Here is a 57,671-nt window from a genome sequence, read left to right as displayed (position 1 = left end):
CGCGCCCCGACACCCTGTTCGGTGCGACGTATCTGGTGCTGGCGCCCGAGCATCCCCTGGTCGAACAGTTGACCGCCGCCCAGTGGCCCGACGCCGTCGACCCGCGCTGGACGTTCGGTGCGGCCACCCCGGGTGAAGCCGTCGCGACCTACCGGTCGTCGATCGCCGCCAAATCCGATGTGGAGCGCCAGGAGAACAAGACCAAGACGGGCGTCTTCCTCGGCGCGTACGCCCTGAATCCGGTCAACGGGCAACAGGTTCCGGTGTTCATCGCCGACTACGTACTCATCGGTTACGGCACCGGCGCCATCATGGCGGTGCCCGGACACGATCAGCGGGACTGGGAGTTCGCGCGGGAGTTCGGGCTGCCGGTGGTGGAGGTGATCCGCCGGCGGGCAGGAGCGGAGCGACCCGGGGATGAATCCGGCGGTGACATCGCGGAGGAGGCCTACAGCGGCGACGGCGCGCTGGTGAACTCCGACTACCTGGACGGTCTCGACGTGCCCGCGGCGAAAGCCGCCATCACCGAGCGGTTGGCGGCCGACGGACGCGGCACGGCGCGGATCGAGTACAAGCTGCGCGACTGGCTGTTCGCCCGCCAGCGGTACTGGGGTGAGCCGTTCCCGATCGTCTACGACAGCGACGGCCGAGCGCATGCGCTGCCGGAATCAGCTCTGCCGGTGGAGCTTCCGGACGTGCCCGACTACGCGCCGGTGCTGTTCGATCCCGACGACGCCGACAGCGAGCCGAGCCCGCCGCTGAACAAGGCCACCGAGTGGGTCAACGTCGAGCTGGATCTCGGCGACGGGCTGCAGACCTACACCCGCGACACCAACGTGATGCCGCAGTGGGCGGGCAGTTCCTGGTACGAGCTGCGCTACACCGACCCGCACAACTCGGAAGCGTTGTGCGCCAAGGAGAACGAGGCGTACTGGATGGGGCCGCGCCCCGCCGAGCACGGCCCGCAGGATCCCGGGGGAGTGGACCTGTACGTCGGCGGCGTCGAGCACGCCGTCCTGCACCTGCTGTATTCGCGATTCTGGCACAAGGTGCTCTACGACCTCGGCCACGTCAGCTCGCGGGAGCCGTACCGACGGTTGGTGAACCAGGGCTACATCCAGGCCTTCGCCTACACCGACTCGCGGGGGTCCTATGTGCCGGCGGCCGACGTCGTCGAGCGCGACGGCAGGTTCTTCTATCCGGGGCCCGACGGTGAGATCGAGGTCAATCAGGAGTTCGGCAAGATCGGCAAGAGCCTGAAGAACTCGGTGTCACCCGACGAGATCTGCGACAACTACGGCGCCGACACGCTGCGGGTGTACGAGATGTCGATGGGCCCGCTGGAGGCGTCGCGGCCGTGGGCGACCAAGGACGTCGTCGGCGCGCACCGGTTTCTGCAGCGGGTGTGGCGTCTGGTGGTCGACGAGCAGACCGGCGCGGTGCGGATCGCCGCGCACGAGGCACTCGAGACCGAGACGCTGCGGCTGCTGCACCGGACGATCGCGGGGGTGTCGGAAGACTATGCGGCACTGCGGAACAACACCGCCGCGGCCAAACTCATCGAGTACACCAACCACCTCACCAAGGAGGGCGTGTCGGCGCGGGCGGCGATCGAACCGCTGGTGCTGATGGTGGCGCCGCTGGCTCCGCACCTCGCCGAGGAACTGTGGCGCCGACTCGGACACGACACGTCGCTGGCGCACGGCCCGTTCCCGGTAGCCGACCCGCAGTACCTGGTCACCGACTCCGTCGAGTACCCGGTTCAGGTCAACGGCAAGGTCCGCGGTCGCATCACGGTCGCGGCCGACGCCGACAGGGACGCGCTGCAGGCCGCGGCACTGGCCGACGAGAAGGTGCAGGCGTTCCTGGACGGTAAGGCGCCCAAGAAGGTGATCGTGGTGCCGGGCAAGCTCGTCAACATCGTCGCGTGATCACGCCCGCGGGCGGACGATCACCTCGTGCACATGCGCGTCGCCCGGTGCGTTGATCGCATCGGCCGTCACGCGGGCGACGGTCTCGGCGCTGAGATAGTTCGCGGGGTCGTAGTCGCGGCCCTCGTAGGCGTTGAGGTCCTGCTGCATGTCGGTGGCGATACGGCCCGGATGCACCGACGTCACGCGCAGCCCCGGTTCGTCGTTGCGCAGTGAGTCCGCAAAAGAGCGGAGCGCGGACTTGCTCGCCGAGTACGACGCCAGGCCGGGGGAGGCGTTGATCCCGGCCCCGGAGTTGATGAACACGACCTGACCGCCACCCGCATGCAGCGCCGGCAGCAGGGCGAGCGTGAGTGCAACGGGGCCAACGACATTCACGCTCATCGTGTCCTGCCATTCCGGCACCGTGGACTCACCGACCCGAGCGGGATAGGCGACGCCGGCGTTGTGCACCAGCACGTCGAGTTCCACGATCGGTTCGACGGCGGCCGGGATCGACTCCAGATCGTTGAAATCGATCTCCCACGTGGTGGCGCCGAGGCGGCCGGCCACCTCGTCGAGCGCCGCCGACGGCCTGCCGGCCAGGAACAGCGTGTGGGTGGGCGCCAGGGCGGTCGCGAGCGCGGCACCGAGGCCGCGGCCGGCGCCGGTGATCATCGCGGTCGGCATGGCGCCAACCCTACCGACCTGCGCGCAGCGGCCTGCCGTCGCATGATGGACCGGATGCCACACGATCCCAGCTTCACGCCGACACAGCTCGCCGCCCGCGCCGCCTATCTGCTGCGCGGTAACGACCTGGGCGTGATGACCACCGCGGCGCCCCTGCTGTACCCGCACATGTGGAGTTGGGATGCGGCGTTCGTCTCGATCGGCCTGGCTCCGCTCAGCGTCGAGCGGGCGGTCGTCGAACTCGACACCCTGCTCTCGGCGCAGTGGGGCAACGGCATGATCCCGCACATCGTGTTCGCCAATGGCGTCGACGGGTACTTTCCCGGTCCCGCCCGCTGGGCCTGTGCCTCGCTGGCCGCCGACGCCCCTCGCGCCCGGCACACCTCGGGCATCACCCAGCCCCCCGTGCACGCCATCGCCGTCCAGCGCATCCTCGATCACGCCCGCACCCGGGGCCGCTCCACCCGTGCGGTCGCGGCGTCGTTCCTGGACCGGCGGTGGGACGATCTGGTGCGCTGGCACCGCTGGCTCGCCGAATCCCGCGATCAGAACGGGCGCGGGCGCATCACGCTGTATCACGGCTGGGAGTCCGGGATGGACAACTCCCCGCGCTGGGATGCCGCCTACGCCAGGGTGGTTCCCGGTGAGGTGCCGGAGTACCGGCGCGAGGACAACGCCATCATCACCGATGCGAGCCAGCGGCCCTCGGACCTCGAGTATGACCGGTATCTCTGGCTGCTCGAGGAGATGAAATCGGCCCGCTACGACGACGATCTGCTGCCGAAGGTGATGAGCTTCGCGGTGGAGGACGTGTTCGTCTCGGCGGTCTTCTCGGTCGCCTGTCAGGTGCTCGCCGAGATCGGGGAGGACCACAAACGTCCGCACGCAGACGTCCGCGAGCTCTGGGGGTGGGCCGAGCGATTTCGGGCGGGCGTCCTCGAGACCACAGACCAACGATCCGGTGCAGCAAGGGATTTCGATGTCCGCGCGGATACGTGGGTGTCCACCGAGACCGTCGCGCAGTTCGCGCCGCTGCTCTGCGGCGGCTTACCGCACGACCGGGAGCGCGCGCTGCTGCGGCTGCTGGAGGGACCGCGGTTCTGCGGGCATCCGGATCTGAAGTATGCGTGCATCCCGTCGACGTCTCCGGTATCGCGCGACTTCCGGCCCCGGGAGTACTGGCGCGGCCCGGTGTGGCCGGTGATGACGTGGCTGTTCGCGTGGTGCTTTGCGCGACGCGGATGGGCGGAGCGGGCGCGGATGCTGCGCCACGAGGGGCTGCGCCAGGCCAGCGACGGAACGTTCGCCGAGTACTACGAACCGTTCACCGGCGAACCGCTGGGCAGTATGCAACAGTCGTGGACCGCTGCGGCGGTGCTGGACTGGCTGGGTTAGTCGGGCGGGTCGACGTGTTGGTCGGCCAGATGCTCGAGCGGCACCAGCGCCTTGGCCAATGTGTCCAGATCGCTTTCGGTGAGGCGCGCGAGCAGCGTCGCCAGTTGCGCGCGCCGAACGGCCAGCGCCTCGCGATGCTGCACCAGCCCCTCGGGGGTCACTTCCACCAGCACGGCGCGCAAATCGGACGGATCGCGCGAGCGCTTGACCAGACCGAGTTTCTCCAGCCGCCGGATCGCCACGGTGGTGGTCGGGGTACGGACGCGTTCGTGGGCGGCCAGCTCGGTCATGCGCATCGGCCCGGATTCGAGCAGGGTCAGCAGAATCGACAACTGGGCCAGGGTCAGATCCCCACCCTCCCCGCGGTTGGCGTCGCCACGTCGCAACACCGAGAACACCTTCGAAAGAACTCGCTGCAGCTCCCCCGCGAGTTCGGTGACCTGCGTCTCGGTCTCCACCATAGTTCGCTAGTCTAACCTGTCTGACGCCGCCAGCACGTCGATGGACGGCAATTCTCAGAGCAGCTGAGACAGGAAGCGTTGGAGACGGTCGGTCTCGGCGGCGTCGAAGATCTGCGCGGGCGGGCCCGCCTCCACGACGCGGCCTTCGTCCATGAACACGACGGTGTCCGCGGTCGACTGCGCGAAGCCCATCTCGTGGGTGACCACCACCATCGGCATCCCGTCGGCGGCCAGTTCGGCCATCAGCGTCAGGATGCCCTTGACCAGTTCAGGGTCCAGCGCCGAGGTGGCCTCGTCGAAGAACATCACCTGCGGCGCCATGGCAAGGGCCCGGGCGATGGCCACGCGCTGCTGCTGCCCGCCGGACAGCGTGCCCGGCCGGACCTCGGCCTTGTGCCGCAGCCCGACCCGGTCGAGTTGGGCGAGGCCGAGTTCACGGGCCTGCTCGGCGTCGAGCTTCTTGAGTTTGCGTGGACCCAGCGTCACATTGTCGAGCACGCTGCGGTGCGGGAACAGGTTGAACTGCTGGAACACCATGCCGATCCGCTGGCGCAGCTGGTCGGGGTTGTCCCGCAGCACCGAGCGGCCGTCGAGCAGGATGTCGCCGCGGTCGGGTTCGTAGAGCCGGTTCAGCGTCCGCAGCAGGGTCGATTTCCCGGACCCCGACGGCCCGATCACCGCAGCGGTGGTCCCTGCCGCCACGTCGAGGTCGACGCCTTGCAGCACCTTGTTCGGGCCGAAGGCGAGATGGATATCGGTGGCGCGCAGCGACACCGAGTCGACGTCAGCCATCAGATCATCTCCTGGGTGGTCGCCGGCGTCGGTGTCTCCTCGGTGGGTTGTCGCCCGCGCCGCATCCGGGCGTCTACGTAGTTGACCAGGTGGGTCAGCGGGATGGTCAGGGCCAGATAGAACAGGCCGGCCGCCACCAGCGGGGACAGATTCCCGGTCTGCGCGTTGAGATCCCGGCCGACCTGGAACAGCTCGCGCTGGTCGGCGATCAGCCCGAGGAAGTACACCAGCGACGACGCCTTCAGCAGCGAGATGAACTGGTTCATCAGCGCGGGCAGTACCCGCCGGACGCCCTGGGGGATCACGATCAGCCGCATCGAGGACGAATAGCTGAAGCCCAGCGCCCGAGATGCCTCCAGCTGCCCGGCCTCCACGCTCTGGATGCCGGACCGGAAGATCTCGCCGATGTAGGCCGCGGCCATCAACCCCAGCGCCGCGATGCCCAGCGGGAAGGGGTTGTAGCCGGTCAACCCACCGACGACAGGTCCGAGTCCGAGACCGATCAGCAGGATGATGACCACCTCGGGCAGGCCGCGGAAGATGTCGGTGTAGACCCTCGCCGGCCAGCGCAGGAGCCGCGACCGTGAGATACCGGCGACGGCCAGCGCCATGCCGAGAACCAGTCCGATGATGCTCGCGCAGAACGTCAGGATCAGGGTGTTGGGCAGACCGGTCTTGAGTAGATCCGGGATGGCCTGCTTGTAGAGGTTCCAGTCGAGAAACGAGTCCTTCAGTTGGGACAGCGTCGATTTCGGCCCCGCCGCGGCGGTTGCGGGCTCGTCCTGACGTTCGGCGGCGATGGCCGCGAAGTCCGGCAGCTGCGGTTCGGGCGCCGCCTTCGATCCGGGCTTCCAGCCCGGCGGCACCACGCGGGGCACCCAGTCGGAGTACAGCTCCGACCAGGTGCCGTCGGCGATGACGGCGTCCAGACCGGAGTTGAGCGCGTCGATCAGCGGCTGGTTCTCCCGCGCGACGGCGTAGGCGATGAAATTGTCGAGACTGAAGGTGTTCTCGACGATCTCGGCGGAGTCACCCGGTTGGACGGTGCCCTGCGCCTGCTGTGACGGTGCGACCCAGGCGTCGATCTGGCGGGTCTTGAGGCTGGCGTAGACGGTGTTGTAATCGGGGTACTTCACCGGGTCGATGCCCAGCGTGTTGATGACGTACTCCTCTTGGACCGTGCCCTGGACGACGCCGATGCGCTGCCCGGCCGTCAGTTGGCCGAACCCGGTGATCGACGATCCGCTGGGCACCACGAGCGAGAAGTAGCCGAAGTCGTAGCCGTTGGTGAAACCGACGGTCTGCCTGCGAGCTTCGGTCGTGGTGATCGACGAGGAGGCGACGTCGAAGCGCCGCGACGCGGTCTGGGCGAGCAGCCCGGAGAACTCGGTGCCGACGAATTCGACCCGCAGTCCGAGCTTGTCGGCGATCGCCCGGAGCAACTCGTTGTCGAATCCGGTGAACTGCCCCGCGGAGTCGATGCAGATGCTCGGCGGCGCGTCCGAGAGCGTGCCGACGGTGATGACCCCGGGCCGGCTCAGTCCGAGTGCGTTGACATCGATGGAGTCGAGTGGCCGGACGTTCGGCGTGGTGTACTTGTCGGCCTCCGGCCCCTGTGCGGCCGCCGCGAGGTTGGCCGGCAGCGCGCTGGCGCTCTGCTCACCGGGCGGTGCGCACTGGTCGACCTGGGCGGCGACGGGCGCGGCGCTGCCGAGACCGATCACCATCAGGATAGTCACGAGCATCGACGCAAGGACTGCCGCGAGCCGTCCGGGATTCATGCGTGCAACCTAGCGGTCACGCGGCAACCGACCAATGGTTCGGCGCAACCCGTCTGCGCCTCACCCCGCGCGCTCGTCGCGCCACCGGCAGAGCGCCTCGGCGGCCGTGAGGTCGTAGTCGGGGCCGTTGACGCCGATCGTGAGCAGGCCGACGCCCAGCTCCACCAGGGCGTCGGCCTCGGCCAGCATGTCCTCGGTGCTGCGTTCGGGGACGCCGGAGGACCGTTCCACCGCCGCCGGGTCGCGGCCCACGTCGGCGCAGTGCCGGTCGAGCACCTCAGCCTTGCCCGGGTAGGTGCTGCGGTCGGTGAAGCCGTGCCAGATGTCGGCGTGCTCGGCCACCATCCGCAGGGTTTTCTTCTCACCCTGGCCGCCGATCAAGATCGGGATCTTGCGCGTCGGCGCCGGGTTGAGTTTGGCCAACCGCGATTCGATGCGTGGTAGCGCCTGGGCGAGGTCGTCGAGCCGGCTGCCCGCGGTACCGAACTCGTAGCCGTACTCGTCGTAGTCCTTCTGCTTCCAGCCCGACCCGATCCCGAGGATCAGCCGGCCGTCGCTGATGTGGTCGACCGTGCGGGCCATGTCTGCCAGCAGTTCCGGATTGCGGTAGCTGTTGCAGGTGACCAGCGCGCCGATCTCGATGCGGGAGGTCTGCTCGGCCCAGGCGGCCAGCATCGTCCAGCATTCGTAGTGCGCGCCGTCGGGGTCGCCGTAGAGCGGGAAGAAGTGGTCCCAGTTGAACGCGATGTCGACACCGATGTCCTCACAGCGGCGCACGGCGTCGCGGATGTGGCGGTACTCGGGGGAGTGCTGCGGTTGGAGCTGGACTCCGATGCGGATGGGTTGGTTCACGGTTCCTGGATAACCACGATTAAGCCCCGATATTCCCCTCGTCCTTCCAGACCGCGACCACCGACGGCCGCGCCGTGCCGTTTCCGCCTTCCGGCCAGCGTGACCGGGGATTGTCGATGCTGTTGTCGTCGTACTCGCCGGGATGCTGCACGCAGACGGTCACGAAGTCGTCGGTGATGACGGGCCCGCAGGTCTCGGCGCCCAGGGGCACGGTGAGGAACTGTTTGGTCTCGCCGCGGTTGGGGCCGTCGAGAGCGACGGCGAACAGCCCGTCGTTGGAGTCGAGGGCGTTGCCGTCGGTGGAGATCCACAGGTTGCCGTGGCTGTCGAACGCCAGGTTGTCGGGGCACGAGATCGGACTGACCTCGCTCTTGTCGAAGCCGGCGTAGTAGGTGTCGGCGGCGGCGGGATCGCCGCACACCAGCAGCAGATCCCAGGTGAAGTCCGTGCCGGCGTGATTGTCGATGATCTCCAGCACCTGACCGCTCTTGTTGTCGTTGCGCGGGTTCGCGGCGTCGGGACCGGGTTGGCCGTCGGCGCCGCGCCTGGCGTTGTTGGTGAGCGCGGCGTAGACCCTGCCGGTCTCGGGGTGGGCCTCGAAGTCCTCGGGGCGGTCCATCTTCGTCGCGCCGGCCTTGTCGGCGGCCATCCGCGTGAAGACCGCGACCTCCTGCGCCGAGATGCCGGGCACCAGCGATTCGGCCTGTCCGTTCGGCCCGGACCGCAGCAGCGGCAGCCACGATCCGGTGCCGCTGAACGAGCCTGTCGACGGCAGCGTGCCCGAACCGTCGATCTGCGCGGCCGGAATGTCGCTGGACAACTTCGCGACGTAGAGCGTGCCTTCGTCGAGGATGGCCATGTTGTGGGCCATCGCCGCGCCATCCCTGCCCGGCTGCATCTTCCGGCTCGAGACGAATTTGTACATGTATTCAAAACGTTCGTCGTCGCCGCTGTATGCGACGACGGTGCCGTCATCGGTGACGTAGATGTTGGCGCCCTCGTGCTTGAACCGCCCCATCGCGGTGTGCTTGACCGGCGTCGAGGCCGGATCCCACGGGTTGAGTTCGACGACGTAACCGAACCGGTTGACCTCGTTCGGTGTGGCGGCCAGGTCCCAGCGCGGGTCGAAGGTCTCCCACAGCAACCCCGACGGTTCGAGTTTCACGCCGTAGCGGTCGAGGCGGTCGGCGTCGACCGGGTTCGGCGCCGGCGCGCCGTCCGGCGCACCGAAGTAGAAGTGGAAGTTCTCCTCACCGGAAAGGACAGTGCCCCAGGGGGTTACGCCACCGGCACAGTTGGCGATCGTGCCCAGGACGGTCCGGCCGTCCGGGTCGGCCGAGGTCTTGACGAAGTCGGTGCCCGCCGCGGGCCCGGTCAGCGTGAAGGGGGAGTCCGCGGTGATGCGCCGGTTGTAGGGGCCCATCACGGGACGCAAGCCGCCGCCGGCGACGCGTTCGACCTCGACGACGCCCATACCCATGGCCGCGATCTCGACGTCGAACTGGTCGCGGGTCGGGGCCTTTGGGTCGAAGCCAGGGAACATGAACTGCGGTGTGGCGTATTCGAAGTTGGTCACCATAAGGAATCGGTCGGGCCGGTCACCCGGTTCGGGCGGGATCGGCAGCAGCGCGGCGAAGTCGTTGTTGAAGCCGAACTGGCCGCGTTGCGAGGCGCCCGTCTGCCTGGTGACGTCGAAGCCCGGTGCGCCGGGCAGCACGGGGTCGCCCCAGCTGATGACGACACCCTGCTGGTAGCCCGGGGGGATGACGACGGCGTCCTCGCTGTTGGGGGCCACGGAGTCGAATCGCATGCCGGGCAACGGCTCCGGTGCGGCGTTCGAGCTGGTGGGCGCAGCGGTCGGGGTGTCGCCGCCGCACGCCGCGAGCACCGAACCGGCGCCGACCGCGAGCACGGTGACGCCGGTGGCCTGCAAGACGGACCGGCGCGACACGATCTTCACGATGTCACCGAAGTATTCGTTGTCACTGGGGTTGGGAACGGGTTTGGAACAGGCGTCGCCGCACTTGTACCGGCACGTGATGTGCTGTCGCTTCGACTTTCCGTCGTGCGTGACGAACAGATTCAGGGGCACGAGCGCCATGGGGGCGAGTTCCTTCCAAGCATCCGGCCGACCGGGGCCGGCGGCCGGCACGCGGCAAAAGTTACAGGGGCCGGGCGATCATTCGGCAGGCGGGAGGTGAACAGGAAACGACGAGGAAGTTCTGCGGCGAAACTGCTGGTAACGGCGGCGAGCAGGAGTATCGTCCGACGTACTCCATCCGCATCGACGACGGGAAAATGCGATGGCGAAGAATGCCGATCCGGGCGGCCCCGGTCCGAACGATCCCCTGCGGCAACATCCGATGGTTTCCGGTCTGCGATCCGATCCGAACGCTCCGAGCGAGGCCGTCACAGAGCTGATCGGATTTCCGGGGGACACCGCTCGTGACGGCTACCAGCGGCTGTACCTGTCGACCGGGCTCGACTATTACGTCGAGTTTCCGGTTTCTGACATCCGTTACGCCAGTATGGTTCCCGCAGACGTGCCACCCTTCCTCGGACACGAGGTGACTCGGGTCAGCGTGGTCAGGGGTGCGCGGATCGACTACACGTGGTCGACGGAGGCCGGCGAGGACGATTTCGATCTCGACGTGCGTTATGACGACACTCTTCGCGACAACGTCATGTTGGAGATGAGCGGTCACACCAGTTGTGCGCCCTGTTATTCGATGGGTATCAGCTGCAACATCTGTCCGTCACACCATGCCTGCCATTCGCACGGCCATTGCCACTAGATCTCCGCGCCGCGCGCGCTGACTCGGTATGGCGCCCGGTGCTGCCCCCCGATCTGGCGCGACGCGGAATGGACGCCGCCGCCGCTGTGGCGTCGCGGCTGGCCGTGATACCCCCTGATTCCGCACCCACCCAGCGGTGGGGTCCGGTGTCGCTCGCCGAGGGCGGGAGCGGAATCGCGTTGACGCTCGACTACCTCGCGGCGACGGGCGGGGACCCGGCGTGGGTGGGTGCCGGACGTGCCCTGTTCCGCACTGCGGCTCATGCGGCGCAGGCCGGCAGCGCGCCGAACCTGTTCGATGGTTTGGCCGGGATCGGCTTCGTGGCCGCGACGACAGATGGTGGGGCGGCGTATCGACGTCTGCTCGCGTCGGTGGATCGCACACTGCTGGACTGGCTCCGCGCCGATGACACCGCCGGCCGAGACGAATTCGACGTCGTCTCCGGCCTGGCGGGCGTAGGAGCGTATTTCCTGCGGCGACTGGATGAACCCAGTGGTTGGGGTGGCCTCACGGCGGTGGTCGACCGGTTGCTCGCGGGCGCGACGGTCGCCGGTACGGCTGTGCGTTGGCCGACCCCGCCGGACCGGGTCATCGGGCCACTCAGCGATGTGTTCCCAGACGGTTGCGTGAATTGCGGTATGGCGCACGGGGTGCCCGCGCCACTCGCGCTTCTCGCGTTGGCATGGAGACACGGGATTCAGGGCGACAGGATGTGGTGCGCCATCGAAGGCGCCGCCGAGTGGCTGTTGGCGGCCCGCACGGATGATCAATGGGGACCGAACTGGCCGGCGGCGGTTGCCCTGCCCGGCGGGCGTGGTCCCACGGACCCGGACCGGCCGACGCGGGCGGGGTGGTGTTACGGCACCCCGGGCGTCTCCCGTGCACTGTGGCTGGCCGGCGCTGCTCTGGGACGTGATGACTGGTGTGATACGGCCCTCGAATCCATGGCTGCGGTCTACCGCCGCCCCGCCGAAGTACGGCAGACCTGTTCTCCCGGGTTATGCCATGGCGCATCCGGGCTACTGCACATCACCGCCCGATTCTTCGCCGACACCGGTGATGACCTGTTCAGGCGCAACGCGGTGGCACTCGCCGAGGAGCTGTTGTCGACCTTCGATCCGCAGACGGCCTATGGCTTCCAGAACTTCGATCGCGGTGTTGATTTCGACAACCCCGGATTCCTCGATGGGGCGGCCGGCGCAGCGCTGGCCCTGGCGGCTGCTGCGTCATCGGCACCACCGCGATGGGACGGAGCGCTGTTGATTGCCTGACACATCCGCCTCCCGCCCGCGCGGGTGGTACCTGCCCGGCGATTGGTTCATGCTGCGGGCCCCGGCACTGCCGGTCGACGTCTACCGCGATATGAGCACCTGGCCTGCGAACGCGCTCAGCGATCCGGATCGACGTGGTCGCGTCGTGGCCGACCGCCGGGTGATGGCTGCACTGACGGTCGGCAGTCCCGACACCGTGGCCGCGTTGACCCGGGCCGGTCAAGACCCCGATCCGGCGCTCGCACAGACGCTTCATCGATATCTCATCCGAATGTCCACGCGTCCAACGCCGTTCGGGCTGTTCGCGGGCGTGGCCCTCGGCTGCTGGGGGAGCCAGACCACGGCAGCTGTCGACGGGCGGCGGTGGACCACGCGGATGCGGCCCGATATGGCGTGGTTGATGGGTCAGGTCGACGAACTCGAGACGGATCCAGGTATCCAGGCGGGGCTGCGCTACACGGCCAATGCGGCGTTGCTCGACCGCGGTGGCCGATTGTCGGCGCCCGCGAGTCCAGAAGGCCGCGAGGACGGTGCGGCGGCCGTAGCCTCGGTGCGCGCCACCGGGGCGGTCCGGTCGGCGGTACGGCTCTGCCGTCGCCCGATGCATCACGCCGATCTGGTTGCCGCGCTGACGGATCAGACTTCGGCCCCACGGCAGAAAGTCGTCGAGCTCATCGGCCGGCTCGTGCGGCATCAGATCCTTCTGACCGACCTCCGCCCCCCACTGACCGGCGGCGATCCGTTGGCACACGTCATCAGCACGTTGACCGACATTCCGGCGGCACAATCCGCGGCCGACGGACTGTGTGACCTGGCAGCCAGGATGGCACGGTGGGATCGAACCTCTCTAGGGGAGGCAGCGGTAGGATATGGCGAAATCGATTCCGCGTCAGCAGGTTTCAGTCATCGCCATGCGGCACGGAGGCCACAGGTCGACGCTGCACTGTCCATGGCCGGCACCGGTCTGTCCCGAGCCATCGGCGAAGCGGCGGCAGAAGCCGCCGAGCTCCTGCTCAAGCTCGCGCCGCCGGCGCCGCGGCTGACGGCCTTCCGCCAGCGGTTCGAGAGCGTCTACGGGCTCGAGCGCTGGGTCCCGATTCTCGAGGTGCTCGACCCGGACTACGGGCTGGGGTCGCCATACCAGGACGTCTATGCAGCGGCGACAGGTGTCAGCGAACGGGATCGGGTTCTCCTCACGCTGGCCGCCGAGGCCATGGGCGATGGTCAGACCGTCGTGGACCTGGACGACGCCCTGCTCGCCAGGCTGACGTCCGAGTCGGCGTCGGACGCCGCCCCGGTGTCACTGGATCTCTCGGTGTCCGTCCTGGCCGTGTCGCCCGCGGCGATCGACCGCGGAGACTTCTCGATCGCCATCGGCCCCAACCTCGGCGGCGCCGGCGCCGGCAAGAGTCTGGGCCGCTTCGCCCATCTTCTCGGCGCACCTGCCGTCGCGGCTCTGAAGTCGATCGTGGAGCATGAAAAGTCCACTGTCCCTGCGGTACTGAGCGCCGAACTGGTGTACCGGCCGAGCCGGGCGTGGGAGGCCAACATCGCGGTACGCCCGCATGCGCGCGAGTTCGAGATTGCCGTCGGCGTCACGCCCGGAGTCGCAGCAGATCGCGTCATCAGGCCCGACGAGCTGGAAATCTGCTCGCTCGGTACGCGCTTCGCGGTGGGGTACCGCGGTGACCCACGTGAAGTGGTGGTGTCGGCCGGCCACATGTTGAACGAGGCGCTCGCCCCACCCGCGTGCCGGTTCCTGCTGGAGGTCGCCCGAGAGCGCGACCTCTTGTTCCGGCCGTTCGACTGGGGGGCCGCCGAAAATCTGCCGGTGCTTCCGGCGCTACGACGCAACCGCGTCATCCTGACGCCGCGGCGGTACCGAGCCGACGACCTGAGCGCGTCCGCGCTCCGGGCCGAGAGGGCCGACTTCATCGAAGCGGTCGAGCGGTGGCGGCGCCGGTGGGGTGTGTCGCGCCATCTGTACGTGGGTGTGGTCGACAATCGGTTGCTGATCGACTTGGACAGCGAACTCCATCTCGATGGACTGCGCGCGGAGTTGAGGCGGTCGGCCGGCGGTGCAGTACCGGTGATCACCGACGCCCTACCCGGACCGCAACACGCGTGGCTGCCCGGCGCCGACGGAACGTACCTCAGCGATTTGGTGGTGCCACTGTTGCGCCGGACGGTTCGCAAACCCGAGTCGAACCCGTTGCCGCGAACCGTCGCGCCGGTGGCTCGGGCTACGCGTCTGCGCCCGCCGGGCAGCGAATGGCTCTACGCCAAGCTGTACTGCCCACCGGCGCACGAGGAAGCAGTCATCTGCGAGACCGCGGACAGATTCTGCGCAGAGATGCGGTCGTCGGCTTTGATCGACGACTGGTTCTTCATCCGATACGCCGATCCCGACCCGCATGTGCGGATCCGTTTCCGCGGGTCAGCGGATGTCCTCCTCACCGCTGTTCTACCTGCCTTCACCCGATGGTGCCGGCATCTGGTGGACCGCGACGTCTGCGTGCGGTTCGCGATCGACACGTACGACAGAGAAATCGAACGGTACGCAGGAGTGGAGGGGATGCGCGTAGCCGAGGTGATCTTCGGCGCCGACAGCCGGGCTGCCGCCGGCGTCCTCGCCCTGGAACGCAGCGGTGTCCTCGATGCGCAGCGGCATCTGGTCACCGTCCTCACCACGCGTGACCTGTTGACTGGGCTCGGGCTCACGGACGGCGAATGCCTCCGGTGGTCGCGCGCCGCGGCGGCACGCATCGGAGCGACACCGCGACCGCCCCGCGACGACGTCCGTGCGCTTCGAACGATGTTGGGCGGGGGCGGGGCGGACTTCCGCGGGGAACGCGAGCTGACCGGGATCCTGCAGGAGCGGCGGATCGTCCTGGACACCGTCGCCGCCGACGTCCGCGCTCTTCGGCAGTCCCTCGGCGCCCGCGCCGACGACCTCGTGCTCAGCTACGCGCACATGCACTACAACCGGATGATGGGGCGCAACCGCGACGCGGAACGCGTCGTGCTAAAGCTTTTGGCCGCCACGTTGTACGGCATCAGCCAGACGCGTCGTCCAGCGGGTTAGCGTGTCGGGTCTAGGCCGCCAGCACGCCGCGCAGGATGTCGACCAGCGCCTGCGGTTGATCGCCCTGCACCGAATGTCCGGCGTTCTCCACCACGATGGTCCTACGGAATCCGGGCGCGCCGGATGCGAACGCGGCGGCGTCCTCGTCGTTGACGAAGAACGACTTCGCCCCGCGCACCAGCGTCGTGGGCATGGTGATCGCCGGGACGTCGTCCCACAGCCCCTCGAACCCGTCGCCCTTGCGGAACGAGTCGTAGCGCCAGGTCCAGGTGCCGTCGTCGAGCCGTTTCGAGTTGTGGAACACGCCACGGCGCAACGACTCCCGGTCGCGGTGCGGAGAGGCGGCGACCGTTTTCTCCAGCATCGCCTCGAACGACGGGAACTCGCGATCACCGCGGACCAGCGCAACCGCGCCGAGCTGGGCCTGCGTCATCTGCTCGTGACGCTCCGGCGCCGACGGGGTGACGTCCACGAGCACGAGTTCGGGCACCAACGCCGGTTCGGTCGCCGCGATGCGCAGTGCGGTCAGCCCACCCAGGGACATGCCGACGACGAGGCGCGGCTGCGGCGCCCACTCCCGCAGCACCGGACGCAGGGTCTCGGCGTTGAGCTTCGGGCCGTAGTCGCCGTCCTCCCGCCAGGCCGAACGGCCGTGGCCGGGAAGGTCGATGGCCAGCGCGGGCAACCCGAGCCCGAGGATCACGGTGTCCCAGGTGTGCGCGTTCTGGCCGCCGCCGTGCAGGAACACCACCTGCGGCGGTTCGTCACCCCACTTGAGCGCGCTGATCGGTCCCGCTTCGACACGTGCGACGGACGGAATCGGCGAGGCGCCGATCTGTTCCGCGTTCTCGGGCAACAGCGCGAACTCGTCGAGGTTCAGCAGTTCGTCGTCAGAGATCACGCGTCCATCTAATCGCGCCGCCGAGATCGACGAAATGCCGGCCCGCACTCGCAAAAACCCGCCCAAACGTTCATTTGGGCGAAAAGGGGGGATCAGCCTTCGATGTAGGTTTCCAGCTGAGCGCGCGCGACATCGTCGGGCAGCTGCTCCGGCGGGCTCTTCATCAGGTACGCGGAGGCGGCGACGACGGGGCCGCCGATGCCACGGTCCTTGGCGATCTTCGCCGCACGCACGGCGTCGATGATCACACCGGCGGAGTTCGGCGAGTCCCACACCTCGAGCTTGTACTCCAGGTTCAGCGGCACATCGCCGAAGGCACGGCCCTCGAGGCGGACGTAGGCCCACTTGCGGTCGTCGAGCCAGCCGACGTGATCGGACGGGCCGATGTGCACGTCCTTGGTGTTGAACTCACGCTGCAGGTTGGAGGTGACGGCCTGGGTCTTGGAGATCTTCTTCGACTCGAGCCGCGAACGCTCGAGCATGTTGAGGAAGTCCATGTTGCCACCGACATTGAGCTGCATCGTGCGGTCGAGCTGCACGCCGCGATCCTCGAACAGCTTCGCCATCACGCGGTGGGTGATGGTGGCGCCGACCTGGCTCTTGATGTCGTCGCCGACGATCGGCACACCGGCATCGGTGAACTTCTTGGCCCACACCGGGTCGCTGGCGATGAATACCGGCAGCGCGTTGACGAAGGCCACGCCGGCGTCGATCGCGCACTGGGCGTAGAACTTGTCGGCCTCTTCGGAGCCCACCGGCAGGTAGGACACCATGACGTCGACCTCGGCGTCCTTGAGCGCCTTGACGACGTCGACGGCCTCGGTGTCGGAGACCTCGATGGTGTCGGCGTAGTACTTGCCGATGCCGTCGAGGGTCGGGCCGCGCTGCACGATGACGTCGCTCGGCGGGACGTCGGCGATCTTGATGGTGTTGTTCTCGGAGGCGAAGATGGCCTCGGAGAGGTCGAAGCCGACCTTCTTGGCGTCCACGTCGAAGGCGGCGACGAACTTCACGTCGCGCACGTGGTACTGGCCGAACTTCACGTGCATCAGACCGGGCACGGTCGCGTTCTCGTCGGCGTCCTTGTAGTACTGCACGCCCTGTACCAGTGAGGACGCGCAGTTGCCGACGCCGACAATCGCGACCCGGATGTCTCCGTGCTCAGTCATTGGAAGATCTCCCTCTCCTACAGTCATTCTGTCGTTCGGCCTTGGTCGCTTTCGCAAGGCTTCATCTCACGCATTCTCTGAGCGCCCCTGGCTCAGACGTTCTGCCGCGATCAACTCGTTGAGCCACTTCACTTCACGCTCGCTCGACTCCAGACCCAGCTGATGCAGCTGCCGGGTGTAGCGGTCGAGAGATGTGCTGGCCCGCGCCACTGCTTCACGCAGACCCTCACGACGTTCCTCCACCTGCCGACGACGGCCCTCGAGGATGCGCATCCTGGCTTCGGCCGGCGTGCGGTTGAAGAACGCCAGGTGCACACCGAATCCGTCGTCGGAGTAGTTCTGTGGCCCGGTGTCGGCCACCAACTCGGTGAAGCGCTGCTTCCCGGCGTCGGTCAGCCGGTAGACCCGGCGGGCGCGGCGCATCTTGGGAATTCCGTCCGGGGCGGCGTCCTCGACGATCAACCCGTCGGTCTGCATCCGGCGCAGCGCCGGGTACAGGGATCCGTAGGAGAACGCGCGGAAAGCTCCCAGCAGGCCCGTCAGTCTCTTACGCAGTTCGTAGCCGTGCATCGGTGATTCGAGCAGCAGGCCCAGCACCGCGAGTTCCAGCACCGAGCCACCCCCTCGAGTCGAATCGCATTCGCCGCTACAACACGGCGACACCTCGGCTCACTGTATCGAACCGATATATTCAGCGCCACTCCCGTTCACCCCCCGTTTCCGCGAGCGTGCGTGTTTGTACGCCGACGCGCCGCCAACCGCGCGCAAATGCGCACGCTCGCGCGCCGCGACTGAGCCGAAATTGTCAGCTCGGGTAGTTGATCCGTTTGACCGCGCCGTCGGGCGCCAGGTCGATGTAACCGCTGCCGAAATCGCTGGTCACGTAGATCATGATGTTCACCGCGTCGGGGGTGAGCGGATCCTTCGACGGGCTGATGTCCACCCAGGTGTCCTCGACATCGGCCCGGGCGATGCCGAGCGTGTCCGGTGCCCCGCGCAGCACGCCGACGATGGTCACGACGTCGAATCGGGACAGGTCGACCACCCGGTCGTCATCGTCGATGGTGCTCGGGGTGTTCGGATCGCCCCATCCGCCGCGGTAGTCGTACATCACCTTGCGCCGCTCGTCCTGCGGGTCGGGGCGGTACAGCGTGGCGTAGTCCGAGCGGATGTTCATCTCGAAGCCGGTGGTGTCGCCGAACTTCTTGCGCATCTGCTCGAACAGTCCGTTGAACCCGCCCAGCGACTGCAGTTGCCGCGGCGGGGTCAGCACCTTGGCCGGGATACCGTCGGATTTCGCACCCGGATCGGTCTCGAAGCTGAGCGGAGAACTGGTGTTGCCGTACAGCCCCCAGCCGATCGCGACACCGAGGACGACGAGGACGCCGGCGGTCGCCAGGCGCAGGCCCAGACCCGCTCCGCGTCCCCCGCTCAGCAGCGTCCGCCGGGCCTTGGGCGGTCGGAGGTCCGGGAGCTCGACGGGTGCGTTGCCGGTCTGCAGGTCCGAGACGAGCGCCTGCAGATCGCCCAGCGTCCGCGCGTTGGTCGCGGCCTTCACGCGTTCCCCGTGCTCGGCCATCGACAACTGACCCTCGCCGAGTGCGGTGTCGAGCACCGTGCAGATGTCGTTGCGGTCGGAGTCCTTGGCGCGCGTGCCCGCCGTCCGCCGCCCCGCTTCGCTGACTGCCACGATCGTGATCGTAAGAGCTGAGCCCGCGACATCGCAGGTCTCACGCCGAATCCGGGGTCGACGATGCGGCGTCTGACGTTCGGTCGTCAGGGCACCGACGTACTCTGGTCTCCGTGCGATTGCAGCGACAGGTGGTGGACTATGCGCTCCGGCGCCGGTCCCTGCTGGCGGAGGTGTATTCGGGGCGCACCGGCGTCTCGGAGGTCTGCGACGCGAATCCCTATCTTCTGCGGGCGGCCAAGTTTCACGGCAAGCAGAGTTCGGTGATGTGCCCGATCTGCCGGAAAGAGCAGCTCACGCTGGTGTCCTGGGTGTTCGGTGATCACCTGGGGCCGGTGTCGGGTTCGGCCCGGACGGCCGAGGAACTGGTGCTGCTGGCGACCAAGTTCGACGAATTCTCCGTACACGTGGTCGAGGTGTGCCGGACCTGCGAATGGAATCATCTGGTGAAGTCATACGTGCTCGGCGCGGTGCGGCCGCCGAAGGCCCCGCGCACCCGGCCCGCGCGCAAGAACGCGCGCACGGCGAGTGAATAGCGACGGGCGGCACGGTGCCGGTGGGCCGCCTCCCTCTGGACGCCACGGTGGCCGGCATGCCGACCGCGGCCAGCCGCCTCGCCCGGGTGACAACCCGGTCCGTCGGCCGCCGCCGGAAGACCGGCGCACCACGGTGCTACCCCCGGTGCGCGACGAGCCGCCGGTGCACCTGCGTGACCCGATCGACGTCGTCAAGGCCGCCCTCGAGGGCACCCCGCCGCAGAAGCCCCCGCCGCCCCCCGGCCGTGGTGGTGGCGGCGGTGGCGGTGGCAGGGGCGACGGCCAACCGCCGACCGGCCGGCCGCATTGGCGCGAGCAGATCAACTGGCGGTGGGTGCGGCGCGGGCTGATCGCCGCGGCGGTCGTCTTGATCGCGCTCCCGCTGGTCACCTTCGGGATGGCCTACATGATCGTCGACGTGCCGAAACCCGGGGACATCCGGACCAATCAGGTCTCGACGATCCTGGCCAGCGACGGCAGCGAGATCGCCAAGATCGTGCCGCCGGAGGGCAACCGCGTCGACGTCAAGATCGACCAGATTCCCGTGCACCTCCGTGACGCGGTGATGGCCGCGGAGGACCGCGACTTCTACTCCAACCCGGGGTTCTCGCTGACCGGCTTCCTACGGGCGTTCAAGAACAACATCTTCGGGGGCGACCTGCAGGGCGGGTCGACGATCACCCAGCAGTACGTCAAGAACGCACTGGTCGGTTCCGAGCGCGGCGGCCTGGGCGGCATCACCCGCAAGGCCAAGGAGCTGGTCATCTCCACGAAGATGTCCAGTGAGTGGTCCAAGGATCAGGTGCTGGAGTCCTACCTCAACATCATCTATTTCGGCCGCGGCGCCTACGGGGTGGCCGCGGCGGCCAAGGCGTACTTCGACAAACCCGTCGAGCAGCTCAACGTCGCCGAGGGTGCGCTGCTGGCCGCGCTGATCCAGCGGCCGTCGCAGCTCGACCCGGCCGTCGAACCGGAACAGTCCGCCGAACGGTGGAACTGGGTGCTCGACGGCATGGTCGAGATCGGCGCGCTGTCGGAGGCCGATCGCGCTGCCCAGGTGTTCCCGCCGACCGTGCCGCCCGACGCCGCGCGCAGTCAGAACCAGACGACGGGGCCCAACGGGCTGATCGAGCGGCAGGTACAGAAGGAACTGCTGGAGCTGTTCAACATCAGTGAACAGCAGCTCAACACCGAGGGTCTGCAGATCACCACGACGATCGACCCCAAGGCGCAGAAAGCGGCCGAGGAGGCGGTGGCCGAGTACCTCGACGGCCAGGACCCGGACATGCGCACCGCGGTGGTGTCGATCGATCCGAAGACCGGGGGCGTCGAGGCCTACTACGGCGGTTCAGACGCCAATGGTTTCGACTTCGCCCAGGCGGGTCTGCCGACAGGGTCGTCGTTCAAAGTGTTCGCGCTGGTGGCCGCGCTCGAGCAGGGTATGGGACTTGGGTATCAGGTCGACAGCTCACCGCTGACCGTGGACGGTATCCAGATCGGCAACGTCGAGGGCGGCAGCTGCGGCACCTGCAACATCGCCGAGGCGCTCAAGCGGTCCCTGAACACCAGCTACTACCGGCTGATGCTGGAGCTGAAGAACGGCCCGCAGGACGTCGCCGACGCCGCGCACAAGGCGGGTATCGCCGAGAGCTTCCCGGGCGTGGATCACACCCTGTCGGAGGACGGCAAGGGCGGTCCGCCCAACAACGGTGTGGTGCTGGGCCAGTACCAGTCCCGCGTCATCGATATGGCTTCGGCGTACGCGACGCTGGCCAACTCCGGCGTGTACCACAAACCGCACTTCGTGCAGAAGGTCGTCAACTCCGAGGGTCAGGTGCTGTTCGACGCCTCGCAGGAGGACAACGACGGCGAGCAGCGCATCGACAAGGCGGTGGCGGACAACGTCCTCGCCGCGATGCAGCCGATCGCCGCGTACTCCAACGGTCACGCGTTGGCCGGCGGCCGCCCGTCGGCAGCCAAGACCGGCACCAATCAGCTCGGTGACACCGGCGCCAACCGCGACGCCTGGATGGTCGGGGTGACGCCGTCGCTGTCGACCGCGGTCTGGGTCGGCACGACCGACGGTACGAAGCCGCTGGTGAACCAGTGGGGCTCGCCGGTGTACGGATCGGGGCTACCGTCCGACATCTGGAAGGCGACGATGGACGGTGCCCTCGAGGACACCGACAACGAGTCGTTCCCCAAGCCCGAGGAGATCGGCGGCTACGCGGGTGTGCCGCAGGCGCCGCCGCCGCGTCCGTCGACCACCGCACCGCCGACCCCGTCGGAGACGGTGATCCAGCCCAGCCTCGAGGTCGCGCCGGGAATCACGATCCCGCTCGGACCGCCGACGACGGTGCCGGCCGGACCGCCGCCACCTGGAGCACCGGTTCCCGATCCGGGTGTACCGGCTCCCGGGGTGCCCGCGCCCGGCGTGCCCGCCCCAGGGTTTCCGCCGCCGCCCGGTGTGCCCGCTCCGCCGCCGCCCGGCGTCCCCGTGGCGCCCGGCTTTCCGCCTCCGTGACCCCAGCCGACGAGCGGCGACCCGATCTGCTCTCGCTGGCACCGCCGGCCGCCGATCGGCGCAGCGCTGACGATCGGGATCTGCCGAGCCGCACCGACCGCATCGGCGCCGCGCTGTCGGATGTCGTCGGGGGGCCGGTCGGCCGGCATGCGCTGATCGGCAGGCAGCGGTTCATGACCCCGCTGCGGGCGATGCTGATGATCGCGCTGGTGCTGCTGGCGCTGGGGTACGCGAGTAAGGCCGCATGCCTGCAGACCGTCGGCACCGGTTCGGCCGATCAGCGGGTGGCCAACTGGGAGAACAACCGCGCCTATTACTCGCTGTGCTACTCCGACACCGTTCCGCTCTACACCGCTGAGCTGCTCAACCAGGGCAAGTTCCCCTACAAGTCGAGTTGGATCGAAACCGACAGCAGCGGTGAACCCCGCATGCAGTACGACGGCCGGATCGCCATCCGCTACATGGAGTATCCGGTGCTCACCGGGCTGTACCAGTACGTGTCGATGGCGTTGGCCAAGACGTACTCCGCGGTCACCCGTGCGGTGGCGGCGGTGCCTGTCATCGCCGAGGTGGTGATGTTCTTCAACGTCGCTGCGTTCGGGTTGGCGTTGGCGTGGCTGGCGACGGTGTGGGCGACGGCGATGCTGGCCGGCCGGCGTATCTGGGATGCCGCGCTGGTCGCCGCCTCACCGCTGGTGATCTTCCAGATCTTCACCAACTTCGACGCGCTCGCAACGGCTTTCGCCGTCGGTGGGATGCTCGCCTGGGCGCGCCGAAAACCCGTGCTCGCCGGGGTGCTGATCGGGCTCGGCGTCGCCGCGAAACTGTATCCGCTGCTTCTGCTGCTGCCGCTGGTCCTCCTCGGCGCGCGGACGGGACGGCTGCGGGAAGTGGGCAAGACCGTCGCGACGGCAGCGGCGACCTGGCTGGTGGTGAACCTGCCGATCATGGTGCTGTTCCCGCGAGGGTGGTCGGAGTTCTTCCGGCTCAACGCCCGTCGCGGAGACGATATGGATTCGCTGTACAACGTGGTCAAGTCGTTCACCGGATGGCGTGGCTTCGACACCGACCTCGGATTCTGGCAGCCGCCAACGGTGCTCAACACGGTGACGGCGATGTTGTTCGCGGCGTGCTGCATCGCGATCGGCTACATCGCGCTCACCGCCAAACAGCGCCCGCGGGTCGCGCAGCTGGCGTTCCTGGTGGTGGCGGCGTTCCTGTTGACCAATAAGGTGTGGAGTCCGCAGTTCTCGCTGTGGCTGGTGCCGCTGGCGGTGCTGGCGTTGCCGCACCGGCGAATCCTGTTGGTGTGGATGACGATCGACGCACTGGTATGGGTGCCGCGCATGCTCTATCTCTACGGCGAATCCAACGGCGGACTGCCGCTGCAGGCGTTCACCGCGACGGTGCTGCTGCGCGACATTGCAGTGGTCGCCCTGTGCGCCATGGTCATCCGGCGGATCTACCGGCCCGAGCTGGACCTGGTGCGGTGGCACGGTCGCGTCGACGACCCGGCCGGTGGTGTGTTCGACCGCGCACCCGACAACCCGCCGCGCTGGCTACCCGACTGGCTGCGGCCCACAGCCGACCGCGTGCAGTCCCGCCCGGCGCCGGACCGCGAACCCGTGGATGCGGTGACCTGACATGCAGATCGCGATCCCGCTGTTCCCCCGCTTGACCGCGCTGGACGCCGTCGGTCCCTACGACGTGCTGCAGCGCGTCCCGACGATCGACGTCGTATTCGTCGGCCACCGCCGCGGGGAAGTGCGCAGCGACAACGGAATGCTGGGCCTGACCGTTGACGCGACCTTCGCCGAGGTTCCCCGTCCCGACGTCGTCGTGGTGCCCGGCGGGATCGGCACCCGCACGCTGCTCGACGACGAGGAACTTCTCGGCTGGATCCGCACTGCCCACACCCAGTCGACGTTCACCACTTCGGTGTGCACCGGCAGCCTGCTGCTCGCAGCGGCGGGATTGCTGACCGGGCTGACCGCAACGACCCACTGGCGGGCCGTCGAGCTGTTCGAAACACTGGGTCCCAGCTACGTCGCCGAACGTGTCGTCGAGCACCTGCCGGAACGGATCATCACGGCCGCGGGCGTATCGAGCGGTATCGACATGGCGCTGCGGCTGCTCGAACTGCTGGTCGGCCACGACGCCGCCGAGGCCAGCCAGCTGATGATCGAGTACGACCCGCAACCGCCGTTCGACGCGGGGGCGATGGCCAAGGCCTCGCCGGCGGTCGTCGACCTGGCGGGGGAGTACTACCGCGATCGGGCCTGAGGCTGCCGCGGCGCGCCCCGTCGTCTAGGGTCAGCAGTGCCGGTCGACGACCGGCTCCGATGGTCGAGCAGGAAGCCGGTGCGAGTCCGGCGCGGTCCCGCCACTGTGACCGGAGCGTGCGAACGTTCCGGGAGTCAGATACTGCCCCCACCGGAACCTCGCTTCGGGACGTGGACATCCCGGATGGAGCCGATGCATGTGAAGCCGTATGCCGTTGCGCTACTGACCCCTCTGATCCTGATGGTGCTCACAGCATGTGGGGGCAGCGGGGCCGCCGAGACGCCACCGCCCGAAGCGTCCGCGGTCACCGTGGACAACTGCGGTGTCGAGGTGACCGTCGACCGGCCGCCAACCCGCGCGGTCGGATACTTCCAGCAGTCCGTGGAACTCATGCTCGCTCTCGGTCTGCAGGACGCGATCGTGGCCAGCGTCTATCCCGACAACCCGCCGCTACCCCGGTTCGCGGAGGCCTACCGGGCCATCCCGGTGCTGTCGGCCAAGGACGCTTCATTCGAGCAGATCCTCGCGCTGGCACCGGATTTCGTCTACGGCGGATACAGCAGCGCCTTCGACCAGGCCCAGGGTCGTTCGCGCCAGGCGTTCACCGATGCGAGCATCACCTCCTATCTCAATCCCGAATACTGTGCGACGAGCCCGATCACGATGGACGACGTCTACCGCGAGGTCCACACCATCGCCGGATTCTTCGGCGTCGATGACCGTGCCGACGATCTGGTGCGCGACATGCAGAGCAGCGTCAGCGCCGCGCACGACAAGGTCGCGGGAGTGTCACCCCAGAATGTTTTCGTCTACGACAGTGGTGAGGCGACCGCGTTCACCGCGGGCGGACAGGGCATCGGTGACGAGATCATCGAATTGGCCGGTGGCGTCAACGTTTTCAGTGATGTGGCCGAGACATTCGCCGATGTGTCGTGGGAACAGGTGCTCGCCGCCGATCCCGACGTGATCGTGATCTACGACTACTTCGGCACTCCGCCGGTGCAGGAGAAGAAGCAGTACCTGCGCAGTAAGCCGGAACTCGCCGGCGTGCCCGCGATCCGCGACGACCGGTTCGCGGTGCTGACCCTGCAGGACGCGGTGCTCGGGGTGCGGGCGCCCTACGCCGTGGACACACTCGCACGGCAACTCCACCCCGACCGCTTTCGGTGACCAAAGAGGCTGAGCGGCTGCGCTATTCGTCGGTCATCGCAGCGCTGCTGGTGCTGCTGGGCGGCGTCGTCCTGGCGGGGCTGGCCATCGGGTCGATCGCGATCCCACCCGTCGACGTGGCACGCACCCTGGCACACCAGTTGGTGCCGACGCTCGTCGACGTCACCGCGCCTCCGCACGTCGAGACGGTGGTGCTCCAGGTGCGTGGGCCGCGGGTACTGCTCGGCGCGGTGGTCGGCGCGGGACTGGCGGTCATCGGGATGACACTGCAGGCGCTGGTGCGCAATCCGCTCGCCGATCCGTATCTGCTGGGCGTCTCGTCGGGGGCGTCGGTGGGGGCGGTCGGAGTCATCGTCACCGGCGCCACGGTTCTCGGCGCGGCCTCGACGTCGGTGGCGGCGTTCGCGGGATCACTCGCCGCGCTCGCGCTGGTGTACACGCTGTCACGTGCGGGCGGCCAGATCACCACCACGCGGTTGGTGCTCGCGGGCGTGGCAGTGGCCTACGTGCTGTCCGCGGTCACGAGCCTCATGCTGATCATGGCCGAGAGCGGGGATCAGGCCCGTCAGGTGCTGACCTGGCTGCTGGGTGGTCTCGGCGGAGCGAGCTGGGATGCGCTGTGGCTGCCGCTCGGCGCGGTGCTGGCCGGAATCGTCGTACTGCTGGCCCAGGCCCGGACGCTCAACGTGCTGCTCGCGGGAGACGAGGCCGCCACCACGATGGGTGTGGACGTCGACCGGTTCCGCGCGCAGACCTTCGTGCTGGCATCGCTGCTGACCGGCATCCTCGTCGCGGTCAGCGGGCCGATCGGTTTCGTCGGGCTGATCCTGCCCCACGCGGTGCGCCTGGTGGTCGGCAGCGACCACCGGCGCGCCCTGCCCGCCGCGGCCCTGGCGGGAGCGAGCTTTCTCGTGCTGGCCGATCTCGCCGCACGCACCCTGGCCGCACCGCAGGAGATTCCGGTGGGAGTGCTGACCGCGCTGTGCGGAGGACCGTTCTTCCTGTGGCTGATCCGACGTGAGGCGCGACGCGCCGTCGCGGGCGGCACACCATGAACGCCGCGCGCCTGCACGCCGACCGCGTGTGCGTCGAACTCGGCGGCCGGCGGGTGATCGACGATGTCTCGGTGCGCGCCGAACCCGGTGAGGTGATCGGGATCGTCGGCCCGAACGGCAGCGGGAAGTCGACGTTCCTGCGCAGCCTGGTGCGGATCCTGCGGCCGGTCAGCGGAGCGGTGTTTGTCGACGGGATCGACGTCGCGACGGTGCCGATGCGGCAGTCGGCGAAGATGGTGGCCGCGGTATTGCAGGACGGCACAGGCGATTTCGACCTGCGGGTGCGTGATGTGGTGGCGATGGGCCGGGCGCCGTACAAGCGGGTGTTCGCCCGCGACGACGCCTCGGATCGCGTGGTGGTCGAGCAGTGCCTGCGCATGGTCGGCGCGGGGCACCTCATCGAGCGGCCGTTCGCGTTGATGTCGGGCGGTGAACGGCAGCGGGTGCTGATCGCCAGGGCGCTGGCGCAACAGCCCGGGCTGCTGGTGCTCGACGAACCGACCAATCATCTCGACGTCCGGCACCAGTTCGAGGTGCTCGCCCTGCCGCGGCGGCTGGGCATCACGGCGGTCGTCGCGCTGCACGACCTGAATCTCGCGGCGCACTACTGCGACCGGATCCACGTGCTGCAACACGGCCGCGAGGTGGCCGCCGGCCCGCCCGAGGCCGTGCTGACCGCGGAGCTGCTGGCGCGGGTGTACGGCGTGGCCGCCAGTGTGCGGACGCATCCGGATACCGGACGGCCGCAGGTGAACTACGTCCCTGGCGATGACCCTGGCGATGACCCGCACGATTTCGCAGCTCAGGGGCTCGACATGTACCCTGGGCAGGTTGCCGACGCAGGCGACCCTCCTGTCACGGAACGACCGTGGCCGACACGACCATAGGAGGTGATGGGTTACTCATGCGTCCATACGAAATCATGATCATTCTCGATCCCACACTTGACGAGCGCACCGTATCGCCGTCGCTGGACACGTTCCTCAACGTGATCCGCAAGGACGGTGGCACCGTCGACAAGGTCGACATCTGGGGCCGCCGCCGCCTGGCGTACGAGATCGCGAAGCATGCCGAGGGCATCTACGCCGTCATCGACGTCAAGGCCGCGCCCGCCACGGTGTCCGAGCTCGACCGTCAGCTCAGTCTGAACGAGTCCGTGCTGCGCACCAAGGTCATGCGGACCGACAAGCACTAGCCCGAACGGACGTGCGCGTCAGAGCTCTTCCGTAGGCTCACCTGCGACTAGTGCTCGCGCTACACCGCCGAATCCCAGGAGGACATCGTGGCTGGTGACACCACCATCACCGTCGTCGGAAACCTGACCGCCGACCCCGAATTGCGTTTCACCCCGTCCGGGGCCGCCGTCGCGAACTTCACCGTCGCGTCGACGCCGCGGATCTTCGACCGCCAGACCTCGGAGTGGAAGGACGGCGAAGCGCTGTTCCTGCGCTGCAACATCTGGCGCGAGGCGGCCGAGAACGTGGCCGAGAGCCTCACCCGGGGCTCGCGCGTGATCGTGACGGGACGGCTCAAGCAGCGTTCGTTCGAAACCCGTGAGGGTGAGAAGCGCACCGTGTTCGAGGTCGAGGTCGACGAGATCGGCCCCTCCCTGCGCTACGCCACCGCCAAGGTCAACAAGGCCAGCCGCAGTGGCGGCGGAGGCGGTGGCTTCGGCGGCGGCGGTTCGCGCAGCGGTGGCGGCAGCCCGCAGTCGGCTCCGGCCGAAGACCCGTGGGGCAGTGCCCCGGCGTCGGGTTCGTTCAGCGGCGCGGACGACGAACCGCCCTTCTGATCCAACTTCAAGCATCACCGAGAAAGAGATTCAACAAAGATGGCCAAGACCAACAAGCGCAGGCCGGCGCCCGAGAAGCCGGTCAAGACCCGCAAGTGCGTGTTCTGCTCCAAGAAGGGCAAGAACCAGATCATCGATTACAAGGACACCGCACTGCTGCGTACCTACATCAGCGAGCGCGGCAAGATCCGTGCGCGTCGCGTCACCGGTAACTGTGTGCAGCATCAGCGCGACGTCGCAGTCGCGGTGAAGAACGCCCGTGAGGTCGCCCTGCTGCCGTTCAGTTCGTCGACGCGGTAAGGGGAGATAGAGACATGAAGCTGATTCTGACCGCCGAGGTGGACCACCTGGGTGAACCCGGTGACACCGTGGAAGTCAAGGACGGTTACGGCCGCAACTTCCTGCTGCCGCGCGGCCTGGCCATTGTGGCCAGCCGTGGCGCGCAGCGTCAGGCCGATGACATCCGTCGGGCCCGCGAGCTGAAGACCGTCCGCGGTCTCGAGCACGCCAACGAGATCAAGACCGCGCTGCAGAACCTGGATGCGGTCGAGGTGCCGGTGAACGCATCGGCGGAGACCGGCAAGCTCTTCGGCTCGGTGACGGCTTCTGATGTCGTCGCCGCGATCAAGAAGGCCGGCGGGCCGAACCTGGACAAGCGGACCGTGCACCTGCCCAAGGCGCACATCAAGTCCCTCGGGGCGCACTCGGTGAGCGTGCGACTGCACCCGACCGTCGAGGCGTCGGTGTCGGTCAACGTGGTGGCCGAGTAGCTCGATACGTCCAACGCCCGGGCGGGGAATCCTACGTTCCCCTCCCGGGCGTTGTCGTGTCTTCTGGCGAACTCGGCACGCCCGAGTGTTATCCAGCGAAGCTAACCAACCGTTAACCCAGGTGCTTCCCGGTCGTCACACAACACGCCCGGGAGCGTAACCGAACGCGACACGCCGCGAATTTTCCATCCCCAGTCCCATACCCGCCCGACAGTGCGCTTATCTGCAGTGATAGCCGTAAAGCGAACGGTTATCCACAGGTTGTCCCCAACAAGTCAACATGGGTGTCCTGCACTATCCACACTCCGTCCACAGGTCGATCAACAGGAGCTCGTGGACACCCGCTCAGCAACGCCCTAGCGTGAGCCGTCGCGGTACATGTCGGGGGGCTGATCTACAGTCGCTTCGACCTGAGAACCGAACTGACGTTCGACCTGGGAGGGGGCCCTGTGGCGGTTGTGGACGACCTCGGTCATTCCGACATGGAGGCACCTCCTCCGAGCGAGGAGTTCGGTCGTCAGCCACCTCATGATGCCGCGGCGGAGCAGGCGGTGCTCGGCGGCATGCTGCTCAGCAAGGACGCGATCGCCGACGTGCTCGAGCGGCTGCGGCCCGGCGATTTCTATCGGCCGGCGCACCAGAACGTGTACGACGCCATCCTCGATCTGTACGGGCGGGGGGAGCCGGCGGACGCGGTGACCGTGGCCGCCGAGCTCGACCGCAGGGGGCTGCTGCGCCGCATCGGTGGCGCGCCGTATCTGCACACGCTGATCTCGACGGTGCCGACGGCGGCCAACGCCGGTTTCTACGCCCAGATCGTCGCTGAGAAGGCATTGCTGCGCCGACTGGTCGAGGCGGGCACCCGGGTGGTGCAGTACGGCTACGCGGGCGCTGAGGGTGCCGAGGTGGCCGACGTCGTCGACCGCGCGCAGGCCGAGATCTACGACGTGGTGGACCGGCGGTCGACCGAGGATTTCGTGATCCTCGAGAACCTGCTGCAGCCGACGATGGACGAGATCGACGCCATCGCCTCGCAGGGCGGGATGGCTCGCGGGGTGCCGACGGGCTTCACCGAACTCGACGAGTTGACCAACGGTCTGCACTCCGGCCAGATGGTCGTGATCGCGGCCAGGCCCGGTATGGGTAAGGCGCTGAAGACGGATACGCCGCTGCCCACGCCGGACGGCTGGACCACCATGGGCGAGGTCGCCGTGGGGGATTGGCTGATCGGCGCGGACGGTAGGCCGACGCGGGTGGTGGCGGCGACGGACGTGATGGTCGGCCGGCCGTGCTACGAGGTCGAGTTCTCCGACGGCACGGTCCTGGTTGCGGATGCGGAGCATCAGTGGCTGACATCTGGCGCCATCCACACCACTGAGGAGATTGCGGCGACCCTCGCGGACGACCACGTCGTCGTCAACGCGACACCGCTGCACGCGCCGGAGCGCGATCTGCCGGTGCCGCCGTACACGCTGGGAACGTGGCTGGGCGCCGGTAGTGCCGATCCCGAGGTGCAGATGCGCGTCGAGGGCGAAGGCGGTGACGCCTCCAGGGTTCCGCTCGGTCACAAGCACATCCCGATGGACTACCTGCGGGCGTCGGAATCGCAGCGCCGTGCCCTGCTGGCAGGACTGCTGGATGTCGACGGCACCGTCACCGAGGACGGCGGCGTTCAGCTCCGCGTGGCGAGCGAGCAGCTGGCAGAAGATGTCGCGGAACTCGTTGTGAGCCTGGGCTATCGATGCGCGGTGTCAAACGCCGGCACCCTCGAGTTCTCGACCGCTGACGACGTGTTCGGCTTGAGCCGCAAGGCGATCCAGCACAAGGAGCGGCGCGGTGCCGTGAACACGGCCCGCTCCGGGTCGCGGTTCGTTATCGATGTCCGGCCCGTGCCCAGCGTGCCCGTGCGGTGCGTGGAGGTGGACAATGACGACCACATGTACCTGGCGGGCCGATCGATGGTGCCGACGCACAATTCGACACTGGGACTCGATTTCATGCGGTCCTGCTCGATCAAGAACCAGTTGCCGAGCGTCATCTTCTCGCTGGAGATGAGCAAGTCCGAGATCGTCATGCGGCTGCTGTCGGCGGAGGCGAAGATCAAACTCGCCGACATGCGGTCGGGCCGGATGAGCGACGACGACTGGACGCGGTTGGCCCGCCGAATGAGTGAGATCAGCGAAGCGCCGCTGTACATCGACGATTCGCCGAACCTGACGATGATGGAGATCCGCGCGAAAGCCCGTCGCCTGCATCAGAAAGCCGGTCTGCGGCTGATCGTGATCGACTACCTGCAGCTGATGACGTCGGGCAAGAAGGTGGAGTCCCGTCAGCAGGAAGTCTCGGAGTTCTCACGAAACATGAAGCTGCTGGCCAAGGAACTCGAGGTTCCGGTGATCGCGATGAGCCAGCTGAACCGTGGACCGGAGCAGCGCACCGACAAGAAGCCGATGCTGTCGGACCTGCGCGAGTCGGGCGCGATCGAGCAGGACGCCGACATGGTGATCCTGCTGCACCGCCCGGACGCCTTCGAGCGCGACGATCCGCGTGGCGGCGAAGCGGATCTCATTGTGGCCAAACACCGTAACGGTCCGACAAAGACCATCACGGTGGCGCACCAGCTGCATCTGTCGCGCTTTGCGAACATGGCCCATGCCTAGGCGCGGCTGTCGAGATCCAGTGAAGATTAGCAAGCGGCCCATGATTGTTTAACAAGGTGATTAGCCTGTGAAACTAAACCCACCGCCCAGGCATAAGCTGCGAGTTCACGAGCTCGCGGCAGAGTTAGGTTGAACGTCGCGGCAACTGCTTGCGGAGCTAGCCGACCGCGGTGAGTTCGTGAAGTCAGCGGCTAGCTCACTTGAGGCGCCGGTCGTTCGAGAAATCCGTCGCGATTTTGCCCCAACGCCCGCGCCGCCCCACGAAGAAGATGTGTATCCGCACGAGTCTTATGGCCGGTCGGCGGGTGTCACCGCTGTCGACGAACCCGACGAGTCCTTCGAAGAAGCCCTCCGACGTGTGAAGTCGCGCAGCCAATCGTCGCCATCTGGACTGCGCCAACCGAAGTGGACGCCGCCGGTCATGGCCGCGCTTCTTGAAGAAGTCGTAGCCCGGCACGGTTCGTCTCCGACATCGAGGGACCGCAAGGAGGCGCATCGTCTTCATCGAGACTGGGCCGCAGCATGTCTTTGCGGGCTCGATGACGACGAAGCCATCATGATTGCGTGGATTCGGATGAGCAGGGGACGCCGGCCGATGTTGGCAGCGGAACTTTCCCGGGCGGGCATCGCACCGGAGGAGGCCGCCCTCCGACTCGGCTATGGCGGACGAGAAGATGTGCGTTGGCCGAGTGTGTACGAACGCTTTCGCGACCGCAAGATCAGCCGCTCGGAGGCGATTGCTGCTATCAGGCAGTGGCGCGAACGTCATAAGGCCGGCTGACCGAGTGATGAAGCAGCGGCATGGTTTTGGCGGGTCGATACCTTTGAAGAGGGGGCAGACTCGACGACGATTGCCGCGTCGGGAAAGCCGGCAGGATGTAGGATCGTAGTACTACTAGTAGGGCACTAGTTTTCCATCGCTTGGGGCCAAGATGATTGAAGCGCAAGCCGATTCGGTCCGTCGAATGGCGGTCGAACAGATCGATAGGTTTGGTTACCTGGTGGCCGACGTCGCATACGAGCGTTGGTGTGCCGGACTCAATGCGCCGATATGGCGAGAGGCGTTCGAAAACCCGAAAGTGCTGGCCTTCCTAGATGCTGAAGGCTACTCGGCCTGGCTTCCGGTGAAAGAAATATTGATGCGGCGAGCGGCTCTGCGTGGGTGGTTGGTTTACACCCAGGAACCACGGTCCCTCCGGTTCGGTCCCACGTACTTGGCCTCTACCCCGAAGAAGACCGCGGTCCGTCAACCACATGAATTGGGCCGGCGTATCGCGTGCTCAATAGGCGGGTTCGTGAGTCGTCGGCATCGTTATCCGACGGCAGATGACTTGGTGATGTTCATCCGTAATCCCGATGGCACGCACCTCTTTCGAACCGGATCCGAGTTGACGAGGAATCTTCCCTGGCTGAGTGTGGCTGGCTGGGTTCGATACGAAGGCGGGGAGATACGTTGCGGTGAAAACGCAGTCGCTTACGATCAGGAACGTGCCACCCGCCATCACATCAAGCGAGAATCGAGGCTTGAAGCGCGCGATCACACGGGAGCAGACGAGGGCGAGAATCGCGCAGCACTTGCAACCTCAAGTTGAGTCGCAACTGAGACGGTTCGCACGCGAATCCAGGTGAGTCGCCAAGAAAGTTCGTGATGTTGGTCGTCGGTATCACCGATAAAATGGGTGGAACTTGCTGCCGCGCTGCAGAACTCCCGCCCCACTAGTGGGGCGGATCTCCCGGCAGCAGATGTGGCTTCCTAATTGGTGTGCACTTTCTTGAGTACTTCGGCCTCGCGCGGCGAGGGCCCGCATCGACTAGGCAGACTCGGGCCGTCGGGTGCTGACACGACTGCCAGTGCGGGTCAAACCCTTCGAGGGTGAAGCGATCGACTCCTGGCTTGAGCACACGGCTCGCCGGATGGACCTGCCGCTAGCCTCCCTTGCCAGAATGTTGCAACTGTCCGACGGGAAACGATCCTGCTGGCACATCTGGATATCGCCAACCCAGCGGCGTGACATGGGGACCGCTACGGGCACAAGTGCAGAAACCATCGCGTCCATGACGCTCAGCCGCTACGACGGAATCGCGTTGCGTCTCGACCCCGTCACGCGCGAGATTGATCCGGCGTTTCCGTACGGTGCCCTGCGTTGGTCGAGGTACTGCCCACATTGTCTGCGGGACTCGCAAGATCGTTGGCAGATTCGGTGGCGACTCGGTTGGTCCTTTGCGTGCCTGAGGCACAACGCGCTTCTCCTCGACTCTTGTCCGACTTGCCATGCGCGCCCGCGCCGCCGTCAAACCTTTCGCGGGCTGCCGGAACCAGGATTGTGTAACTGCGGCTTCCGCCTGAAGGATGCTCCGACAACGCTGATGGAGCCCAATGATCCAATTTTGGACGGTCAACGGATGGTCGCTCATGTCATCGCCCGCGACGCGGCTGGACCAGCTCTATTGCAGGGGGCGTCGACCCGCGACACGCTGGAGGCAATTCGGAGCATCTCGAATCGCGTTCTCAATTACGCATCTACCCACGGAAAGGCGGCTGTAGCTGATGTCGAGCTGCCGGTACCCCTGTCAACAAGCGGCGGCGTGCAGAAGCCGTCGAGGGCCAGGGGCGCGCTGAACGCCGAGCCACCTGCGCGTGCCATCGAAGCGGCAGTCGGGGTAACCGCCGCTTTGAACATCCTCGCTGCTCCTACAGTCGCTGAAGCTGGTGTGCGCGCTAGTTGGCTGATCCGTGGTCAGAATGCGGACACCGGGCCGGCCGAGTTGCGATCCTGCTCGCAGGACAACGGGGTGGCGACCGCGATTGTCATCAAAGCGAGTACCGAGCGACTCGGTCCGGAGCTTCAGCTGCGGTATCGCTCAGGTTCTGCCGTGCCGAGTGCCCCGAATTTCCAGCTCGACGACGTCACACGCATTGCGCGAGCACTGCCGAGGATGATGTGGACGACATGGTCGGATCAACTGCTGGTCGGCTTGCCAAGCACCACCGAAATGAGATCAGCCCTATCGATCGCCACACTGTTGATCGGCAGCAGCGTAAGAGCTGTTGAAGCCGGCGACATATTGGGAGAAGCGGCGAGTGCGAACGCGCTTAACCAACGCTTGTGGTTGTTGTGCGGGTCACGACAATGGCCGTCGATCTGTGCGCGGTTGATCCGCCTGAGCGATTACCTGAACAGGTACGGCGGGCCCATCGACTACCGCCGGCGGCGCGCCTTGAACTATTCGTCATTGCTGGGAGACCGCGACTGGCAAATAGTGTGCGGTGAGGCCGGCCTGAACCTCGGCCAAAGTGCATCGGCAACCTGGGCGCGGAAGCGTTTGGTCGAGACGATCAGCGGGGGTCCGGCCACGCCCACTCTTCTGGGCCGATCAGCATCAAAGGTGCATACAAATGCCGTTGATCCGGCTGTCCTGTCCGCGCTCGCCGGTCCATTAGAGGACTACGCGAAGCGTTTTCTCCGACAAATGGGTATCGATGAGCCGGTCGAATGGAGCCCGCCGCCCCAAAATTGCTGTCACTACGGCATCTGAACAGCCAGTAAAATTGAATAGGTCTGCCACACAACAAAACCCGTGCTTCCGCTACACCGAGACGGGTCGTAGACTGCCAACACGGCGACCTGTCGTACTGGTTTAGGGGTGTGCAGAATGCCTCCAAATGGTGCTGAAGATGTCGACCGCCGGGAGCCGGCGGACGCAAGACACCGCCCCAAGTTGTCGTGGACGTTCGCGCTGAATGGCAGCGAGGTCGGCTGGCTGTGGCAGCGCAATGGCGACCCGCCTCTGGATCTACTTGAGGCCGTGCGCACACCGACCGCCTCCGCACTGAATCGCCACATCGCGGTGACCGCGTACTCCGTCACGAACGACGGCACCCTTGCGCTTGAGTCAGGACTTGAGCACGACTTGCTGCGCCGGCTTGATCGCGACGCATCGGTTACCCGCATCGTGGCGCAGCCTTTCCGGTTGTCCTGGAGGGGAGGCCCGCCGAACAAGCACATACCCGACTTGCTCACGATGGGGAAAGACGGGGCGGTCACCGTATGGGACGTGCGTGCACCTGACCAACAGGACGCTGACTTCGATGTGAAGGCCAAGATCACGTCCGTTGCTTGCGTTGCAGTGGGATGGACCTACGAGATGTTCGGAGGATTGGAGCCCGTGGAGCGCCTCAATCTTCTTTGGCTGCATGGCTTCCGTCGTCGGCCATCGTGGGCTGCGCGGTGCGAGCGCCAAGTCCTCGACATCGCGCGTGCCCCTCGCGCGGTGGTGCGCGACGTCTTCGCAGCGGACAGCGGCAGCGGTGAGCTGAAGTCGACGATGTGGCACATGGTTTGGAGCGGCGCCTTGGATATCGACCTGTGTCGTCGATGGACACTCGATACTGCCATCGGTCCACACTCAATGAGAGCTGACTAGTGCCAGGCGGGCGTACCGCCCTGTATGAAGGTGCCCTGGTGCTCACCGATACGGGGACTGCCCTCGTGATGGCCGTCAACGAGACCGGTGTCGAATTCCGCGATTGCGTCAATGTGACTACACATTTCCGCTGGGACGCGTTACCGGTTGTTCGCGAGGTAAGGGATGGCGTGCCTAGCATTCTCGCCCCAGCGCTCCGTCCGCTGTGGGACAGCCTCGACGACGATGCCCGATCAGTTGCTCTCAATCGGTTGGAAGTCGTTCAGGAGTTGGTGACTGGCTATCGCGACGGCCACCCCGAGTTCAGGCGACCCGGTGAGCCCCAGCCACCCTTCGGGGACGGCTTCGGGGTGTCGATAGCTAAGCGAGCCACTGCGATGGCGGTACTCCTGTCACAAGAAGCTCAGGCAGACCGCAGCCTGCAGAGGCGAATACGCGACGGCGAAATCGAGCAAGGGGGAGTGAACTCGAGCACGATCCGAAACTGGGAGCGACTGTGGCGAGAGCAGGGGCTGTACGGGCTGATAGACAAACGAAGCCTCAGAGGCAGTGACGTCAAAGAGAGGGTGGACGCTCGGTTCCGAGAGCTCGCTGAACAGGTCGTCGCCACTCTTGACGGGACACGGTCCTCAGTCGCGATCCAGGAACTCGAACGACAGGTACGCGCACAGTTGCGCAAGAGCGGCATCACGGACCTACGTACTCCGCGCCAGGCGACTCAAACGTATCTCTCGAATCTACTGCAGCAGAGGGGAACCACGCCCAGAGCGCAGCGCAACAAGGTCCTGCAGACCGTCTCGGGGTCGCGGCAATATCCCGCCATACGACCGGGGCAGGTCGTCGCCATCGACGCGACACGAGCCGACAATCTGGTTTTTGACCCGCTGACGGGAATACCCTGCAGCGTAGAGATACTCACCGCCATCTGCGTGGCGACCCGCGTCATCCTCGCCCTTCGTGTCGTTCCGCGTAGCGCTAACGGGCTCGAAGCCGGACTCCTTGCGTATGACATCTGTCGGCCATTCTCACTAGCGGTCAACGGATCCTCTATCAGCGAATGGAGATGGGTCGGCCTTCCCGAGCAACTAGACCTCTCAAACGTCGCGGTTCACCCATTGAGGCGCGTTTCCCCTGACTTCTCGACGCTGCAGGGAGAACACGCAATCCCTTCGGTGATGCCTGATGCGATCCGCAGTGACCATGGGTCGATCTTTGTCTCCCAGCATTTTCGGGCACTACTGCACGACCTGAAGATCGACCTGCTACTGAGCCGCGGCGGGAAGCCCACCGACAACCCCCATGTCGAGCGCTGGCACGAGACGCTGCAGCGCGCGGTGCAGCAGCTGCCGGGGTATAAGGGACGCAACGTGTCTGAACGCGGGGGACTGGTCGCCGATGAGCCTCTTCTTACGGCACACGAGTTACAAGAGCATCTGCGACGCTTCGTGGCGTTGGATTACCACCGAAGCTGGCACACCGGGTTGGTTCTACACGGGCAAGCGGACGCTCGACTATGTCCTCTGGAGATGTGGGACGCACTCGTCGAAGTAACAGGGCGCATCGATGTTCCGCAGCAGCCAGACATGATCTATCAGTTCCTGCCGATCCGCTGGGGGACGATCGGCATGGCCGGCGTTGAGTTCTCTGAAATGACCTACGACTCACCCATTCTCGACCCATTTCGGCGTGTATCGATCGGCCACTTCCGGGAGGGTGATCGTGCGGCGCCATTCTTCGTGGACCCACACGATTTGAGTCGCATATGGTTTCGCCACCCTGACTCGAACCGCGTCGAGCCAGTCGAGTGGCGCGGTGCCAATCGCATTGACGCACCCATGACCGAAACGATCGTCAATGCCGCCCTGAAAAGGGTCCGCGACCGCGGTGGCAACAGCGTCTTGAACCGCGGTTCTGCCACCCGGCAGATCTTGGACGAATTGATTGAATTGACCAGTTCGCCTGGCAAGGCTGAGTGGAAAAGGAAGATGGCAGCCGCCGCGCTCCGTGTCGAGCACTCACGCAGAGATCACGCGGAAGCGCAACGAGCACAAAATCTACACAACCCTGTGAGGCTGATCGCAAAGCACAGACCACAACCAGCTTCATTCGCTGAGGCGTGGCCCAATCTGCTCGACGACGGCTGAGACATGGATCCGCAACTTTGGCACGACTATTGCACGTCGGTTGACGCTGCCGATCCCGTGCCACTTTCGTTGCGGCAGTGGAAAAGGCTAGCTCAAGACGAACGCCGGATACACATCGATGGCCTTCAACGGTGGATTTCCCAACTGTTCATCGAGACCGAGGAAATGAAAGGCGTCACCGACGCGATAGCGAACACGTTGCGCCGCAACAAGGATTCACCGCCGGGCGCGAAGGAGATCTTCGCGTTGTCCGGCCCGAACGCGGTTGGCAAGAGCACTTTCATGATGCGGTGGGGCCGCGAACGCTACTTACAGATGATCACGGGCGCCGCCACGGATGAACGTGGCCGGCCAGTCATAAAGCTAGACGACGACTGCGAAGCGGATCTATGTCCAGTTACTTGGACGCATATCCCCGCAAAGGCGGCGGTAAAGGTCGTGAATCAACTGATCCTGGGCTGCTACGGGCTACCCGGTGATGGTGACGTAGGTCAACTGACCACCAACGCAGTCAGGGCTGCCAGAAGACACGGAACGCAAATACTCATCTTCGACGACGTTCACCTCCTCTACACCGACTGGAAGGGCGGCCGCTTTGTCCTGGACCACATCAAGCACATCAACACCGAACTGGGTTACACAGGAACCACATTGGTACTTGTAGGAGCCAATATTGAAGACAGTGTGTTGGTTCGCGATCCCCAGATCGCTGGGCGCCTCACGATGAAACCACTTGCTCCGTACCAGGCCCACACCATCGACGAGCGGCGAGCGTGGCAGGGCGTTGTGCGGCAGCTAGAGGAGCGCGTCTTACCGCATCTCCCGGCGGGAGAGCCGGGCATGCTCTTCCTGGAACTTGCTGGTGAATTGTGGCTCCGAACTCAAGGCTTCCTGGGGGACCTCAAGACGCTGGTCGGTGAAGCAGTAGTCGCTGCGAGCGAAGACGGAACTCACCGAATCTTGCGGGAACACTTGAACCGCATCGAGCTGTGCGCGCGCGCCGAAGGCACCCGTCGAGAGCTTGCGCAGCCTCGAAGAAGAAGCGAACGCACGACGCGCACCGCGCCAGACGACGGGGATTCGGCGCCTGATGCGCAATCTGCAGTCAGTCAGACTCCACAGTAAGAACGAGCGACTGTAAAGAATCCTGCTGCGGTCGCGGAAGTCGGTCCCGGAACGCCACGTAGGCAGCCCTCAAGTGCCGCGATGGCGGTGCGTTCCACGCAGGGCTCGTATCGAAACACCCCCGGGACACCTCACACCACATCCAAGTCACCGCATAGGGGAAAGAACTCGTCCGCCGCGCGGGATTCGACGAGATGCACCACTGCGGAAACCAGCCATCGCTCTGTCGCGCAAGCGCCTGCACTCTCACTTCGCGGACGCGGAAGTCGCGGTCACGCGGCAGCAATTGAATGGCGCGGTGCACAGCCCGAGCGAACTGCTCTGGTGAGACCCGCATCAGCTTGCTGGCTGCGCGCGCAGTGGCAGGGCCTATCCGCGGCGCCAAGCCCAGTTCCCGCGCGGCTTCCGACCAAGTTGTCGCCGCGGTGGCCGCTCTAACCACACAAAGCGACACGTACAGGCGCCGCGTCCGGTCGTAACCACCCAACATTCCATCAAACAACTCGTGGAACAGATCCTCGTCGAAAAGTTGCGGAATCGATGAGGCTGCCAGCGGTACGTTGCTGGCGTTCATCTTGGTGAGCCGCCGGCCGACGTGATGCCGGCCCTCAGTCGCGGCGCGGATCAACTGCTCCATGATCGGGCTCCGTGTGGTGCGGTTGAGCATCCAGACGCTGGGGCCATTCCTCTCGGCAGCGATCAGATCGATCCAGGGCGCCAGTCGCGCCCCCGCAGATTGAAGATTCGCCTCCGCCAGGATTCGAGCGGAAGTGTCGAGGACGTGACCACGGACACGGGAGTCCTGCGGGGGGCTGTAGCCCCAGCGTGGCCCCCGAAGAGCCGTCGAGCGCGTGATTGCTTCCGCATGTACCTCGTCAGCCCAGGCAACGACACTCGGAGCGCCGGCACGTGACGCGAGGTGTAGGAGGAGGGTCCCGAGATGGCGTAGTTCGGCGAGGTAGGTCTGTGCATCGGCTTCGTCGCCCAGCATGGGGATCGGCTCAGCGGCCAGTGCACGCGCAACGACGGTCGCAGACTCCACTAGAGCTGTGGGAGCCGCCTGAGGATGATGATCAATTACAGAATGACGACAAGGATTTCGTAGGCCGAGGGGATTACCGCAGGGATGGTCTGGCCCGATAATCGCTCGAAGCGGTGAGTGATGGTGACTTCGAAACCGCCTGCCGCAGCCTTGGCACGCAAACGTCAGAAACGTCCCGTGATGAGTGCACACAGCCGCGAGGGGTAGACGCCACTCGATCCGCCACGATCCACGCTCGGATAGGCACGGTGAGCAGACCTGCGAACCCGTCGTAGGAAACCATCCCTGTGCTATTACGTTGCGATAGCTGTGGTGATCTCGCGAGTCGAACCCATCGAAATGCAAAGGGAGTCCGTCGCCGAAGCGAGTGAGTGTCGCCTCGCCTAGCCGTTCGTTGGCGACACCACTAACCGACGCGATTGCCGTTAGAAGCGTCGGGTCGGGTTTGACCATGAAGAAGGCCAGCCGAGATCGTTCGGCGTCCGGTGTTCTGAGAAGGCGCAGAATCTGGGCGGGTTGGAGATCATTCGCAGCGGCAAGCCGCTCTAGGAAACTATCCAGGGGCTCGTCAGGGGCGATGACGATCCGTGTCGGTAGCAGTCGTGGCACGCCAAACCGCCAGTCCTTTTAGGCGCCGATGGCTCGCTGAACAACGACAATCGCCGCTTCCAACGGGCCGTTGTTCTCAGGCCATGTTTTGTAGAGAAGGTGCGCGACCACGGAAATCAATGTATTACTAGTAGGGCAGACATCGCGGCGGATTCACCCGCAACTTGAGGGGTGCCGACGCGTCCCAGTCAGAACAACCCTGAACGGGTTGCCCAGTGGGAGCATTGGCGACGCCTCGTCGGAGCGAAGATCCGAGAGCTCCGCGTCGGGCGGAACATGACTCAGGAGGCGCTTGCGCTCCGCTCTGGCGTCACGCGAAACGTCCTCATAGACGTGGAGCATGGCCGGCGCGGACTCCTCTTCGAGCGTCTGTTCGACATCGCCGATGCCCTAGACGTAGACGTGGCGGAGCTTCTTCCCTAGCTCGGTCTACTTCCGCGTTAACCACTGGCTCTGCCTCTGTCTGCTCGATAGCGTCGCGGTCAAGGAGTCGTCATGAAGAAGCGAATAGTCGTGAGTGCTGAAGCCGTGAAGGCGGCGGGACGTCGATCGACGAAGGCCTCCGCGAAGCTCGCGGGTCACGAGGTCCCAGAGGGCCACATCCGCTCGCCGGGGGTGGATGCGTACATCGAGGAAGTGTCGCGATCGGTCGACGCCGCGAAGGAATCGGAGGAGAGAAAGACCACCGATGGCTGACTGGTGGCGGTCAGGAGCCACGTTCCGAGGATTTCTCGACGACAGGGACGAGTTCTGGCGCTCGCCTGATGGTCAGCGGCTCCAGGCTGTCCATGAAGCAGCCGAGGCGGACCTGCAGGCGTGGCTGGCCGAGCAGCCGGGGGTCGTGATTCACAGCCACGGCGGCTATGTGCCCGAGCAGTGGGAGGGCCAGGTCGACGGTCACAGCTTCTACTTCCGTGAGCGCGACACCGAGTGGGACATCGAGATCGACCGACGCCCGAGCGGATGGGTTATGCGTTCTGGCGATACTGGCAACGATGACGGCACCACTCCCAACCAGCGGGACGCGATTGTCGAGGGCGACGTCATTGCCACCGGCCGGACCACTGCGGAGGGTTACGGTGACAGCCCACGGGAGCGGGCAGCGTTCATCGTCGCCACCATCCGGGAGCACCTAACCCGGCAGGCATGCACGCACCCGGGGCTCGAAGCACTCGCCGCCGTGCTCGGTGTCCCGGCTCGCTGGTGTCCCACGTGTGGAATCCGAGTGCGCGATCAGGGCGTGACACGCGAGCCATGAACCCCAGTGGTGATCTTCGACGAGGCCGCGGGAGATGTCGCCGAGTCTCGCGATGTCGTAAGCCCACATGCCGGCAGAGTTCTTCGGCAGGCTCGACCGCATGCGGCTCGGGCCAAACGGGTCAGCGGAGAGGTGAGGATAGTGACGAGTGACAAGGATGGGCCTACGCGTTTCCGCAGCGCTAACGACCGAATTGCGCAGCTCGTCGACGACCCGCTGATCGCCGACGATGTGCGCCTGTTCGTCGCCGAGCGTGAGCGGGGCAACGAAATCCATGCCCGGCCTAGCGGACATAAGGAAGGCCTCGAAGCTGACACAGCAGCAGATGGCTCAGCTGCTGTGCACCGATCAGGGCACGGTTTCAAAGATTGAGCGGCGGGACGACCTGCTGCTCTCGACGCTTCGGCAGTACCTTGCGGCGGCCGGCGCGGTACACCCGAAGATCGTCGTTGAGAAGGACGGCGTGGAGATCACGCTTGAACTGGACGCCTTCCAAGAATCGCCGTAAGCAGCGTCCGCGCAGGACGCCCTCGTCGACAGCGAAGATCTCCCCCACCGTCTCGGCGGTGAGGGGTGCTGCTGCTTGCTTTGCTCGTTCTCTCTGTCCGAGCTTTATTCGACAGCGGTGAGGACGTTCACCGTGGCACCGTCGTCGGTGGAGGTGTAGATGGCGCTATCTGTGGCGACGTAGACCTGGCCGTCGCCAGCGGCGAGAAGGGCCTGGGGTTTGGCGTTCAGGGTGTGTCGTGGCCGCCAGGTCTGCCCGTTGTCGTTGCTGGTGTAGAGGCTTCCTTCGAGGTCGACCCCGAGCAGGGGACCGCGCTCGGGCCAGCTGACGAGTACCAGTGCCGGTGCAGCGCTGACTTCGGCGAATGTCATTGCGCCGTCGTTGCTTCGGAGGAGCCCTTGGCGTGTGGTCGCGAGGATTTCATCGGCGTCCGCGGGCGATACTGCGAGGTCAGAGGCAGGGATCTCTGCTCCCCGCTGCCAGGACTGCTCATCGAGGCTGACCATCACGGTCCCCGACTGGCTGTCGTGACCGTAGACCCGTCCGTGGCGGGACTCGAGTGCGTGAAAATCGGCGCTGCCGTGCAGCGACAGAGATTCCCAGGATTGGCCGGCGTCGTTGCTCCTGATAAGGCCCAGATGCGGAGGTTGTTGACGATCGGCCGGATCCGGGTGGCCGCTGGCCAAGAATTCGTCAGGCCCGGTGACGGTGAAGCCCATGAAGTCTTGCACGAGATCGCCGACTCGCTGTGGCGCCTGATCGGGCTCTACCGCGTAGAGGCCGTAATGAGTTGCCACATATAGGGTTTGATCGGAAGGATTGATGCCAAGACCGTGGATGTGCACCATGCCTGGCACAATCGCGGGCGGCGCGCTGTCGGGGGCGTTCGACGAACACGCCGCGGCCAGGGCTCCGGTCAGAATTGCGGCGATGAATCTACGGAGCTGCACACTGACGCCTTCCGGTAGCGGACAATCTACGTAGTGCAATAGTAGATGGGCGGCACGGGGAACGGCGCGACGCTGAATGACGCCCGGCGCAGCGCGTACCGACGGGTCAGTGAGGCGTCTTCATCAAATCTTCATCGGAACACAAGCCGACCCATACTCGGATTCTTGAGGCTGGACCGAGGCGGCGAGAGCGCTTGCCGCGTGGATGCCTGGTGTCACGAAGATGTATGGGAAAGGATGTGCGATGCAGCACAAGCGATTCGGAATTGGGTTCGCGGCGTTAGCGGCGTCGACCCTGTTCATCAGTGCCTGTTCGAATGCGACAACCGACTCTCAATCATCGACCAGCAGCACCTCGGCGTCAGCATCGGCATCGCCGAGCGCTGCCAGCAGCGACGCTACCCACAACGACGCGGATGTGACGTTCGCCCAAGGCATGATTCCGCATCACCAGCAGGCGATCGAGATGAGCGACATGCTTCTCGCCAAGCAAGGCATCGATCCCGAGGTCATCTCGCTGGCGAACGAAATCAAGAACGCACAAGGCCCTGAGATAGAGAAGATGCAGGGCTGGCTCCAGGAGTGGGGAGCGTCGTCCTCACCTGGACCTGCGCCGACCAGCACCGCAATGCCTGGCCACAACATGCCCGGCCACCAGATGCCTGGCGGCGACATGGGCGACATGCCTGGTATGGGCGGCGGCCACGGCATGATGTCGGAAGCCGACATGGCTGCGCTGCAGAACGCGCAGGGCGCGGAGGCGAGCCGACTTTTCTTGACGCAGATGATTGCCCATCACAAGGGCGCGATCATGATGGCGCAGGAGGAAATTGAAATTGGCCAGTTCCCGGCGGCGGTGGAGATGGCGCGAGCCATTGTCTCCTCTCAGCAAGCGGAGATCGACACGATGCAGGGGATGCTGGACAAGTAACAGTTCGGAGGCGCGGCGGTCAGGTCCGCGCTGAGGCACCCGTAACAGGGAATTCTTCGGCGCGCACTTGAGCAGAGGGTAAGTCGACGGTGAATGTTGCGCCGGCGCCGAGTCCAGCGCTTGCTACGGAAATAGATCCGCCGTGGGCCTCGACCAGCGCTCTGGCGATGGCGAGCCCTAAACCGGCGCCGCCGTGCTCGCGATCGCGGGCGGCGTCGGCCCGATAGAATCGCTCGAACACCCGGGTGAGGTGCTCGGGGGCAATCCCTTCACCGGTGTCGGCGACGGCGATCGACAACCGGTCGCCGTCGCGGACACAGCTGACTTCGACCAAGCCGCCGGAAGGCGTGTGCCGCAGCGCATTCTCCAGCAGATTGCCCAGAACTTGGGAGAGTCGTTGCTCGTCGGCCCACAGCGGCGGCAGTGCCTTCTGGAGGTGTGCGCGTAGCGCAACCCCTTTAGTGTCGTAGCGTTCCTGCGCCGCGGCGACGCATTGGCGCGTCAAGCGGTCGACGTCAATGGTGGTGTAGGACATGGAAACTGAACTTTCCTCGGCCTTGGCGAGGGCGGCGACGTCATTGGAGAATCGCACCAGCCGGCGGGTTTGGTCGCGCAGCATTGCCGCCGTCTGCGGCGTCAAAGTGCGCACGCCGTCTTCGAGTGCCTCGATATAGGCCTCCAGCACCGCGACCGGTGTGCGGATCTCGTGCGCCAAGTCTCCGAACAGTCGCTGTCGCGTCGAATCGACGGCTTGGAGGCGGGAAGCCATCTGATTGAAGGCGGTGGAGAGCGCGTCGAAGTCGTCGCCGAGGCGAGGCGGTGACACCCGGATCCCGTAATTCCCTTGAGCGACAATCGTGGCAGCGGAGGCAACCTCGGTGATGGACCGTTGGAGCCGTCGACTGACGTAGAAGCTAACGGCAAGCGCGGCTAGCGCCGACACTGCGAGTGCGCCTCCGATGGAGATCACCGTCGCATAGCCGTAGGCCTCCTCGGCATGCACTTCCTCCGGTGAGTCCATTGGCACCCCCGCGAGGTGAAGATGCTCCCGAAACAGCGGAGGGCCGACGACGGCGGCCACCACCGCGGTCGTCGCGGCCCCGGCTATCAACACAATGGCTTGGGCTGCCAGCAGCCGCAGGCCAATACCGGGACGACCCCACCGTCGACGTCGGCGAGCTTTGGCGGCCGGCCCGGGAGTCACTGTCCCGAACCCATGCGGTACCCGACACCTCGCACCGTGGCGATGTAGCGCGGAGAGGCTGCATCGTCGCCCAATTTGTGTCGCAGGTGGCCGATGTGGACGTCGACGAGGTGCTCGTTGCCGACCCAGGGTCCGTCGCGCACAATTTCAAGAAGTTGGCGCCGGCTCAGTACATTGCCTGGCCGGCCCGAGAGGGCTTCCAGTATGTCGAACTCTGTACGGGTCAACAGAATCTGTTCGTCGTCGATGCATACCTCACGGGCGGCGACGTTGATGCTCAGCGGGCCGAAGCGACGCGGTGGCGCCGCCTCAGGTTCGGCGGTTGCGGTGGCTGATTGCAGGCCGCGGGGCCGCCGCAGCATGGCGCGGATGCGCGCGACGAGTTCACGGGGGCTGAAGGGTTTGGTGATGTAGTCGTCGGCGCCGACGGTGAGGCCAAGGACTGTGTCGATTTCGGTGTCGCGGGCGGTGAGCATGACGACGTAGGCGTCGGAGAACGTGCGCAATTGCCTGCAGACTTCCAGTCCATCGATGCCGGGCAGGCCGATGTCCAGGATGACGACGTCGGGGTCGAGGTCGCGGGCGACAGCGATCGCGTCGACTCCGTTGCCGACCACGACCGCCTCGAACTGCTCGCGTTCTAGATAGCTGGCCACCACTTCGGCTAGAGAAAGCTCGTCGTCAACGACCAGCGCGCGGTATCCCTTCGCCTGCTCAGGCGGCGTACCCGGATGGTGCTCCATGGTGAACATGGTGCCTGCTGATGCGGGTGCGGCGGCACTCGACTGCCGGAGCGGCGCGATCTTCAGCAGATCTTTACGAGACTCATACCGATTGCGCCCTGCGGCCGGGAGATGCTCACTGCCGAGGAGGGCCTGACATGCGCTGGCTGATGGACGTCTGCCCGAACAGTCTCGGGTGGCAAACGTGGCTGATCCTGTGCGCCGTCATTGTCGTGCTGTGGGCCGCCGCCATCGCCGGCGCGACGGCCCTGTTCCACGCTTGTGGGCGGCCGTGCCGCAGCGAGCGGCGTGCGGCACTGAAGGAGCCTGTTCGCAGCGGCCACGCCGAAGCGGACGACTGGTCAGCGACGCGGCCGACGTAGCGCTCGCCGCGAGGTGTCAGTCTTCGATCAAGCGCGTGACGTAGGGCGTTATGCCGGAGCTGCGTACCGGGGGACATCGACCACGGACCCTGCCGGTGGCCGGCCCACTCTGGGGTGCGTGTGGGTGTCTTCGTCGCAAGCTGGGTGAGGACCCTCATTCACCGCGGTATCTCCGTACTGGCGCGGGATCGGCTCCTGCCTTACAGGCGAAGTGGGGCAGCGGGCCCCTGGTGCGACGTAGTGATCTGACTGGTGACTGGCTGCGTCGCGCAATCAGGTCTCGATGATGCGAACGACGTGGGGCGTCATCCCTGACGTGCGCACGGGGGAGATTTTGATCGGGACACCGGTCTGCTGGGCCTCGATCATCTGCCCGCCGCCCAAATAGATGGCTTCGTGCTGACTGCCGCCCGGCCCCCAGAACAGCAGATCGCCCCGCTTTGCTTGGGAGGGTGGCACCTTGCGGCCGGCGTCGTACTGGTCACCGGACCATCGCGGGAGCAGCACTCCGACACCGGCGAACGCGAACCGTGTCAGGCCTGAACAGTCAAAGCCCACGGTGCTTGCTCCCCGGTCGACGCCGCGGCTGGGACCGGTGAGGCTTCCGCCGCCCCAGGAGTAGGGAACACCGATTTGTGTTCCCGCCCTGCGAATCACGTACTCGATCGCTTGCGCACCATTGGCCCGATTTCCGCGCACGCTCGTCGACGGATCCGCGGTGGGACTGACAATCCCCAGGCTGCTGAGGAAGTTGCGACCCATATTCATGGCCGCCTGCGTCGCCGTGGCCGTTGCCTGCAGGGATGCGTTCGCGATGGCAACCGGATCGCCGGGAGCGCCCGCGCTCGGCATCTTCGGAAGCAGTGGGTCCCACGGACCGGCGGCGGGTTGGGACGACGCGACCGGTGCGCACGCAAGGAAAAGCAAGACGACGATGGCGACGACACCGGGGAGCCGTCGAACGCGTCCCGCAACAAGGATTGCCGGGTCGCGGCGGTCAGTGCGGGCAATTGCCGCACCCTGGCTCCGGACGTGTGATCCCATGTCTTCTCCTCGGTGCGCCGCGCGGTGAGCTATGACACGCACCAATAGCTGGGCTGAATCCCATACATACGGCGCAGCAACGAAATACGTAGCTCCTACGTAGAACAATCTAGCTCACAACGGCCCCACCAGTAACACCAGCAACATAATTACAAACGTGAAATTCGCTGCGGCAGTTGGATGGAAGGCGACAAGCGCTGGACAGGGCTGTTTCGCGGCATGACTACCGCGTGAAATAGCGTGCGGGTCAACGCAAATGTGCGAGTTGCTTGCAAAGGTGCTCAATGGGCTGTCAGGGGGTGAGCAACATTGTCGCTCCGAGCGGCCATCGTCGGCGGTAGCGCCATCGGCCATCGGGAGTCGATGGCTGCAGCGACGTCGGCAACGCGCGTGCGGCAGCGGCGTTTACGGAGCGACCCGAATACACTGCAGCAAAACGGGATTCAACGACGCCGGGCGTTGAGTAAGGCCTGCTCGGTATCAAGCACTCCGTTGCTTAGAGGTTGGCATTTCCGGCCTTCCATTGCTCCCAGGGGATGTTCCAGTCACCGAGGCCGTCGGTTCCTGACAGGGTTGGGCCGGTCGTGTTGATGACTTCAACGATGTCGCCGCGTCGGGTGTTGTCGTAGAACCAGCGGGCATTGGCTGGATTGACGTTGAGGCATCCGTGGCTGACGTTGGCGATGCCCTGGCTACCCACCGACCATGGGGCAGAGTGCACGTAGATGCCGCTGTATGACATTTGCGTGGCCCATTCGACCTCGGTGCGGTACCCGTCGGAAGAGTTGACGGGAACTCCGTAAGTGGACGAATCCATCACGAGGAATGAGTAACGGTCGCCGATAATGTAGGTGCCGTTGTCAGTGGGCGTTTTGGCTTTGCCCATGGAAATGGGCATGGTTTTCACGACTTCGCCGTTGCGCCGCACGGTCATCGTCTTGGTGGCGTCATCGGCGGTGGCGATGATTTGGTCGCCGACTGTGAAGCGCGTGGTGACGTCATCCTGGCCGAAAAGCCCGTCGCCGAAGTCGACCCCGTAAGCCTTGACGGAAACCTCAACGTTGGTTCCGGGCTCCCAGTATTCGGAGGGGCGCCAACGGACCTCACGATTGCCGAGCCAGTAGAAGGCGCCCTCTACCGGGGGGTTGGTGGTCACCGTGATCGCTTGCTGCGCCGCAACCCGGTTAGTGATGTTCTCGTCAAAGCGAATTGCAATGGGTTGACCCACGCCCACCGTTTCGCCGTCATTGGGCAAGACGTAGGGCATCGTCAGGTTCTCGGGTGAATGGGTTTCGAAAGTTGCGTTGGTGCTTGCGGTTCCACCAAGCCCTTGTGCTTGCGCCTGCAGGGTGTATTGCTTGTTGTAACCCAGCGGTTCCGCCGATGACCATGTAACGCCGTCGGGGCTCAGTTGCCCGTCGACAAGTTGGCCCTCTTCGCTGGTCAGCGACACTTGGCCGAGAACACCGTCGCCGGCGGTAACGGTCACGGGGGCATCGAGAGCGACGCCGATGGCACCATCAGTGACGGACGCTTCCAGTTTTGGTACGAGCAAGTCTGCGTAGGGCGTGCCCTTGTCGGTGATGACGTCGGGAGTTGGCGCCGCCGTCGGAGACGAGGTGCAGGCGGTCGCGATCAGCAGCACCGCCACCGCGAGGACGGTCGTGCGCAGCCAGTGCGTCGTCGCTCGAAACGCTGGGGGGCAGCCTGTCTGCGGCATGAGTGGGGCTCTCCGTATCGGGTTGTCGTCATCGGCTAACGGGCGGGCCGCCTGGTGCGTCGCGAGGGCCGGTCGCGGGCGACGGTGCACCGTTCACGGGTATGCCTTCGAGTGTGCCCATGAGTCGTTTGGCTTTCTTAGTCCTTCGATGAAGATTCGATAAAGGCGCGGCGTTGGTCTGCAAAATGAGTTCGCGGACTGCGGGGACTGGCCCACTCCGGGGAACGACAGCCACAGCAGGAGACCGCCGGCGAAGCCAGCGGTGAAGATCGTCATTGTCAGTAGATCGAAGGCCCACCATCCCAGGCCCGGCGACATGCGGTGATCCCCGTCGCGGCCGCGAGAGTCCAGCAGGGGTCGTTCCGGCAGGCGCGGGCAAGCGGCGCCGCCGGTTTCATCTTTTGGCGAGGGCGGCGAGGTCGTCGGGGACGGGCATGGGTGTCATCAGCCCCGCGCGAACGCGACCGGTGTTGCCGACAGGATAACGACCGGTCAACGAGCCTGGGGCAGCGACGATGAGGCGCAGGACTTGGCCGAGGGCTTCGCGGCGGTCGTGCTGGCTCAGCGCCAACACCAGCATCGCGGCGTGGTTGCAGGTGTGCAGCCACGGATCCGGCTGGGAGACGATGTGCGCCCGCTCCAGATGTCGCCACCGGGTCGCGGGGTCTGCGGCGTGTTTCGCGGCGGTCATTTCACCTCGATAGACCTGGCGGCCCTGCTCACTGATTCGTGACATGAAAGTTGACTCCTGTCATGCGGGCGAGCTGGTGGGGCTATCGGCGGTTGGTTCGCGTGGTGGGTGCGGTCGTGTCGTTGACGTCCGGTGGAGATCCGTTGGGGGCGCAGCAGTCGCACCCGTGGTTGTCCTGTGCCGGGGCCGGCGCGACCAAGGGGAGGTTGATGCTGGTGGCTGGTGTCTGCGCGGACTGTTGGGGCCCGCAGCAGGGGTCGTCAGGACTGGGCGCTGGGCCGACGTCGAGGGAGTGGGTTGTTGATCGCGGTGATGTCGCTGTCACGCCGGGCAGGGCGGTGATGCGGGCGGCGCGGATGGCGTTGAGGATGACGAACACTTCGGCGGTTTCGTGGATCAGGACCACCGTGGCCAGGCCCAGGACGCCAAAGGCGGCCAGCGGAATCAAGACCGAGATGATCGCCAACGAGAACGCGATGTTCTGCACCATGATCCGGCGAGCGCGCCGCGAGTGGGCCAGCACCTGGGGTAAATGGCGTAGGTCCTCGCCCATCAAGGCGACGTCCGCGGTTTCGATGGCGACGTCGGTGCCCATGGCACCCATGGCGATGCCAATGTCGGCGGTGGCCAGCGCGGGGGCGTCGTTGATCCCGTCGCCGACCATGGCGATGGGGCGGCCCTGCGCGAGGGCCGGCAGTAGAGCTGCCTTGTCCTCGGGCAGCAGCTCGGAGTGCACGGTAGTGATGCCGGCTTCGGTGGCCACCGCGTCAGCGGTACGGGTGTTGTCGCCGGTGAGCATCGCCACCGCGATCCCCAACCGCTGCAACAGACTGACGGCCTCGGCGGCTTCGGGGCGAAGTTCATCACGCACCGCGATGGCGGCGACCGGCTGCTCGTCGCGGGCGAGCACCACCACGGTGGCACCGGCGGCCTGCAACAGCACCACATCACCTTCGAGAGGTCCAGGGGCTACCCAGGAGGGTTTTCCGAGGCGCAGCCGGTGCCCGTCAAGGTCACCATGCAGGCCGTAGCCCGGTACTGCGGTCACGTCGCCCGCGGCCGGCGAGTCACCGGCGGCGATCAGGATCGCCTGGGCCAGTGGGTGCTCGCTGCGCGCCTCCAGTGCCGCGGCCCACCGCAGGGCGTCGGCGTCGCTGAGGTCGTCGGTGGTGACCACCTCGACGACGCGGGGCTGGTTGCGGGTGAGCGTGCCGGTCTTGTCCAGGGCGACGACCTTGATGCGGCCGAGTTCTTCGACCGCCGCGCCGCCCTTGATCAGGGCACCGTGGCGGCTGGCGGCTCCAATGGCCGCGACCACGGTCAACGGGACCGCGATTGCCAGCGCGCACGGTGACGCCGCCACCAGCACCACTAGTGCCCGTTCCAGCCACAGCATCGGGTCACCGAAGACCGCTCCCACCGCGGCGATGGCCGCGGCCAACGCCATGATCGCCGGCACCAGCGGCCGGGCGATCCGATCCGCCAGTCGTTGGCCGGCGCCCTTGCGTTCCTGGGCTTGCTCGACGATGTGCACGATCTGCGCCAGGGAACTGTCGGCGGCCAGGGCGGTGACCTCGACCTCGATCGCTCCGCCGCCGTTGATGGCACCGGCGAACACGTCGCTGCCGGGTCCGGCTTCGACGGGCACCGACTCGCCGGTGATCGCCGATAGATCCAGGCTCGTCTGACCGGATCGGATGGCGCCATCAGTGGCGGCCCGTTCACCGGGCCGGATCACCATGACGTCACCAATGACGAGATCACCAGGAGCAACGGTGATTTCACTGCCATCCCGCAGTACCGAGGCCTTCGGCGGCACCAGCGATAACAGGGAGCGCAGCCCGCGACGGGTGCGGCTGACGGCGTAGTGCTCCAAGCCTTCGGCGATCGAGAACAAGATGCCCAGCAGGGCGGCCTCGGCGAACTGGCCCAGGGCCACCGCGCCGATCGCAGCGATCGTCATCAACGTGCCGACCCCGATACGGCCATGCCGCAGGTTGCGGGCCGCATCGGGGACGAACGTGATCGCGGCAGCAGCTACCGCAGCCAGCTCGACGACTTCTCCGACACCCTCGTAGCCGACCCGCCCGACGATCCAGCTCACGGCCAGCAGGACCCCGGCCAGCGCCGCGAATTGCAATTCTCGGACTTGCCACAGGCTTTCGGGACCCGCTTCGGGTTCGACGTCGTCGCGTGGCCCGCAGCATGCATCAGACACGATCGGGTTCCTTCCCCGCACGCGCGCCTGCACCGGTCAGTACCGAGTCGGTCAACTGGCGCCCACGCTCGGTCAGCTGATACATCACCAACTTGCCTTGACGGCGTGAGGACACCAGCGACGCGTTCTTGAGTTGGCGCAGATGGTGGGACACCAAGCCCTGCGACAGTCCGACCACCCAGGCCATGTCGCAGACGCACAACTCATCGCCGGCCGCCAGCGCGGCCGCAATGGACAACCGGGTGGGGTCACCCAGGCCGCGCGCCGCTGCTGCTGCGGCGGCGATGGTGGCGCTGTCCGGCACCGTGGCCCGGATGGACTCCGCGTGAGGCAGGTCCAAACAGAGGAGATCGCAGATATCCACCGGTTCGCTCATATTAATATACTAAAGTACGTTGATATGAACATGAAAGGGCTCGGAGCGATCCTGACCAACACCCGCGTTCTGTTGACCGTCTTCGTCATCGTGGTGGCGACGATCGGGACCGCGGTGTTCCTCTCGGTCCGCGACAATGACTCGGGCACCATCGAACTGGATGGGACAGCCGGACAGGCTGTCCGGGACAACAGCCACCGGCTCAACGCCGTACCCGACAGCGACGTCTACTTCGTGGAATTCCTCGACTTCGAATGCGAAGGCTGCCGCGCGGTGTATCCCGCCATCGAGCAACTGCGCGCCGAATACGGCGACCGAGTGAACTTTGTGCTGCGCTACTTCCCGCTCCCGGGGCACTTCAACGCCGAGCGCGCCGCACGCGCGGTCGAGGCCGCCGCCCAGCAAGGCCAACTCGAAGCCATGTACCGCAAAATGTATGACACACAAGCCGAATGGGGCGAGCAGCAGACTCCCGCCGACGACGTGTTCCGTGGGTTCGCCCAGCAACTTGGCCTGGACATGCCCGCCTTCGACGCCACCTACAACGACCCTGCGACCCTAGAACGCATCCAACTCGACATCGCCGACGGCACCGCATTGGGCGTGCAAGGAACCCCCACCTTCTTCCTCAACGGCGAACGCATCCAGCCGCGCAGCTACGAAGACCTCTCCACGGCACTTGACCAGGCCTTGGCGCGCGGATAGACAGCTGCTCGTATCTAAAGAAACGAGACCGCTGGGCTGCCCACGTTGCCGGCCGCATAGCGCTAGGTCGCGGTGTCTCACTTCTAGTCTCACGCTCTGCGTCTCTGATCCGCGGTGTCGGTAGGCAGTGCGAAAGTCGTTTGCATGACGGCGATCCTCGGCTACGTCCGAGTTCGCGACACTGGCCAGGGCCTCGACGCGCAAGTGGCGATGCCGCGACCGCCGGCGTTGATCTGTATCGCTGACGGGGCCTGCGGCGATAGGGCTGGCAGTAGGCGCGTAGGCGCCGAAGGACAGAGGGTTTGCGACCACATCCGTTGAATCGCACATTGTGCGGGGATACCCCCAAGGGGTACTTTGCGGTTGTACCCGCGAAGGTACCTCGTCCACTGGGAAGGCCTATCGCTCGTGACGGCACAAGAGCAATTTCGGCGGCTCATCGAGAGTCCAACCACGCGGTCGATCGCCAAGTGCATCGCCCTGTGCACGTTTAGCCAAATCACCAGCGGGCGCCGCCCCATCAAGGCCGATAGTGGGAAATCCTGCTGCAGCTGACGGCTGTGGACTGCGGCCACCTCGGTGTCCCGCAGGAGCTGCGCCACGAGTTGATGGCCTAAATGTCCCGGTCCAGCGTGGTGGCGAGGAACTGTTCGATTGCCGGGGCGAAAGCGCGCGCCAGGTCGTCAGCGTCGACGAGCAGGTCGGACATTGTCGCCTCGGCGAGTACTCCGTGCGGAAGGGTGTCGGCGAGGGTGCGCGCGAGTTGCGCGGGGTGACGTGGGTCATTGCCAGCGATGATGAGCGTCGGAGCGTTGATGCGCCGGAGTTCCTCGATTGTGGCGAAGGCGCGATCTTGACCGATTGCCGCTGCGGCAGCGGCGCTTTGGGCGTCAGCGCGAGGAATGGCCTCGGTGACGAGGTTGGCAATGAGCGGTTGAAGATGAGGAACAAACAGCTCCCAGGCAGCCTGTAAACCGCGGGAACGGGCGCGGTCGGCGAAACGGGCCATCAGCTCTGCGTCTGCGACCTTGTCGTCGTCGTCCTCGATAGCTTCAGCACTGATGATGACCGCGGACCGGGCGATCTGGGGGTGTTGGAGGCATGTCCGCAAGGCGATCGTGCCGCCGAGGCCGGCGCCGACGAGGTGGGTGGACGTGGCGTCGAGCGCGTGCATGATCGCGATCGTGTCGGTGACGTACTGATCCCAGCGGTGCAACGTCGGATCGGGGCATCGCGATGCTCCATAGCCTCGAATATCGGGCAGCGCAACGCGATACCGGCCAGCAAGTCGGTTGGCAAGCGGCCTCATGCTGTAGTGATCGGGCCCACCGCCGTGCAGCATGATGATCAGCTCTCCGCGGCCCACGACCTCGCCCATGAGCGGCCAGCCGTCATCCCCGACGTGCAACGTTCGCATCACCATCTGCCTCTCCCTTCGTTGGGAATGCTTCGGCCTGCGTCGACACGGCATCAGCAACAGCCCGAAGAACCCACCCTTGCAATATACCCTCTGGGGGTATACTTTGGGTACGCATACCCGGTAGGGGTACCACCGCGAGCGAAGATGGGAGTTCGGTCATGAGCACGACCAAATACGCCGTCACGGGAATGACCTGCGGGCACTGCGAGCTGTCAGTGCGGGAAGAAGTCAGCGAGGTCGCCGGTGTTCAAGACGTCGAGGTCAGCGCCACGACGGGCACTCTGATCGTGACCTCCAGCGGTCCCGTCGATGACGCCCAGATCCTGCGTGCGGTCGACGAGGCCGGCTATTCGGCGGTGCGGGTCGCATGAACGCCGCGGGACGGTTGGCCGCTTTTGGTGCCGGACTGGCGGTGGCGTTCACGGCTGCGTACGTCACCGCCGCGGCGGTCGTCCCCGACACCGCGGTGACGGCTCCTCAGCACGTTGGCGCTAAGCCCTCGGCTGATCACAGCGCGCCGACCGCGCCGGCGTCGCCGATATCACCTCTGTCCGCCGATCCGCCGGGGCTGTCACTCGCCCAAGACGGATACACGCTCAGCGCGGTACGGGCACCCGGAGCCCCCAACGATCGGGCCACGTTGAGCTTCACCATTGCTGGTCCCAGCGGCACGCCGCTGCTGGACTACGCGACGGTGCACGACAAGCAGCTGCATCTCATCATCGTCCGCTCCGACGGTCAGCACTTCGCGCACGTCCACCCGGTCCTGGACCAGGCAACCGGCACGTGGTCGACGCCCTGGACGTGGAAGGCCGCCGGGACCTACCGGGTGTTCGCGGATTTCCAGCCCGCCCAGGCCAGCAGCGCCAAACTCACCCTAACCCGCACGGTCGACGTTGCCGGCGAGTTCGCCCCGGCGCCCCCGCTGACCACACGCACCTCGGATGAGATTGCCGGGTACACCGTGGAACTCGACGGTGTGCTCACCGCCGGCGTTTCGAAGCAGCTCACAGCGAAGATCACCCGTGACGACGTGCCGGTGACGACACTGCAGCCCTACCTGGGGGCATACGGGCACCTCGTCGCGCTGCGTGAGGGCGACATGGCGTATCTGCACGTGCACCCCGAGGGCGCTGAGCCGGTGGTGGGCCGTACCGGCGGCCCTTCGGTGTCGTTCGCGGCGACCGCACCCACCGCCGGTCGCTACCTGCTCTACCTCGACTTCAATGTCGACGACACCGTGCACACCGCCACGTTCGTCATCGACGCAGCACGCGACAACACCAATCAGCCAGCGCCACAACCGTCGCGCGACGCCGGCCATGCCGGCGGGCACTGACGACCTCCGTCCACCAAGAAAACTGAAAGGCAGTGGCACTCATGACGACATCGACACCGGTGTCCGGCCCGAGCATTGAGCTACGCATCGGAGGAATGACCTGCGCCTCCTGCGCCAACCGCATCGAACGCAAGCTCAACAAGATCGATGGGGTCGCGGCAACAGTCAACTACGCGACCGAGAAGGCCACCGTCACGGTGCCTGACGGATACGATCCCACGCAGCTGGTCGCCGAGGTGGAAAACGCCGGATACAGCGCCGCGCTACCCACACCGGAGAAGCCCACTCCGACTGGGGAGACAGGCGAGACCGACGACCCCGACATGGTGTCACTGCGCCACCGGCTGACCGGTTCGGCGCTGCTGTCGGTGCCGGTCATCGCGATGGCGATGATCCCCACGCTGCAGTTCACCTACTGGCAGTGGGCGTCGCTGGTGCTGGCCGCGCCGGTGATCGTCTGGGCGGCGTGGCCGTTTCACCGCGCCGCCTGGGCCAACCTGCGCCACGCCACGGCGACGATGGACACGCTCATCTCCCTGGGCACCTTGTCGGCCTTCCTGTGGTCGCTGTACGCGCTGTTCTTCGGGACCGCCGGCACCCCAGGAATGAAGCATCCGTTCGAACTGACACTCGCACCGTCTCACGGCGCCGCCAACATCTACCTCGAAGTCGCCGCTGGAGTAACAACATTCATCCTTGCCGGGCGCTACTTCGAGAAACGGTCCAAACGGCAGGCCGGTGCGGCGCTGCGCGCCCTCCTGGAGATGGGCGCCAAGGAGGTGTCCGTTCTGCGCGACGGCGCGGAAACGAAGATCGCCGTCGAGGACCTGATAGTGGGCGACGAGTTCGTCGTGCGCCCGGGGGAGAAGATCGCCACCGACGGGGTGGTGGTATCGGGAACATCGGCGGTCGATGCCTCGATGCTGACCGGCGAATCGGTCCCCGTGGAGGTCGGCCCAGGTGACACCGTGGTCGGTGCGACCGTCAACGCCGGCGGGCGACTGGTGGTACGCGCCACCCGCGTCGGTTCCGACACCCAGTTGGCGCAAATGGCCCAACTGGTGGAGAACGCCCAAACCGGCAAAGCCCAGGTCCAGCGACTGGCCGATCGCATCTCCGGCGTCTTCGTGCCGATCGTCCTGGCAATCGCGGTGATCACACTCGGCGCATGGTTGGGCGCAGGCTTTCCGGTCGCGGCCGCCTTCACCGCCGCAGTGGCGGTCCTGGTAATCGCCTGCCCCTGCGCGCTCGGCTTGGCCACGCCGACAGCACTGC

At 66.0% G+C, this 57,671-nt stretch carries 52 protein-coding genes, 1 pseudogene and 1 riboswitch (2 of these 54 cut by a window edge); of the genes and pseudogenes, 32 read left to right on the top strand and 21 right to left on the bottom strand.

The window, feature by feature from the left end; translation table 11 throughout:
• Positions 1-1,931, top strand: partial view of a leucine--tRNA ligase gene (gene leuS, locus A5757_RS13110; RefSeq protein WP_066834781.1) — the 3' portion only. 970 nt of this gene lie to the left of the window's left edge; 1,931 of the gene's 2,901 nt are visible here — the last part of the coding sequence; its start codon lies beyond the left edge, outside the window; its stop codon occupies positions 1,929-1,931.
• On the opposite strand, the gene A5757_RS13105 is transcribed toward leuS, so the two are convergent.
• Positions 1,932-2,600, bottom strand: a complete 669-nt coding sequence (locus tag A5757_RS13105) for an SDR family oxidoreductase (RefSeq protein ID WP_066834779.1) — start codon at positions 2,598-2,600, stop codon at positions 1,932-1,934.
• A 54-nt stretch (positions 2,601-2,654) separates the two neighbouring features.
• Here A5757_RS13105 and A5757_RS13100 point away from each other — a divergent pair, with 54 nt between their 5' ends.
• The gene (locus A5757_RS13100; protein ID WP_066834847.1) at positions 2,655-3,995 is read left to right on the top strand and encodes an amylo-alpha-1,6-glucosidase; all 1,341 of its coding nucleotides are present in this window, start codon (positions 2,655-2,657) and stop codon (positions 3,993-3,995) included.
• Here the strand turns inward: A5757_RS13100 and A5757_RS13095 are convergent.
• The 5 genes from A5757_RS13095 to A5757_RS13075 are packed head-to-tail and all read right to left on the bottom strand — an operon-like array spanning position 3,992 to position 9,982.
• Positions 3,992-4,456, bottom strand: coding sequence for a MarR family winged helix-turn-helix transcriptional regulator (locus tag A5757_RS13095; RefSeq protein WP_066834777.1), 465 nt, complete (start codon positions 4,454-4,456; stop codon positions 3,992-3,994). The genes A5757_RS13100 and A5757_RS13095 overlap by 4 nt on opposite strands.
• Before the next feature lie 54 nt (positions 4,457-4,510).
• A complete protein-coding gene (locus A5757_RS13090; protein ID WP_066834775.1) occupies positions 4,511-5,248 on the bottom strand; it encodes an amino acid ABC transporter ATP-binding protein in 738 nt (245 codons plus the stop codon).
• A complete protein-coding gene (locus A5757_RS13085) occupies positions 5,248-7,029 on the bottom strand; it encodes an ABC transporter substrate-binding protein/permease (RefSeq protein ID WP_066834773.1) in 1,782 nt (593 codons plus the stop codon). Before A5757_RS13085 ends, A5757_RS13090 begins: the two co-directional genes overlap by 1 nt.
• A gap of 60 nt (positions 7,030-7,089) precedes the next feature.
• Complete coding sequence (locus tag A5757_RS13080; RefSeq protein WP_066834771.1) at positions 7,090-7,881, bottom strand: LLM class F420-dependent oxidoreductase; 792 nt, start codon at positions 7,879-7,881, stop codon at positions 7,090-7,092.
• 19 nt (positions 7,882-7,900) lie between these two features.
• Positions 7,901-9,982: a PhoX family phosphatase gene (locus A5757_RS13075; RefSeq protein WP_066834769.1), complete on the bottom strand. Its 2,082-nt coding sequence runs from the start codon at positions 9,980-9,982 to the stop codon at positions 7,901-7,903.
• 202 nt (positions 9,983-10,184) lie between these two features.
• Here A5757_RS13075 and A5757_RS13070 point away from each other — a divergent pair, with 202 nt between their 5' ends.
• The 3 genes from A5757_RS13070 (at position 10,185) to A5757_RS13060 (ending at position 15,032) form a co-directional block, all read left to right on the top strand.
• Positions 10,185-10,676, top strand: a complete 492-nt coding sequence (locus tag A5757_RS13070) for a hypothetical protein (protein WP_066834767.1) — start codon at positions 10,185-10,187, stop codon at positions 10,674-10,676.
• A gap of 146 nt (positions 10,677-10,822) precedes the next feature.
• Positions 10,823-11,947 carry a lanthionine synthetase C family protein gene (locus A5757_RS13065; protein WP_197497334.1) on the top strand — a complete coding sequence of 375 codons (1,125 nt, stop codon included), beginning with the start codon at positions 10,823-10,825 and terminating at the stop codon, positions 11,945-11,947.
• Positions 11,940-15,032, top strand: a complete 3,093-nt coding sequence (locus A5757_RS13060) for a lantibiotic dehydratase (protein WP_156618361.1) — start codon at positions 11,940-11,942, stop codon at positions 15,030-15,032. The genes A5757_RS13065 and A5757_RS13060 overlap by 8 nt, the downstream gene beginning before the upstream one ends.
• A 10-nt stretch (positions 15,033-15,042) precedes the next feature.
• On the opposite strand, the gene A5757_RS13055 is transcribed toward A5757_RS13060, so the two are convergent.
• The 4 genes from A5757_RS13055 to A5757_RS13040 form a co-directional block, all read right to left on the bottom strand.
• Entirely contained in the window at positions 15,043-15,933 is an 891-nt protein-coding gene (locus A5757_RS13055) for an alpha/beta fold hydrolase (protein WP_066834761.1), read from the bottom strand.
• Between the two features lie 92 nt (positions 15,934-16,025).
• Positions 16,026-17,129, bottom strand: coding sequence for an inositol-3-phosphate synthase (locus A5757_RS13050; RefSeq protein WP_197497333.1), 1,104 nt, complete (start codon positions 17,127-17,129; stop codon positions 16,026-16,028).
• 39 nt (positions 17,130-17,168) lie between these two features.
• Positions 17,169-17,714 carry a PadR family transcriptional regulator gene (locus A5757_RS13045; RefSeq protein ID WP_066834755.1) on the bottom strand — a complete coding sequence of 182 codons (546 nt, stop codon included), beginning with the start codon at positions 17,712-17,714 and terminating at the stop codon, positions 17,169-17,171.
• Positions 17,715-17,907: 193 nt separating this feature from the next.
• Positions 17,908-18,792, bottom strand: coding sequence for a DUF1707 domain-containing protein (locus A5757_RS13040; RefSeq protein WP_066834752.1), 885 nt, complete (start codon positions 18,790-18,792; stop codon positions 17,908-17,910).
• A 113-nt stretch (positions 18,793-18,905) separates the two neighbouring features.
• Between A5757_RS13040 and A5757_RS13035 the strand changes: the two genes are divergently transcribed.
• The 17 genes from A5757_RS13035 to A5757_RS22795 all read left to right on the top strand — a co-directional run bounded on the left by A5757_RS13035 (position 18,906) and on the right by A5757_RS22795 (position 39,276).
• Positions 18,906-19,328, top strand: a complete 423-nt coding sequence (locus A5757_RS13035) for a DUF5318 domain-containing protein (RefSeq protein WP_066834749.1) — start codon at positions 18,906-18,908, stop codon at positions 19,326-19,328.
• A complete protein-coding gene (locus tag A5757_RS13030; RefSeq protein WP_082929454.1) occupies positions 19,321-21,852 on the top strand; it encodes a transglycosylase domain-containing protein in 2,532 nt (843 codons plus the stop codon). Before A5757_RS13035 ends, A5757_RS13030 begins: the two co-directional genes overlap by 8 nt.
• Positions 21,853-21,878: 26 nt before the next feature.
• The gene (locus A5757_RS13025; RefSeq protein ID WP_369815947.1) at positions 21,879-23,495 is read left to right on the top strand and encodes a glycosyltransferase family 87 protein; all 1,617 of its coding nucleotides are present in this window, start codon (positions 21,879-21,881) and stop codon (positions 23,493-23,495) included.
• Position 23,496: 1 nt separating this feature from the next.
• Positions 23,497-24,135: a DJ-1/PfpI family protein gene (locus A5757_RS13020; RefSeq protein WP_066834736.1), complete on the top strand. Its 639-nt coding sequence runs from the start codon at positions 23,497-23,499 to the stop codon at positions 24,133-24,135.
• A gap of 22 nt (positions 24,136-24,157) precedes the next feature.
• A riboswitch (cobalamin riboswitch) is annotated at positions 24,158-24,300 on the top strand.
• An 18-nt stretch (positions 24,301-24,318) separates the two neighbouring features.
• Positions 24,319-25,305, top strand: coding sequence for an ABC transporter substrate-binding protein (locus A5757_RS13015; RefSeq protein WP_066834733.1), 987 nt, complete (start codon positions 24,319-24,321; stop codon positions 25,303-25,305).
• 17 nt (positions 25,306-25,322) lie between these two features.
• A complete protein-coding gene (locus tag A5757_RS13010; RefSeq protein ID WP_231983974.1) occupies positions 25,323-26,360 on the top strand; it encodes an iron ABC transporter permease in 1,038 nt (345 codons plus the stop codon).
• A complete protein-coding gene (locus tag A5757_RS13005; protein WP_066834728.1) occupies positions 26,357-27,247 on the top strand; it encodes an ABC transporter ATP-binding protein in 891 nt (296 codons plus the stop codon). The genes A5757_RS13010 and A5757_RS13005 overlap by 4 nt, the downstream gene beginning before the upstream one ends.
• Positions 27,248-27,264: 17 nt before the next feature.
• Positions 27,265-27,555: a 30S ribosomal protein S6 gene (gene rpsF, locus A5757_RS13000; protein WP_066834726.1), complete on the top strand. Its 291-nt coding sequence runs from the start codon at positions 27,265-27,267 to the stop codon at positions 27,553-27,555.
• Between the two features lie 87 nt (positions 27,556-27,642).
• Positions 27,643-28,152: a single-stranded DNA-binding protein gene (locus tag A5757_RS12995; protein WP_066834724.1), complete on the top strand. Its 510-nt coding sequence runs from the start codon at positions 27,643-27,645 to the stop codon at positions 28,150-28,152.
• 39 nt (positions 28,153-28,191) lie between these two features.
• Complete coding sequence (rpsR, locus tag A5757_RS12990) at positions 28,192-28,452, top strand: 30S ribosomal protein S18 (protein WP_066834711.1); 261 nt, start codon at positions 28,192-28,194, stop codon at positions 28,450-28,452.
• A 14-nt stretch (positions 28,453-28,466) separates the two neighbouring features.
• Positions 28,467-28,922, top strand: coding sequence for a 50S ribosomal protein L9 (rplI, locus tag A5757_RS12985; RefSeq protein WP_066834708.1), 456 nt, complete (start codon positions 28,467-28,469; stop codon positions 28,920-28,922).
• 449 nt (positions 28,923-29,371) lie between these two features.
• Entirely contained in the window at positions 29,372-31,582 is a 2,211-nt protein-coding gene (gene dnaB, locus A5757_RS12980; RefSeq protein ID WP_066834705.1) for a replicative DNA helicase, read from the top strand.
• Positions 31,583-31,760: 178 nt separating this feature from the next.
• Positions 31,761-32,363, top strand: coding sequence for a translation initiation factor IF-2 (locus A5757_RS24025; RefSeq protein WP_369815943.1), 603 nt, complete (start codon positions 31,761-31,763; stop codon positions 32,361-32,363).
• A 1,052-nt stretch (positions 32,364-33,415) separates the two neighbouring features.
• Positions 33,416-35,119: a TniQ family protein gene (locus A5757_RS22800; RefSeq protein WP_082929453.1), complete on the top strand. Its 1,704-nt coding sequence runs from the start codon at positions 33,416-33,418 to the stop codon at positions 35,117-35,119.
• A gap of 183 nt (positions 35,120-35,302) precedes the next feature.
• Positions 35,303-36,007, top strand: coding sequence for a TnsA-like heteromeric transposase endonuclease subunit (locus tag A5757_RS12975; protein WP_066834702.1), 705 nt, complete (start codon positions 35,303-35,305; stop codon positions 36,005-36,007).
• A 38-nt stretch (positions 36,008-36,045) separates the two neighbouring features.
• Positions 36,046-38,151: an integrase gene (locus A5757_RS12970; RefSeq protein WP_369815942.1), complete on the top strand. Its 2,106-nt coding sequence runs from the start codon at positions 36,046-36,048 to the stop codon at positions 38,149-38,151.
• Between the two features lie 3 nt (positions 38,152-38,154).
• On the top strand, positions 38,155-39,276 hold the full coding sequence (locus tag A5757_RS22795; RefSeq protein WP_082929451.1) for a TniB family NTP-binding protein: 1,122 nt from the start codon (positions 38,155-38,157) through the stop codon (positions 39,274-39,276).
• Here A5757_RS22795 and A5757_RS23665 read toward each other — a convergent pair.
• Both A5757_RS23665 and A5757_RS23660 read right to left on the bottom strand, forming a co-directional pair.
• Positions 39,257-39,913, bottom strand: coding sequence for a hypothetical protein (locus A5757_RS23665; protein WP_231983977.1), 657 nt, complete (start codon positions 39,911-39,913; stop codon positions 39,257-39,259). The genes A5757_RS22795 and A5757_RS23665 overlap by 20 nt on opposite strands.
• 582 nt (positions 39,914-40,495) lie before the next feature.
• A pseudogene (locus A5757_RS23660) lies at positions 40,496-40,927 on the bottom strand (TniQ family protein); the annotation flags it as partial.
• A 171-nt stretch (positions 40,928-41,098) separates the two neighbouring features.
• Between A5757_RS23660 and A5757_RS12960 the strand changes: the two are divergent.
• From A5757_RS12960 to A5757_RS23655, 4 genes are all read left to right on the top strand, one after another.
• Positions 41,099-41,350 (top strand): helix-turn-helix domain-containing protein, encoded by a 252-nt coding sequence (locus tag A5757_RS12960; RefSeq protein WP_066834696.1) that lies wholly within the window; start codon positions 41,099-41,101, stop codon positions 41,348-41,350.
• A 72-nt stretch (positions 41,351-41,422) separates the two neighbouring features.
• On the top strand, positions 41,423-41,623 hold the full coding sequence (locus A5757_RS22790) for a hypothetical protein (protein ID WP_082929450.1): 201 nt from the start codon (positions 41,423-41,425) through the stop codon (positions 41,621-41,623).
• Positions 41,616-42,185 (top strand): hypothetical protein, encoded by a 570-nt coding sequence (locus tag A5757_RS12955; RefSeq protein WP_066834693.1) that lies wholly within the window; start codon positions 41,616-41,618, stop codon positions 42,183-42,185. Before A5757_RS22790 ends, A5757_RS12955 begins: the two co-directional genes overlap by 8 nt.
• A 325-nt stretch (positions 42,186-42,510) precedes the next feature.
• The gene (locus tag A5757_RS23655) at positions 42,511-42,693 is read left to right on the top strand and encodes a hypothetical protein (protein ID WP_231983972.1); all 183 of its coding nucleotides are present in this window, start codon (positions 42,511-42,513) and stop codon (positions 42,691-42,693) included.
• Between the two features lie 104 nt (positions 42,694-42,797).
• Here A5757_RS23655 and A5757_RS12945 read toward each other — a convergent pair whose 3' ends face one another.
• Positions 42,798-43,643: a F510_1955 family glycosylhydrolase gene (locus A5757_RS12945; protein WP_066834691.1), complete on the bottom strand. Its 846-nt coding sequence runs from the start codon at positions 43,641-43,643 to the stop codon at positions 42,798-42,800.
• A gap of 244 nt (positions 43,644-43,887) precedes the next feature.
• On the opposite strand from A5757_RS12945, the gene A5757_RS12940 reads away from it, so the two are divergent.
• The gene (locus A5757_RS12940) at positions 43,888-44,574 is read left to right on the top strand and encodes a DUF305 domain-containing protein (RefSeq protein WP_066834688.1); all 687 of its coding nucleotides are present in this window, start codon (positions 43,888-43,890) and stop codon (positions 44,572-44,574) included.
• A 19-nt stretch (positions 44,575-44,593) separates the two neighbouring features.
• On the opposite strand, the gene A5757_RS12935 is transcribed toward A5757_RS12940, so the two are convergent.
• Both A5757_RS12935 and A5757_RS12930 read right to left on the bottom strand, forming a co-directional pair.
• The gene (locus A5757_RS12935; RefSeq protein ID WP_066834685.1) at positions 44,594-45,778 is read right to left on the bottom strand and encodes a cell wall metabolism sensor histidine kinase WalK; all 1,185 of its coding nucleotides are present in this window, start codon (positions 45,776-45,778) and stop codon (positions 44,594-44,596) included.
• Entirely contained in the window at positions 45,775-46,530 is a 756-nt protein-coding gene (locus tag A5757_RS12930) for a response regulator transcription factor (RefSeq protein WP_082929449.1), read from the bottom strand. The genes A5757_RS12935 and A5757_RS12930 overlap by 4 nt, the downstream gene beginning before the upstream one ends.
• A 128-nt stretch (positions 46,531-46,658) precedes the next feature.
• On the opposite strand from A5757_RS12930, the gene A5757_RS12925 reads away from it, so the two are divergent.
• Positions 46,659-46,883 carry a hypothetical protein gene (locus tag A5757_RS12925; RefSeq protein WP_231983971.1) on the top strand — a complete coding sequence of 75 codons (225 nt, stop codon included), beginning with the start codon at positions 46,659-46,661 and terminating at the stop codon, positions 46,881-46,883.
• A 273-nt stretch (positions 46,884-47,156) separates the two neighbouring features.
• On the opposite strand, the gene ripB is transcribed toward A5757_RS12925, so the two are convergent.
• From ripB to A5757_RS12900, 5 genes are all read right to left on the bottom strand, one after another.
• Positions 47,157-47,927 (bottom strand): NlpC/P60 family peptidoglycan endopeptidase RipB, encoded by a 771-nt coding sequence (ripB, locus tag A5757_RS12920; RefSeq protein WP_066834679.1) that lies wholly within the window; start codon positions 47,925-47,927, stop codon positions 47,157-47,159.
• A gap of 496 nt (positions 47,928-48,423) precedes the next feature.
• Positions 48,424-49,647, bottom strand: coding sequence for an Ig-like domain-containing protein (locus A5757_RS12915; protein ID WP_066834676.1), 1,224 nt, complete (start codon positions 49,645-49,647; stop codon positions 48,424-48,426).
• Between the two features lie 394 nt (positions 49,648-50,041).
• Positions 50,042-50,383: a DUF3703 domain-containing protein gene (locus tag A5757_RS12910; RefSeq protein ID WP_066834671.1), complete on the bottom strand. Its 342-nt coding sequence runs from the start codon at positions 50,381-50,383 to the stop codon at positions 50,042-50,044.
• Between the two features lie 37 nt (positions 50,384-50,420).
• Complete coding sequence (locus A5757_RS12905) at positions 50,421-52,556, bottom strand: cation-translocating P-type ATPase (protein ID WP_066834841.1); 2,136 nt, start codon at positions 52,554-52,556, stop codon at positions 50,421-50,423.
• Positions 52,549-52,932: a metalloregulator ArsR/SmtB family transcription factor gene (locus tag A5757_RS12900; protein WP_066834667.1), complete on the bottom strand. Its 384-nt coding sequence runs from the start codon at positions 52,930-52,932 to the stop codon at positions 52,549-52,551. Before A5757_RS12900 ends, A5757_RS12905 begins: the two co-directional genes overlap by 8 nt.
• Positions 52,933-52,956: 24 nt before the next feature.
• Between A5757_RS12900 and A5757_RS12895 the strand changes: the two genes are divergently transcribed.
• Entirely contained in the window at positions 52,957-53,637 is a 681-nt protein-coding gene (locus tag A5757_RS12895; protein ID WP_066834664.1) for a thioredoxin domain-containing protein, read from the top strand.
• Between the two features lie 613 nt (positions 53,638-54,250).
• On the opposite strand, the gene A5757_RS12890 is transcribed toward A5757_RS12895, so the two are convergent.
• Positions 54,251-55,060, bottom strand: a complete 810-nt coding sequence (locus A5757_RS12890) for an alpha/beta fold hydrolase (protein ID WP_066834661.1) — start codon at positions 55,058-55,060, stop codon at positions 54,251-54,253.
• 155 nt (positions 55,061-55,215) lie between these two features.
• Here A5757_RS12890 and A5757_RS12885 point away from each other — a divergent pair, with 155 nt between their 5' ends.
• The 3 genes in view from A5757_RS12885 to A5757_RS12875 are tightly spaced (at most 41 nt apart) and all read left to right on the top strand, a layout consistent with a single transcriptional unit that may run on beyond the window.
• Positions 55,216-55,428: a heavy-metal-associated domain-containing protein gene (locus tag A5757_RS12885; RefSeq protein WP_066834659.1), complete on the top strand. Its 213-nt coding sequence runs from the start codon at positions 55,216-55,218 to the stop codon at positions 55,426-55,428.
• Positions 55,425-56,396: a heavy metal-binding domain-containing protein gene (locus A5757_RS12880; protein WP_066834656.1), complete on the top strand. Its 972-nt coding sequence runs from the start codon at positions 55,425-55,427 to the stop codon at positions 56,394-56,396. The genes A5757_RS12885 and A5757_RS12880 overlap by 4 nt, the downstream gene beginning before the upstream one ends.
• A 41-nt stretch (positions 56,397-56,437) precedes the next feature.
• Positions 56,438-57,671, top strand: partial view of a cation-translocating P-type ATPase gene (locus A5757_RS12875; RefSeq protein WP_066834839.1) — the 5' portion only. The gene runs 1,040 nt beyond the window's last position; only the first 1,234 of its 2,274 coding nucleotides appear in the window; its start codon is at positions 56,438-56,440; the stop codon falls past the right edge of the window.

The organism is Mycobacterium sp. 852013-51886_SCH5428379 (assembly GCF_001665575.1).
GTDB lineage: Bacteria > Actinomycetota > Actinomycetes > Mycobacteriales > Mycobacteriaceae > Mycobacterium.
The sequence above is the reverse complement of the archived record's forward strand: the minus strand, read 5'-3'. Positions and strand labels throughout refer to the sequence as shown.

What these genes read in the sequence shown, in the direction of transcription:
- A5757_RS13105 (WP_066834779.1), bottom strand. Translation starts at nt 2,600, where the DNA reads ATGCCGACCGCGATGATCACCGGCGCCGGCCGCGGCCTCGGTGCCGCG.
- A5757_RS13100 (WP_066834847.1), top strand. Translation starts at nt 2,655, where the DNA reads ATGCCACACGATCCCAGCTTCACGCCGACACAGCTCGCCGCCCGCGCC.
- A5757_RS13095 (WP_066834777.1), bottom strand. Translation starts at nt 4,456, where the DNA reads ATGGTGGAGACCGAGACGCAGGTCACCGAACTCGCGGGGGAGCTGCAG.
- A5757_RS13090 (WP_066834775.1), bottom strand. Translation starts at nt 5,248, where the DNA reads ATGGCTGACGTCGACTCGGTGTCGCTGCGCGCCACCGATATCCATCTC.
- A5757_RS13085 (WP_066834773.1), bottom strand. Translation starts at nt 7,029, where the DNA reads ATGAATCCCGGACGGCTCGCGGCAGTCCTTGCGTCGATGCTCGTGACT.
- A5757_RS13075 (WP_066834769.1), bottom strand. Translation starts at nt 9,982, where the DNA reads ATGGCGCTCGTGCCCCTGAATCTGTTCGTCACGCACGACGGAAAGTCG.
- A5757_RS13070 (WP_066834767.1), top strand. Translation starts at nt 10,185, where the DNA reads ATGGCGAAGAATGCCGATCCGGGCGGCCCCGGTCCGAACGATCCCCTG.
- A5757_RS13050 (WP_197497333.1), bottom strand. Translation starts at nt 17,129, where the DNA reads ATGACTGTAGGAGAGGGAGATCTTCCAATGACTGAGCACGGAGACATC.
- A5757_RS13020 (WP_066834736.1), top strand. Translation starts at nt 23,497, where the DNA reads ATGCAGATCGCGATCCCGCTGTTCCCCCGCTTGACCGCGCTGGACGCC.
- A5757_RS13015 (WP_066834733.1), top strand. Translation starts at nt 24,319, where the DNA reads ATGGAGCCGATGCATGTGAAGCCGTATGCCGTTGCGCTACTGACCCCT.
- A5757_RS13005 (WP_066834728.1), top strand. Translation starts at nt 26,357, where the DNA reads ATGAACGCCGCGCGCCTGCACGCCGACCGCGTGTGCGTCGAACTCGGC.
- rpsF (WP_066834726.1), top strand. Translation starts at nt 27,265, where the DNA reads ATGCGTCCATACGAAATCATGATCATTCTCGATCCCACACTTGACGAG.
- rpsR (WP_066834711.1), top strand. Translation starts at nt 28,192, where the DNA reads ATGGCCAAGACCAACAAGCGCAGGCCGGCGCCCGAGAAGCCGGTCAAG.
- rplI (WP_066834708.1), top strand. Translation starts at nt 28,467, where the DNA reads ATGAAGCTGATTCTGACCGCCGAGGTGGACCACCTGGGTGAACCCGGT.
- A5757_RS22795 (WP_082929451.1), top strand. Translation starts at nt 38,155, where the DNA reads ATGGATCCGCAACTTTGGCACGACTATTGCACGTCGGTTGACGCTGCC.
- A5757_RS23665 (WP_231983977.1), bottom strand. Translation starts at nt 39,913, where the DNA reads ATGGAGCAGTTGATCCGCGCCGCGACTGAGGGCCGGCATCACGTCGGC.
- A5757_RS22790 (WP_082929450.1), top strand. Translation starts at nt 41,423, where the DNA reads ATGAAGAAGCGAATAGTCGTGAGTGCTGAAGCCGTGAAGGCGGCGGGA.
- A5757_RS12955 (WP_066834693.1), top strand. Translation starts at nt 41,616, where the DNA reads ATGGCTGACTGGTGGCGGTCAGGAGCCACGTTCCGAGGATTTCTCGAC.
- A5757_RS23655 (WP_231983972.1), top strand. Translation starts at nt 42,511, where the DNA reads ATGGCTCAGCTGCTGTGCACCGATCAGGGCACGGTTTCAAAGATTGAG.
- A5757_RS12940 (WP_066834688.1), top strand. Translation starts at nt 43,888, where the DNA reads ATGCAGCACAAGCGATTCGGAATTGGGTTCGCGGCGTTAGCGGCGTCG.
- A5757_RS12930 (WP_082929449.1), bottom strand. Translation starts at nt 46,530, where the DNA reads ATGTTCACCATGGAGCACCATCCGGGTACGCCGCCTGAGCAGGCGAAG.
- A5757_RS12925 (WP_231983971.1), top strand. Translation starts at nt 46,659, where the DNA reads ATGCGCTGGCTGATGGACGTCTGCCCGAACAGTCTCGGGTGGCAAACG.
- ripB (WP_066834679.1), bottom strand. Translation starts at nt 47,927, where the DNA reads ATGGGATCACACGTCCGGAGCCAGGGTGCGGCAATTGCCCGCACTGAC.
- A5757_RS12915 (WP_066834676.1), bottom strand. Translation starts at nt 49,647, where the DNA reads ATGCCGCAGACAGGCTGCCCCCCAGCGTTTCGAGCGACGACGCACTGG.
- A5757_RS12910 (WP_066834671.1), bottom strand. Translation starts at nt 50,383, where the DNA reads ATGTCACGAATCAGTGAGCAGGGCCGCCAGGTCTATCGAGGTGAAATG.
- A5757_RS12900 (WP_066834667.1), bottom strand. Translation starts at nt 52,932, where the DNA reads ATGAGCGAACCGGTGGATATCTGCGATCTCCTCTGTTTGGACCTGCCT.
- A5757_RS12895 (WP_066834664.1), top strand. Translation starts at nt 52,957, where the DNA reads ATGAACATGAAAGGGCTCGGAGCGATCCTGACCAACACCCGCGTTCTG.
- A5757_RS12890 (WP_066834661.1), bottom strand. Translation starts at nt 55,060, where the DNA reads ATGGTGATGCGAACGTTGCACGTCGGGGATGACGGCTGGCCGCTCATG.
- A5757_RS12885 (WP_066834659.1), top strand. Translation starts at nt 55,216, where the DNA reads ATGAGCACGACCAAATACGCCGTCACGGGAATGACCTGCGGGCACTGC.
- A5757_RS12880 (WP_066834656.1), top strand. Translation starts at nt 55,425, where the DNA reads ATGAACGCCGCGGGACGGTTGGCCGCTTTTGGTGCCGGACTGGCGGTG.